This window comes from Pectobacterium sp. 1950-15, from assembly GCF_037136835.1.
Classification (GTDB): domain Bacteria; phylum Pseudomonadota; class Gammaproteobacteria; order Enterobacterales; family Enterobacteriaceae; genus Pectobacterium.
This window is the reverse complement of the sequence record NZ_JBBBQR010000019.1, coordinates 1-57671: the sequence shown is the minus strand read 5'-3', so window position 1 is coordinate 57671 and position 57671 is coordinate 1. Positions and strand designations below refer to the sequence as shown.

Sequence of the window (57671 nt, the reverse complement as noted above, 5' to 3'; positions counted from 1 at the left end):
AAATGGTTAATATAGTGATGGTTCAGCCATTGCAGCTTCTCAGTATTGAAAGCGCTCGCAGATTTGCTAACGGCATCCAGCGAGAACAGAGACTTCATCTCATCAATAGAGAAGATTTCCTGATCGCCAGATGACCAGCCTAAACGCACCAAGTAGTTCAGCAGCGCTTCCGGCAGATAGCCGTCATCACGGTATTGCATCACACCGACAGCACCGTGACGTTTGGACAATTTCTTACCGTCATCGCCCAAAATCATCGACACATGTGCATATTCCGGCACCGGCGCGCCCAGCGCTTTCAGAATGTTGATCTGGCGCGGCGTGTTGTTGATATGGTCTTCACCACGAATAACGTGCGTGATTTCCATATCCCAGTCATCGATTACGACACAGAAATTATAGGTCGGTGAACCGTCGGTACGACGGATAATCAGATCGTCGAGTTCCTGATTGCTGAATTCGATCGGCCCGCGAATGCGGTCATTGAAGATAACCGAGCCTTCCTGCGGGTTAAGGAAACGCACGACGTGCGGCTCATCATCGGCATGATGTTCGTGAGAACCACGGCAATGGCCGTCATAACGCGGCTTTTCGCCGTTTTCCATCTGCTGTTCACGCAGCGCTTCCAGACGCTCTTTAGAGCAGTAGCATTTATATGCCGTACCGTTTTCCAACATCTGATCAATAACGGCGTTGTAACGGTCAAAACGTTTAGTCTGGTAGTACGGGCCTTCATCCCAGTTCAGGCTCAGCCAGTTCATACCATCCATAATGGCATCAATCGCGTCTTGGGTTGAACGCTCCAGATCGGTATCTTCAATACGCAACACGAACTCGCCGTCCTGATGACGGGCAAACAACCAGGAGTAAAGTGCGGTACGAGCACCGCCGACGTGAAGATAGCCAGTAGGACTCGGGGCAAAACGGGTTTTGATTTTCATTTGGGATTACAGCCTTATTACGCAACGGCTGTCGGCACAGACCGACATAAGCTCAAGAACAAAAGTGGGCAACATTCTATCACTCTGCTTCGATTCCTCAACGCCGTAACATGCCGACCGTGCTTTTATTCTGGAGGAAATAGCAAGATAACAGGCCAAATTGCACAAGGATGCAGCACCAGCGGCGATAAATACGACGCCTTGACTAATTTTGCAACGAACAATCATTTTAGTTTTAAAAAGCGTTGACTCACATTCAAGGATCCCTATAATGCGACTCCACACAGCGGGGGTGATTAGCTCAGCTGGGAGAGCACCTCCCTTACAAGGAGGGGGTCGGCGGTTCGATCCCGTCATCACCCACCACTCTTTTGAGTTTTAAAGAAGAGTAGCTCGCTGTGTAGAGTAAGAAGATTTGAGATTGGGTGATTAGCTCAGCTGGGAGAGCACCTCCCTTACAAGGAGGGGGTCGGCGGTTCGATCCCGTCATCACCCACCAATCTCATACCAGCTGGTCTTCTTATTAGAAGTTGAAGTAAATCAAGAAGTAAATGTAGTACAGAAGTGGGTGATTAGCTCAGCTGGGAGAGCACCTCCCTTACAAGGAGGGGGTCGGCGGTTCGATCCCGTCATCACCCACCACTTCTGCGGGTCGTTAGCTCAGTCGGTAGAGCAGTTGACTTTTAATCAATTGGTCGCAGGTTCGAATCCTGCACGACCCACCACTTCCGCAAAGTGATAGCTCTCTGAAGTAAATCCACCTAATGTTATCTGTTGCACGTGTCGTGTAGGTGAAAACCTGCGTTCAGGTTCGAGCCGAGCGAAGCGAGACAGCAACGCGCCAGCGTTGACCCCGAAGGGGCGAGGCCAAAGGCCGAGTCATCCTGCACGACCCACCACTTCCGCAAAGTGAATCCTCTCTGAAGTCAATCCATCCAATGTTATGTATTGCACGTGTCGTGTAGATAAAATTCTACTCAATTGCTCCGTATTAGCGCTCCCAATATTCAATGAAGTACCGCAGCCCTACTCAGCTACGGCACCGAAATATCACGCCAGTACGGCTAAGTCCGCTGCATCAAAACCGCGTAATTTATCCGTCTGCCCAGAACGCACCTTTTGTACCCATTGCGCATCAGAAAGCAGAACTCGGCCTACCGCGATCAGATCAAACTCCTCTCGCTCCATCCGCACATGTAGATTGTCCAATGCCGCCGTGCCAGAACCCTCACCGCCAAACGCGGAAAAGAAATCCGAGGTCAACCCCACCGAGCCAACGCTGATTGTCGCCGCACCCGTCAGTTTTTTCGCCCAACCGGCGAAGTTCAGCCCTTCCGCCCCATCAACCTCAGGGAATTCAGGCTCCCAGAAACGACGCTGGGAACAGTGAAGAATATCCACACCCGCCTCAACCAGCGGCGCTAGCCAGTCCGTCATCTCCTGTGGGGAACTCGCCAGACGTGCGCTGTAGTCCTGCTGCTTCCACTGACTCACACGCAGAATCAGCGGGAAATCCTCACCAACAGCGACTCGGACAGCACGAATTACCTCAGCGGCAAAGCGAGAGCGTTCGCGGATCGTTGCGCCACCAAAGGCATCTTCACGCTTATTCGTGCCCGACCAAAAGAATTGGTCAATCAGGTAACCATGCGCACCATGCAGTTCCAGCGTGTCAAAACCCAATCGTTTTGCATCCGCCGCAGCGCGAGCAAACGCCGCCACGGTATCAGCGATATCTTCTTCGGTCATCACCACACCGCGAGGCTCATCTGGGCCGACGATTCCCGAGGGGCTTTCAACAGGCGCATCAGGCTCCCAGCCGCGTCCGTGGGTTGACCCCGTATGCCAAATTTGCGGCCCAATACGGCCACCAGCGGCATGAACCGCTTTCGCCACCGCATCCCAACCAGCCAACGCGGCTTCGCCATGAAAGAGCGGGATCCCTGGCATATTACGCGAAGCGGGACGATCAACTACCGTTCCCTCTGTCAGAATCAGCCCGACTCCCCCTTCGGCACGGCGGCGATAATATTCCGCCTGCGCTGGGCCAGGAATGCCGTTTTCAGCCATACCTCTCGTCATCGGTGCCATGACAATGCGGTTAGGAAGAGTTAACCCTTTCAACGTGAAGGGACTAAACAGAACATCATCAGACATAAATATTTCCTTTTATGGTTTAACGTCATAGCGGCGTTGAATATCGATTAGAAACGCAATTCATGCAGTTAAGCAACCCCCCGTTAGCATCGCCTCCCGTAAAGAGAATGCCACCCTGCTTGCACTTATAAATGATGTATGACATATATGATAGATGTCAATTGACATTTAAAAATAGAGGCACGGTATGAAATACACAACGTTTGGACGTAATACGGGCTTACGCGTTTCCGAACTTGCTCTCGGAACAGGAAATTTTGGCACCGGTTGGGGCTATGGTTCTGAAAAAGAACAGGCTAAACAGGTATTTGATCGTTATGCCAACGCGGGCGGCAACTTCATCGATACAGCGGATGCTTACCAGTTAGGCCAATCTGAGCAGATGGTCGGAGAATTCATTGCCGCAGATCGCGACCATTTTGTTGTAGCGACGAAGTACACCTTAAGTGCCATGCCGGATGCCGGAATTTCCCGAACCGGCAATAGCCGCAAGAACATGATCTCATCGGTAGAAAACAGCCTGAAGAGACTGAAAACCGATCGTATTGATGTGCTGTGGGCGCACTTTGATGACCAATTAACGCCCCTGGAAGAGATTGTTCGCACTTTCGACGATCTCATTCGGGCAGGAAAAATCCAGTACGCAGGCTTCTCTAATTTCCCCGCCTGGCGCATTGCCCGAGCGGACACTATCGCGGAACTGCGCGGCTGGTCGCGAATTGCCGGTATTCAGGTGGAATACAGTCTGGTGCAGCGTACCGCAGAACGAGAGCTACTGCCGATGGCTGAAGCAATGGGGCTGGCAGCAACGCTTTGGTCTCCATTGGGTGGTGGCTTGCTGACGGGAAAATATCGTCAAAGTAAAGAAGGCCGGCTGATCGGTTTTGGCGGAAGATTAGTGCACACCGAGCAAGACACGACCTTGCTGGATGAGGTTTTTCGCGTTGCAAACGACTTGAACGTCATGCCAATACACATTGCCATCGCCTGGTTGCGGCATAAATCAGCCCGGGCTAGCACCAGCCTGATCCCTATTCTGGGCTCCCGCACGCTGGCACAGTTGGATGATACGCTGCTCGCATTAAATGTGACGCTAAACGACGATCAGGTCGCGCGACTGGATGAAGTCAGTGCTATTTCGCTGGGGACGCCACACGATCAGATCGCAGAGACATTGTCTCGGGCTCAGGGAGGCGACAGCGCTCATATTATTACACCGTGGCCGCCGCGATCCTGATCCGGCTATTGATGAAAGGCATCATCTATTGAGTCTGACTTTTTCATACCCTAAGATGATGCCTGACAGAAAAAGGAGAACAACATGGCCCGTGTATCAAAACAACAGATGGAGCGTAACCGAGAAGAAATCATCCAGGTTTCTTCACAGCTCTTTCGTGAACGGGGCCTGAACGGCGTTAGCGTGAACGATCTGATGGCAGCAGCAGGCTTAACCCACGGTGGTTTCTATGGTCATTTTGCATCTAAAGATGAACTCGCCGCCATCGCCAGCCGAAAAGCGCTTGAGGATTCCGGTACTCGCTGGCAGGAAATGTGCCAGCGCGCAGATAAACATAACCTGAAAACACTGGTGGAACACTATCTTTCCCCCGCCCATCGAGACGGCGCAAAAGATGGCTGCGCCCTCACGGCACTAGCCAATGACATAGCCAGAGAAAGTGCAGATAAACCAGTACACGACGTTTATCTCAGCGGTGTCAAAGCCATGCTGGATAGGCTGGAGTCCCTCTCGACGATAAAAGATAAAGAGCAGCGCAAGCAGCATGCTCTGGCGCAATTCGCCCTGTTATCCGGTGCGCTGGCGCTAGCACGCGCAACAGCTGGCGATACTTTGTCGGACGACTTTCTCAATGCCGCCAAAAAGGCACTGCTTGGCGAAGCATAAACAGGTTATGGAAAAGGGGCCTGTCGCATCCAGGATAGGTTCCAAACCGCATCCACTCTTAAAACGATTCCCTGTATACAATCCACTCCTCTGACCTTCAGCTATTCAGACTACACCCTTTTTCATAACATCTTGTTATTGCATTATTCCCATCCATCATTAGACCGCCGCAATCGCGGTGCTATGCTTATCCGCACTTGCCCTGTTCACCTAATTTTTTGACAGAAAATATCAAATTTATTTGTTTTCTATTCAGGCGTTAAATCGACGACACTGCCGCCTTATATCCAATAGCACTTTTCGTTAACTCACGAGGTTGTCTAGTATGATTTCTCAGTTGAATCAGTGGTTCACGCGTTTAACCAATCATCCCGATGCAGGTAAACTTTTACTGCGTTTAACCGTGGGTATTCTGCTGCTGTTTCACGGCGTAGCAAAAATTGAGCACGGTGTGGGTTGGATCGTACAGATGCTGCAAGGCGCAGGCCTGCCAGGTTTTATCGCTTACGGTGTCTACGTGGGCGAAGTCGTTGCACCGATTCTGATTATTCTGGGCGTATTTACCCGTATTTCAGGCCTGATTGCCGCGCTGACGCTGGTTGTGGCAACGCTGATGGTTGGCATGGGTAAATTCTTCACCCTGACCGACGTTGGCGCCTGGGCGCTGGAACTGGAAGCACTCTATTTCTTTGCTGGCATTATCATCATGCTGGTTGGCAGCGGCCGTTATTCTGTTGCCTCTAATCCTGCTTATCGTTAATCCTTGCCATACGGCAGGCATTTCCGATAAAAGCAAAAAACCCGCGAATATCGCGGGTTTTTTTATTGCAGCTATCTTCCGATCAGATTTCCCAATCGTGGCTATAGCGCTTAGGCTTGAACTGAATCACATCGCCTTTCTGTAGCCCGTGCAGGCTTGCATCGTCTTTTGCGACTTCCGCTTCAATCAGTTCAGACTGCTCACCCAGCTTCAACGACAGGCGCGTTAAGGCGCCGAGTGGACGAATATCGCGCACCGTCACCGCCTGATAACCTTCCTGCGCCTGAACGGATAGCGACACTTCATGAGGACGGAACAGAATCGTCTCTTCCGTTTGCGCCACTTTCAGTCGGTTACTATCGCCGAGGAAATGGTAAACAAACTCGCTGGCTGGGTTGTTATACACCTCTGCTGGCGTGCCGATTTGTTCAATCACGCCTTTATTCATCAGCACGATACGGTCAGCCACTTCCATCGCTTCTTCCTGATCGTGCGTCACAAATACCGAGGTCAGATCGATATCTTCATGCAACTGAGACAACCAGCGGCGCAGCTCTTTACGCACCTTGGCATCCAGCGCGCCAAAGGGTTCATCCAGCAGCAGGATGCTCGGTTCGACGATCAGCGCACGCGCCAGTGCAATACGCTGACGCTGGCCGCCGGAAAGCTGTTCAGGATAACGATCTCCCAGCCAGTCCAACTGCACCAGATTCAGCAGCTCATGTACTTTCTTTTCGATATCACGCTTCGAAGGCCGGATATTTTTCGGCTTCATTCGCAGCCCAAACGCGACGTTATCGAACACCGTCATGTGGCGGAATAGCGCGTAGTGCTGGAAGACAAACCCCACGTTGCGTTTGCGCACATCGTGGACGGACACATCCTGACCGTGGAAAATAATACTGCCACTATCCGGCTGTTCCAGTCCGGCGATAATACGCAGCAGCGTTGTCTTACCGCAGCCCGATGGCCCCAGCAGCGCCACCAGCTCACCGCTGTGGATCGATAAATTAATTTCGTTCAGCGCCCGAAACTGGCCAAATTGTTTATTAATATTGCGAATCTCAATGCTCATTTTTGGCCAACTCCTGTTGTTTCTGTATTTGCTTCGTCAATCGACCTTCACTCCACTGGCGCAGTAACAGCACCACCAGCGACATGATCAGCAGCAGAATCGCCACGCTGAAGGCCGCAACGATGTTGTACTCGTTATAAAGAATTTCGATATGCAGCGGCAGCGTGTTCGTCAGGCCGCGAATATGGCCGGAAATGACGGAAACGGCACCAAACTCGCCCATCGCGCGCGCAGTACACAGCACCACGCCGTAAATCAGCGCCCACTTCACATTCGGCAGCGTGATATGCCAGAACATTTGCCAGCCGTTCGCCCCCAGCAGACGTGCCGCTTCTTCCTCCTGCGAACCCTGCTCTTCCATCAGCGGAATCAACTCACGGGCAACATAAGGCAATGTGACGAAAATTGTCGCCAGCACGATGCCCGGCACAGCGTAAACAATTTGCAGATCGTGTTCGAGCAGGAAGGGATAGATCTTGCTTTGTGCGCCAAACAACAGCACATACACCAACCCCGCCACAACGGGGGAAACAGAAAACGGTAAATCGATCAACGCCAGCAGAAAGCTCTTGCCACGAAACTCGAATTTCGTCACACACCACGCCGTCGCCAATCCGAATACCACGTTTAACGGCACGGAAATGACGGTCGCAAGCAGCGTCAACTTCAGTGCGGAGATCGCATCCGGTTCTGTAATCGCATCCCAAAATGCATCGATGCCTTTATCTAGCCCCTGGGTCACCACCATCATCAGCGGCAGCACCAGAATCAGAAAAAAGACGATCCACGCGAGTGAAACCAGAATGTAATAGGCTGCGGGCTGCTTTTTTCTTTTAGCCGCGCTGGCCTGAGCGGAAATAACCTGTTCCATGACGACCAGCCCTTACAGTTTCGGTTGAATGCGGCGCTGCAACACGTTAATCAGCAGCAGCATAATGAAAGAAACCAGCAGCATGAACACGCCGATCCCGGTTGCCCCTTTGTAGTCATACTGATCGAGCTTGGAGACGATCAGCAGCGGCAGGATTTCGGTTTTAAACGGAATGTTCCCCGCGATAAACACCACGGAGCCGTACTCCCCCACGCCGCGAGCAAAAGCCAGCGCAAAGCCCGTCAGCCACGCCGGTAACAGCGCAGGAAGCAAGACATGGCGGAAAACCTGAAGCGGACGCGCGCCCAGACAGGCGGCGGCCTCTTCGACTTCTTTGGGAATATCGGCCAGTACCGGTTGTAGCGTTCTGACCACGAAAGGCAGCGTGACAAAAATAAGCGCCAGCGTGATGCCAATCCCGGTGTAGGCAATTTTGAACGGAAACAGCGAGCCAATCAGACCATTCGGTGCATACAGCGCCGTCAGGGCAATCCCCGCGACCGCTGTGGGCAGCGCGAAGGGCATGTCGATCATGGCATCGATCACTTTACGGCCGGGAAAGGTATAGCGCACGAGCACCCAGGCCAGCAGCGTCCCGAGAATACCGTTAATAAAAGCCGCAGCCAGCGCTGTACCAAACGAAAGCCGCAGGGAGAAAAGCACCTGACGGCTGGTTATCAGATCCCAAAACTGGCCGAACGTTAATTGGCTGGCATATAAAAACATCCCCGCCAACGGAATGAGGACAATTAATCCTAAATAGCTCAGGCTAAACCCTAACGTTAGCCCGAAACCGGGAATCACTGAGGAAGAACGCTGTGACATACCGTGCCTTTAATTTTCATACTCACTACCCAGCCAACAACTGCTTGCCGACACGCGCTACCTGACAGAAGATTTCGGGCGGCTGTCGCCAGCCTTTTAACCTGAAAAAAGCCGCTAGGTGATAGCGGCCTTAATCCGTCAGACGTTAAAACTTACTTATTGATCTCTTTAAAGATTGCGTCGAACACGCCACCATCGTTAAAGAATTTGTCCTGTGCCGCTTTCCAGCCACCAAAGTCCTTATCGATCGTCACCAGATTCACAGGGGCAAACTGATTTTTAAACTCTTCAGCAATCTTGGCGTTACGTGGACGGTAGAAATTTTTACCGATGATGCGCTGTGCTTCATCGCTGTAGAGGTATTGCAGATAAGCTTCAGCCTGTTTCTGCGTTCCCTTGCGCTCAACGACTTTATCCACAACGGCAACTGGCGGTTCAGCCAGAATCGACAGAGATGGTGTGACGATTTCAAGCTGATCGCCGCCCTGCTCTTGCAGAGACAGGTACGCTTCGTTTTCCCATGCCAGCAACACATCACCTAACTGACGCTGTACAAAGCTAATGGTCGCCCCACGCGCACCGGTATCGAGAACAGGCGCATGACGATACAGCTCGGTCACAAATTTCAGTGCGGTTTCATCATTACCGCCCGGTTGCGCTTTGGCATACGCCCACGCGGCCAGGAAGTTCCAGCGTGCGCCGCCAGAAGTTTTCGGGTTTGGCGTGATGACTTCAACGCCCGGTTTCACCAGATCGTTCCAGTCTTTGATTTGCTTTGGATTACCTTTACGCACCAGAAAAACGATAGTGGAGGTATAAGGCGTGCTGTTGTCAGGCAAACGCGCCTGCCACTTAGGATCGATCAGCTGTTGATTCAGGTTTAATGCATCAATATCACCGGCCAGCGCCAGCGTCACCACATCGGCCTGCAAACCGTCAATCACCGAACGTGCCTGCTTTCCAGAACCGCCGTGCGAATTTTTGATGGTGATATCTTCACCGGTGGTCGCTTTCCAATGCTTAATAAACGCCGCATTGTATTGCTGATACAGTTCACGCGTCGGATCGTAAGACACGTTTAATAATTCGGTAGCCGCCGAGGCCACACCGGAAAACAACAGTGCTGCCGTAGCAACAGATAACCCCAGACGACGTATTGACATTCTTATCACTCCCTAATGCTCGAAAGTATCAGATAAAATCATGACGGATGTGACTGATTAATAACTTAAATGATTCGACTTGCAGGACAAACGCGATCGTTTTGCACCGCACATATGCAGCTTGAAATAGGACGGGTATATCAGGCTGACAACATGGAAGTGACAATAGTGGATATAGGGAGGGGGCAAAAATATTGTTTCGCGATAATTTATGCTATCGCGTTATATTGTTAATGGTTATGTAATAGTTTTCAATCTAAGCAATTTTGTCACTGTTGACGGCATTTTGCGAGGGAGGACGGGGTAACCCTGATGCCCTGCGGCATCAGGTAAGTACGGCGGGGAACAAACAGGGTTAAGTAAAAACCGTCAATTTTCAGCTCTATTCTTCTTCATCAAGCTGCAAAGCCACGTACAGCAGCAAGCGATCGTCGAAATTCCCCAGATCTAACCCCGTCAGCTCGGAGATGCGGTTGAGACGATACTCCAACGTATTACGGTGAATAAACAGCGCTTTCGCCGTCGCACCGGGCTGAACGTTATTACGGAACCAGGCGCCCAGCGTCCGACGCAGCAGACCATTGCCATCCATTGCTTTCAGCTTCGAGAGTGGCCGCACCAGCTCGTTTGCCTGCCAGCCGCCGCGCAGGCTGTCCAACAGCACGGGCAACATCAGATCCTGATAGTAATAACAGCGCTGAGCAGGCATACGCTGTTTGCCCACGCTCATGGTTGTGCGTGCTGTGCGGTAAGAGCGCGCGATACTGCCAGGGCCGGCAAAATAGTTTCCCAGCGCCAACCGCACCCGCAGCCGACTGCTTTCCGCCATGCGCGACATGAGCGTATCCACCCGCCGCCGATGATCTTCTGCATCCCAGCGCCCGTGGCTGTTCAACGCCGGTTTTAGCACCACCATTTCTGTCAGGGAAACGATCGCGATCAGGTTGTCACGTTCCGGCGTGGTCAGCAGCGTCTGCAACTGCTGTAGCTCCGCCATGGCAGAATCTACCCCGAGCTGCCCGCTGTCCACTTCAATCACCGCCGCAACGCGTGGCTTATTCAGATCGATGCCTAAGCGCTGCGCCCACTCCATGAGGGCGGGAGAAAGATCGTCGGTGCGGATCAGGTTCAACACCAGCTCTTCACGCAGACGGCTATCCTGCGCCAGCATATGCAACAACCTCGCCTGCTCCAGCATCATTTCCGCCGTCATACAGACCAGTTCGCCGTACTGCCGTAGCTGGCTGGGGTTCCCTGTTAAACCAATAACACCAACGATTTCACCGTCGATGCGCAGGGGTAAATTGATGCCTGGACGCACGCCATGCAGGTGGCGCGCCACGGCATCATCAATATCGACGACCCGTCCCTGCGAGAGCGCCAGCAGCGCTCCTTCGTGCAGTTCCCCCAATCGTTCCTGATCGCCACTGCCGATAATCTTACCGCGAGCATCCATCACATTGATATTGCTATCAATGATCTGCATGGTCCGCGCGACAATATCCTGTGCCATCTTGGCATTGAGATGATACGACGCCATTTTTACCTCTGAGAGGAACATTGACAATTGCACCAGCATACCGCCACACCGTGCGCCACACATTGTGCAAATTAACAAAGAAACGGGAATTAGATTAAATCTGTGGAAGAACTCACAAAAGCACTTTCATGGAGAAGCGAGAACGAGCCGGGCACCGAAGTGCCCGGCCAGATAATCAACGTAACAAGTTGTCTTAAAAGGCAATTATCCACTTACACGTTGAACAGAGCGGTTATTGAGCCAGCAGATAAATCGTGCTGTCGCCACGGCGTACATTCAAGGCTAATACTGCCGGTTTGCTGTCGAGAATTTTACGCAGCTCGCCAATATTCTGTACCGCCTGCTGGTTAACCCCGAGAATAATGTCGTCCTTCTTCAGACCAATTTTAGCCGCGGCGGAACCGGGTTTGACGTTATCCACCTTGACACCTTTTTCGCCGTCCACCTGCGTATTGCTCAGCTCGGCACCTTCGATGCCAGAGTAGAGATTGCCGGAAGCCACCTGAGCCTGATTGCTCTGTTGCAGCGTCACCTCGACCGTCAGCGGTTTACCCTCACGCAGCAGCCCCAACGCCACTTTACTGCCCACCGGCAGCGAGCCAACCTGCGCACGCAGCGCGGAGAAACTGCTGACCGCTTTGCCATTCAGCGTGACGATCACATCACCCGCCTTGATGCCTGCTTCATCGGCTGCCGATTTTGGTCGTACCTGGCTCACAAACGCGCCACGCTGGGCATCCACTTTCATCGCCTGCGCCAGTTCAGAGTTCAACTCCGTCCCGGTAATACCCAACTCGCCGCGCTTCACTTCGCCAAATTCGACAATCTGTGCCACGACGCTTTTCACCATATTGCTGGGGATAGCGAAACCAATCCCGATATTGCCGCCATCTGGGGCAAGAATCGCGGTATTCAGACCAACCAGTTCCCCATTCAGGTTCACCAGCGCGCCACCGGAATTCCCCCGGTTAATCGCCGCATCGGTCTGAATAAAGTTCTCATAGTTTTCAATATTCAACCCACTACGCCCTAGCGCAGACACAATGCCCGAGGTCGCCGTTTCGCCCAGACCATACGGGTTACCAATCGCCACCGTGTAATCACCAACCCGCAACTGGTCAGAATCCGCGACCTTGATAGCCGTCAGATTTTTGAAGTCTTTCAGCTGCACCAGTGCGATATCTGAACGCGGATCTTTACCTAACATCTTGGCGTCATACTTGCGGCCATCACTGAGGCGAACCTGAATCTTATCGGCGTTCTCCACCACGTGGCTGTTAGTCACCACATAGCCTTTCTCCGCATTAATCACAACGCCCGCGCCCAGCGCCTGGAAGTTTTCCTGTTTTGGTTGCTGTTGGCCGTTGTCATCATCGTTCCCTTCTCCCTGACACACAGGCGACGACTGGAACGGCGATCCGTCCTGGCAGAAAGGCGAGTTTTCACCAAAAAATGGCTGAAGCTGCGGGGGGATTCCTTCTTTTCCCGCATTGCCCGCGTTGGTGGTATGCCCTTCCACGTAGATGCTCACCACGGAAGGCATGACCTTTTCCAGCATAGGGGCCAGGCTAGGGAGTTGACCCGATGACGCGGCAGACGCCGCTGACTCAGCCGCATTCGCCGTGGTGGAGCCCATCGCCATCGCCATCGCCAGACTTAACGCCAGCGCACTCAGAACCAGTGATTTTCTTTTCATAGGAGTATGTCTCATAGTAATCAACACGCGAGTCTTACGGCCCGTGTACCCGACACCGGGTACACTCAGTGTGTCGTGCTGTATGAGATAAATATGGACCAACAATGTTCCCGAGGGGAAGATCGTGAAGCGTAAGGAAATATTGAACGGCTTTACAAAACTCGCGATTTCCATTGCCGTCTGTTCGTCGCTAATCTGCCGCCATCAGCTTGCGGTATTCGTCGTAGGCGTACAAATCCGTCATACCGCTGATGTAATCCTGAATCAGACGCGCACGATAGTAATATTCACGGACGATTCGCTCGTTTTCGGGTAAGGCTTCCAACGCGGCAACCGCTTCGCAATAGGCCAGACAGTGCTTGCTGGACAGCTTGTGATAAAGCCGCGTTTCAATCGGATAGCGCCTGTGCGTATCATCGAGGACAAGCTGACTGAAATCCTGATAGGGCATCTCGAGCAGCGGGCTATAAATATCCAGCAGGCCGCGAATCACGCGATCTCCCTGTAGCTCCAGCTGTTCAACCTCATGATGATTAAAAACGTGTTTTAAGGCGACGTGTTTGAAAATGCCTAGCAGGCGATTCTGCGGGCTGTCGTCCTCAAGCAACGCCTGATTAAACGATCCGGCATAGATCGCTGGCAGGTTATCAATAAAACGCTTCGCGGCATGCGGCACCATCTGCTGCACGGTATTAACGCGAAGATTCATGAAGAACTGATCGTCGTGACTGCGCCATTTTAAACGTTCACGCTCTTTGAAGGCGTGTTCAATCGTCTTAGCGAAAATATCTTTCTCCGTTCCTTCTCCCCAATTTTCACGCAACAGGTCGTACAATTCTTCAATCGTGAGAATCTCTTTCTCAACGGCATCTTCCAGATCCGCAATACAGTAGGAAACATCATCCGCTGCTTCCATGATGTAGCTCAGCGGATGACGATGAAATTCGCCCATATCCAGCTCTTCACGTAGTCTGGCGACAAACGCTTCTTCTGCCAGATAGTAGCCCGGCTTCTTCATCAAATAGTGGTAATCCGCCGGCAGTTCGCCGTGCCAATATGCGGGACGGGTATATTTCAAAATACAGGCGACTTGCCCGTAGGTCAGATTGAGCTTCAGCAATGTGTGTACCAGCCTGATCGCCTGTGCATTGCCTTCAAAGTGGCTCAGATCCTGTCGGATTTGCCCACGCAATTCGTCCAGCCCATCCTGCTGCATCCGTAGCGTAGGGACTTTACAATCATCGACACGTTCCGGGGATTCATTGTCCAGATAATGGCTATCCAGCAATTTTCTGAACCATTGGTTAATCGCAGATTCGCCAAAATGCCCGAATGGCGGATTGCCGATGTCATGCATCAGGCACGCCATTTCGACCATGCTTTCAAACGGCGTTTGTCTGTCTTCCAGACCCAGCGACGCCAGCCGCCCATCGACTTGCAGGCGGTGCAAAATATCTTTGGCGATATAGCGCCCCACCTGCTGAACTTCCATCGAATGGGTCAGGCGGGAACGGACAGCCGCGTTACGCTCCAGCGGGAAGACCTGGGTTTTTTGCTGTAAGCGGCGGATGGCGGCGGAGTTAATAATACGACCACGATCGCTCTCAAACTGACGCACAATCGCATAGCCATTATCAGCCGTTTTAGGTCGGCTGAAATGTCGCTGAAAGCTCATTTTTTTGGCGAAATCGATATCAGACATACGGTTCTCCCTATCATCCCGCTACAGCAAAATAATGCACACTCCATCTCATCCCGCTAGCCATGATAGACTAACGCCCGCGATATACACCTAATGCTGGTCATTTAACGATCGAGATACACGGTGCGACCACAGGGGTGAGGCATCCCTGCGGGAACCTCCCCCTGTGTTTCCCCTAAAATGGGGCTTCAGTGACCAGCATTAGGTATACGCCTTCCATTTATAACAGAATTTGCGGGGAACCTTATGAAAGTCGGTATTATCGGCGCGATGGAACAAGAAGTAACGCTGCTGCGCGATCGGATTGAAAACCGTCAAACCTTCCAGCGTGCGGGTTGCGAAATTTACACCGGACAAATCAACGGCGTAGAGGTCGCCCTGCTGAAATCGGGTATCGGCAAAGTCTCCGCCGCGCTGGGCACCACGCTGCTGCTAGAACACAGCAAGCCGGACGTGGTAATTAACACCGGTTCCGCTGGCGGACTGGCACCTACATTGAACGTCGGTGATATCGTGGTTTCCGATGAAGTGCGCTACCACGATGCTGACGTCACGGCCTTTGGCTATGAACCCGGTCAAATGGCGGGCTGCCCTGCCGCTTTCCCCGCCGATGACAAACTCATCGCGCTGGCACAGGAAACCATTGCCGATTTACAGCTGAACGCCGTACGCGGTCTGGTTGTCAGCGGTGATGCCTTCATTAACGGCGCAGAACCATTAGCCCGTATCCGCACGACCTTCCCGAAGGCCATTGCCGTGGAAATGGAAGCGACGGCGATCGCCCATGTCTGCCATCAGTTCGCCGTCCCGTTTGTGGTTGTGCGTGCCATTTCTGATGTGGCCGATAAAGAATCACACCTGAGTTTCGATGAATTCCTGAGCGTTGCGGCACAGCAATCAACGCGGATGGTGGAAGCAATTCTGGCTAAGCTGGCCACACGCTAATCGTGACTGTCAGGCTTCTCTGCTGGCTGACCGGGCTACTGCTCTGCACCGCCGCTTACGCCATTCCGCAGCGTGTCATTAGTCTCGCACCGCACGCGACGGAAATGGCCTATGCAGCTGGCATGGGCGAACAGCTGATTGCGGTCAGCGCCTGGTCAGATTACCCGCCAGAAGCGAAAAAGCTGGAACAAGTGGCTTCCTGGCAGGGGATCAACCTGGAGCGGATCCTCGCCCTCAAACCCGACCTGATTCTGGCGTGGCGCGAGGGTAACCCACAGCGGCCACTGGAACAGCTCGCCAATTTCTCGATTCCTATCGTTTATCTGGATGCGAAGACGTTAGACGATATTCCCGCGTCATTGCGACAGTTGGCGACCTATAGCCGCCATCCTGAGCAAGCCGAACGGTCTGCGACAGATTTTCAGCAGGAAATAGGCAGGCTACGACACACGGGCGAGAGGCAGAATGCAGCGCCACTGCGGGTATTCATTCAATTTGGCACTCAGCCACTGTTTACTTCTTCGCAAGCGACGCTGCAAAGCCAAATCGTTTCACTGTGCGGCGCAGAAAATGTCTTTAACGACAGTCCGGTGCCCTGGCCACAGGTCAGCCGTGAGCAGGTATTAAGGCGGCAGCCACAGGCCATTATTGTCAGCGGAGCGCCAGATAGCATTGCCAGCGTGCAGGCGTTTTGGCAGCCGCAATTAGCGGTGCCGGTCATTACCGTCAATGAAGACTGGTTTAGCCGCAGCGGCCCTCGTTTGCTATTAGCAGCCCGACAAATTTGTTCTCAATTAACAGCATTAAGCCCCGACTCTTCGTCAGCAAAGTGATTGTTAATTAACACTGTGAAATCACTTCGATAACAATAGCTTCATTAGTATACAAGTTGTAACACTCATAGGCTTTTATTTCGCCAATATTTGCCGATAATCTGAACGCAACGGTGGAATTATAGACATCATTAATGGCGTTAATTACCACCCGGCGATAAAGCCAAAGAAAGTTGTACGAAATGAGAAAATTTTGAACCGGCAGCGGTTCCTTTGACACCAGGTAGCTTTAACTATGAAAAATGCGTTGCTTTACGCGGGCTTACTGATGGCGGCCTGTAGCACAGCATATGCAGGAAATCAGGGTGGGCAAATTAATGCTCAACTGACGATACTACCGGCGTGCGGCGTAACGCCTCAATCCGGTCAATATCAAATGACATGTAACGTAGCCTCTGTACCACAACCTAAAATTACTGAGTCACGTATTCAGGTCGATCAGGCAAAACTTTCTGCCTCTGCGGCAAAAACCGCACAGGGTACGGAAACGCGTCTGATTACGGTCGAATGGTAATCAACCTAACGTATGACGAGCCGATAAAAAAACCGTGTCTTGATGTCAGGACACGGTTTTTGTTTTTTTAGTCGGCCGATCATCGTAATGCAGGATCAGACGCTGAAAGAGGAACCACAGCCACAGGTGGATTTCGCATTCGGATTCGTCACGACAAAACGAGAACCTTCCAGCCCTTCGGTATAATCCACCGCACCGCCAACCAGATATTGCAGGCTCATCGGGTCAACCACCAGCGACACCCCTTGCTTCTCAATGGTCATATCGCCGTCGTTGATTTGATCATCAAAGGTAAAACCGTACTGGAAGCCGCTACAGCCGCCGCCCGTGATATACACGCGCAGTTTCAGCTCTGGGTTTTCTTCATCAGCAATCAGGTTTTTCACCTTACTTGCCGCTGCATCGGTAAATTGCAGAGGCAGTGCTGCTATATCGTCGCTCATATTTTTACTCCCAACTCAGGGCTTACCAGGTGATAAACCCATATTCATACGCTTATTATCCGGCAGTCTGCGAAAACGTTCAAGATTTGACAGCGGCTGTTGAAATAATCGCCGCATTATGCCGCCTCATTTTCCCCACAGCCAGTACTCTCTGTAGGTATCCTGCGGCGTGTTTTCAAGTGAAAACCCGCGCAGCGATTTCATAACAGCGATCAGTTTATTAGAATACCCCTACATTTTACGATTAAGACCAGTCAGGACCGCGTAATGAACAAATCTGAAAGCCTGTATGCTGCGGCACAGCAACTTATTCCCGGCGGAGTGAATTCACCCGTTCGTGCTTTTAACGGCGTCGGCGGTACCCCGCTGTTCATCGAACGGGCTGATGGCGCTTATCTCTACGACGCCGACGAACAAGCGTACATTGATTACGTGGGATCGTGGGGCCCGATGGTGCTGGGGCACAATCACCCGGCAATTCGTGATGCGGTGATCGCCGCCGCAGAACGTGGTCTGAGTTTTGGCGCACCAACCGAGATGGAAGTGCAGATGGCACGTCTGGTCACTTCGCTGGTGCCCAGCATGGATATGGTGCGGATGGTCAACTCCGGCACCGAAGCCACCATGAGCGCAATTCGTTTGGCACGTGGCTACACCGGTCGTGACAAAATCATTAAATTTGAAGGCTGCTACCACGGCCATGCCGATTGCCTGCTGGTGAAAGCCGGTTCCGGCGCGCTGACGCTGGGTCAACCGAACTCTCCCGGCGTTCCGGCCGACTTTGCTCGCCATACGCTAACCTGCGTCTATAACGATCTGTCGTCCGTACGCGCCGCATTTGAACAATACCCTGACGAGATCGCTGCAATCATTGTCGAACCCGTTGCGGGCAACATGAACTGCGTTCCACCGCTGCCGGATTTCCTTCCTGGACTGCGCGCTCTGTGCGACGAGTTTGGCGCCCTGTTCATCATCGATGAAGTGATGACCGGCTTCCGCGTCGCACTGGCGGGTGCACAGTCGCACTACGGCGTGGTGCCGGATCTGACCTGTCTGGGGAAAATCATCGGCGGCGGCATGCCAGTTGGCGCATTCGGCGGCAAGCGTGAAGTCATGCAGGCGCTGGCACCGACCGGTCCGGTTTATCAGGCGGGAACACTGTCCGGCAACCCGATTGCTATGGCGGCAGGCTTTGCCTGTTTGACGGAAGTCGCGAAACCCGGTGTACATGAAAAACTCACCGCGTTGACCAATCAGCTGGCAGAAGGCCTGCTGGCTGCCGCGAAAGCCGAAAACATTCCGCTAGTCGTGAATCAGGCGGGCGGTATGTTTGGCCTGTTCTTCACGGATGCCGAAAGTGTCACCTGCTATCAGGATGTGATGAAGTGCGACGTCGAGCGCTTTAAGCTGTTTTTCCACATGATGCTGGAAGAAGGGGTTTATCTCGCGCCGTCCGCTTTTGAAGCGGGCTTTATGTCGCTGGCGCATACGCCACAGGACATCGACCGCACCATCGAAGCCGCGCAGCTCTGCTTCTCACGCCTGTAAAGCGTATCTCGACGGCGTCATTCACTAGCATTGACGCCGTCGCATCCATCCGTTGTTTCAGTCTTCATTACACCCTCTCCCTGCCCTCCACTTTTTTCGTCAGGATTCTCGTTTGAGAATGACAAGCCGTTTCAAATTGGTTATGAGTAAGTGTATGTTCCTGAAAATAGCGGAGAGGTCATGTTAAAGATTCTAGGACGCACGTCGTCGATCAACGTTCGAAAAGTGCTGTGGCTGTGCGATGAGTTGGCGATTCCCTTCGACCGCGAAGACTGGGGTGAGGGCTATCAGTCACCGCAATCACCAGCATTTTTGGCGCTCAATCCTAATGGCATGATACCGGTTATTCAGGATGACGATTTTGTCATGTGGGAATCGAACGCGATTATACGTTACCTCGCCAACGCAAAGGACGGTGCCTGGCTCTACCCGCCGGATCCACGCAGCCGTGCTTCGATCGATCAATGGATCGACTGGCAGGCCAACGAGCTCAATCCTTCATGGCGTTACGCTTTTATGTCGCTGGTGCGTCAGTCTCCCGCCCATCAGGATCCCCAGCTCTTGACGGCCTCCTGCAATCTTTGGTCGCGCACCATGGGCATTTTGAATCAGCAACTGGAGCGAACCGGCCACTACGTTGCAGGACAAGCGTTTACACTGGCCGATATTCCCATCGGGCTGTCGGTAAACCGCTGGTATGAAACGCCGCTGGAACACACGGACTATCCCGCCGTCCGCGCCTACTATGAGCGCTTAAGCGAACGCGCAGGCTACCTGACCTGGGGACGAAACGGCACGCCATAACACGATGTTCGTAGGGATAAGACTACGTTGCGCTACCCGGCCCGATACCGCTCATCTCACACGCCAGCGCCCCTGCGCGCTTAAGGGCATACGTATAGCGTTCATCAAACGGGTAGCAGCACGATAGCCGAAGCCCGTGCTTACAGCGGCCGCTCAGCGTGTAAAGCTCGCCGGGCGTGACGCAAATCTGCTCTTGCAGCAGGCGATGGAACAATTCAACGCCATCCACGCCGCCCGGTAACTCCAGCCAGAAGACAAAACCGCCCTGCGGCTGCGTCGCCCGCGTCCCCTGCGGAAAATGCCGAGCAATCAACCCACGCGCCTCATCCATCTGTGCGGCATAGCGACGGCGCAGCGTACGCAGATGGTGATCGTAACCGCCGGACTCCAGAAACTGTGCCAGCGTTTCCGATAACAGCGCAGATTCCGCCATTGACGATACCGCTTTCAGCCGCGCCACTTTGGCACGGAAACGACCCGACGCCATCCAGCCAATGCGAAAATCCGGTGCCAGCGTTTTCGTGAAGCTGGAGCAGTAAATCACCCAGCCGTCGCGATCGAAGGCTTTCACCGTCGGCGACAGCGGCCAGGTAAACTGAAGTTCGCTGTATAACCCATCCTCAATAAGCGGCACCTGATAGTCATTCACCAGCTTTGCCAGCCGCTTTTTATCCTCCAGCGTCATACTGCACCCTAGCGGATTCTGGGCATTCGGCATCGCGATAATCGCCTGTAGCCGCCCTTCTGACAGCAGCAGTTCCAGCGCATCCAGCGCGAGGCCGCGTTGTGGATCGGTGGGAATCTCCACCGTTTTCAATCCCAGACTGGCCAGCAGAGGAAAGAGATAAAAATAGGTTGGCGTTTCCAGCCCGACACAGTCGCCCGGCTGCGTTACCGTGCGCAGTGCCAGCTGTAGCGCCTCCATACAGCCGTGGGTGATCGTGATGTCTTCACGAGTCAGGGTCATGCCCAAATCCATCGCACGCCGCGCCACTTCGCGCCGCAGTCGCTCACTGCCCGGCGGTAGCGCATAACGGCCAATCAGGTCGGGCTGTCGCCGCAATAGGGAAGCGGTAATACGGCTAATCTTTTCGGTCGGATAGAAATCGGCATGCTGTGGGCACGCCAGAGATATGTTGGTGTAATCCGGGTGTGTCTGGGCAGCAAACACGGTATCAATCAGATCCAGTTTCTCACTGCCCGGCACAATCACCTGCGCACGATGCGGCTTACTTTCCGTCAGCGACGGCAGACGACCTCGAACAAAATAGCCCGACTGCGGCCGCGCTTCGATCAACCCGCGATCTTCGAGAATACGCCAGGCATTCAATACCGTGTTGACACTCACCTGATGCGATCCGGCGACGCGACGAATAGAAGGCAAGCGGCTTCCCGGCGCTAACGTCCCTTGATGAATCGCCGTGGCGAAGGTTTCCGCGAGCTGTTGATAGAGCGTACTTTCTTGTGAGTCGATGATGGACACAGTTCCCCCGCCAGCCGATGAGTACAGTTAACTATTAATGCAATTTGTACCCATCACAATAATCGTTTTGTGTATCTGTAACCATTTATTTTTTCTGCCTACTATAGTGCTCTTCCCCATCACCAGGATAACACCATGCTCGACCCTTCTTTTTTCAGCTACGTCACCGTCATGTCCATCACGCCAGGCCCCAATAATCTGCTGCTGGCAACCTCAGGCGTCAATTTTGGCCTGCGTCGTACGTTACCGATGATGGTGGGAATTACCGTTGGCTGTGGAATACAAACGGCACTGATGGGTGTGGCCCTGGAACTTCTGCTGAGCTGGATGAGCGTTATTCGCCTCCCTCTGACCGTGCTGGGGTGCGTCTATCTGCTGTGGCTATCGTGGAAAATCGTGCGCTCATCGGCACCAGAATTACAAGGGCGAGTACAGCCGATGACTGCACTGCAAGGAACGCTATTTCAAGCGGTGAACCCGAAGACCTGGCTAATGGCCAGCAACATCGCACTGCTTTATACCGCCAGCGGTGGCCTTTTCACCACGGTCATCGCCTTTATGGCACTCAATCTGCCCTGCGTTTTAGTCTGGGCAGCGCTCGGCGATCGTATCGGCAAACATCTTCAGGAACCGTGGAAACTGAAAGCCTTCAACGGCATTATGGCGTTCTCTTTGCTACTCACCACATGCTGGATGTTGGTTGAAGCCATCAATCTCTCCCGCTAATCACACGGCTGAGGCGGGTTTTTCTTCCCGCCTCAGCCCGCGTTATCGTTATTTCACCTGCTTGCGGAGCAGATAAACAAAGTAAGGCGCACCGATAAACGTCGCGAGCAGCCCCGCCGGAACCTGTGCCGGAAAGAGGATCATTCGGCCGCACCAGTCAGCAATAACCATCAGCGCACCACCAATCAATGCCGAGCTGGCGATTTGCGGCAACACGCGGTTAAAGCCCAGCATCCGCGCCATATGCGGTGCCATTAACCCGACAAAGCTCATCGGCCCGACCATCAACGTTGCCATCGCGGTTAGCACCGATGCCAACAGCAAAACCAGCAGACGAACTGGCGTGACAGCCACGCCAAGCGATCTGGCCGTCGTGGCGCCAAGCGGCAGAATACGCAGCCAGCGCTGGCACAGCGGGACGATCAATAGCAGCAGAAGGGCAATCACCGCCGTGCGTATCGCGTCTGTTGGTTCGACCGCGTAGGTTGAGCCCGACAGCCAGGTCAGCACGGTTCCCATGCGCGGATCGCCACTGGCCAACAGCAGCGCGATCACGGTGGTGAACGCCATGCTCAGCGCGATCCCAGCCAACAGCATACGCTGCGTGGAGAAACCACCACGTCCGGCAATAATCACCATGATAAGCAGCGTCAACGCCGCCCCTGCACTACCAGCCGGAAGCAGCCACACGAACGCATTACCGGGAACGAAGAACAGCAAAATAATGACGCCAAACGACGCACCGGAGCTAATCCCCAGCACTTCCGGGCTCCCCATCGGGTTACCCGTCAGCTTCTGTATTAACGTTCCCGCGACCGCCAGCATCACGCCAGCCGTGAGCGCCGCCAGCACCCGCGGCCAGCGCCACGAGAGCAGTTGCCCTAACACATCGCCGCCGCCCCACTGCCAGCCTTGCGCGTCTTTCCCTAGCATCAGCGCTGCGATCACCACCATTCCCAGCAGCATGATGCCAAGTACCAGCCAGGTTCCCCACAGGCGACGTTCAGCCGCTGGCGTGCTGTTACTGTCGATCATCGCGGGCTGGCCACTATTACGCAGACGCGGCAGCAGCCACAGCAGCAGCGGCGCACCAATCAGCGCCGTCGCTGCGCCCGTTGGGACATCAAGCCACACGCGGCTCAGCCAGATCACGCCCTGATCGGCAACGCCGAGCAGCAACGCGCCGAGCAACGGCGCGAATAAGAGACGGTGAAGTAAACGCCGTGCGCCCAGCATTTTCGCCAGCAACGGCGCAAACAGGCCGATAAAACCAATAATGCCCGCCGCATTCACCAACTGCGCGCACAGGAAAATCCCCAACCCAAGCGCGCTCAGACGTGCCAGCGACAGCCCAAGCCCCAGATTACGCGCGACGCCGTCATCCAGCCCCAACAGCGTTAGCGGGCGAATCAACAGCAGCGCCAGACAGAAACACACCAGAAGACGCGGAAGCACGAACTGCACATTGCTCCAGTCTTGCTGGTTTAGTACGCCGCTGCTCCACAGGAATAAGCCCTGAAGCTGCTCATGATGGAAGAGCACCAGCAGCTGATTGACCGCGCTACAGTAGAAACTCAGCACCAGCCCCGCCAGTATCAGCGTCACCGGTGATAAACGCTTGCCCCAGGCGACGCCAAAAACCAACGCGCCAACCACCAGCGCGCCGATCATCGCCGCGGCCTGCTGGGTCCATACGCCGCCGGGCAACGCCCACAGCGTAACGACCGTGATCCCGAGTTGCGCCCCCGTAGCGATCCCCAGCGTTGACGGCTCAGCCAGCGGATTACGCAAGACCTGCTGGAACAGTACGCCACACAGCCCCAGCCCTGCGCCAATCAGCAGCGCCAGCACCATGCGTGGCAACAGACTGTAATGGAACAGAAGCTGTTGCATATTGTTCAAGGCGGGATGGGTCAGCCCTGCAACCCACTGTGATACCGGTAATTGCTGCTGCAAATTGTAGCTGCCCATGCCCAGCATCACGATCAGCAGCAAACCCATCACGACCACTGGCAGCACCAGCGGATGACCAACACGCGGGTGCGCGTGCGAGGAACCGACAGACAAAGGATTAGCCATGATTTCTCGCCTCCAGTGCCTGATTCAATACGCGGCAAAAGCGCATCGCCGAGAGCGTTCCGCCATACAGCCAGACGGCAGGCACGCGTTGCACACGCTGTTGACGCACAAACGGCATCGCCTGCCAGAGCGGGTTCTTATCAAGCTGCGCGATAATGGCGCTATCGCCATGCTCGAAGCAGAGCACATTGGCATCACCGATCTCCGCCAGACTCTCAATACCCACAATCGTACTGCCCCAGAAGCTGGTTTCACCACGCCAGGCATTTTCTATCCCGATATGATCCATCACTTCCTGAAAAAGACTGTTCTTGCCAATCACTAACACATGGCGACTGTCGACCAGCGTGATCAGCAACAGCGGCCGCTGGGTATAGGGTTGAAGCGTGATTTTTTCCTGCTGGAGAAACTGCGCCAGCTCCATCAGGTGCCGTTCACCAGCCGCCTTCATATTTAGCGCATCGGCCAGCTTCATGACCGAGGACTGTGCCGCCGTCAGCGGCTTCCCCTGTTCGCTGCTAAAGCCAAACCCCAGCATCGGAGAGATGCGGGACATTTTCGCGACCGAAGGGCCGTAGCCTTCAGAATAAAGAATCATGGACGGGCGAATCTGCGTCAGCAACTCCAGATTTGGCTCGGTACGCAGCCCCACATCAATCACCGAGTCAGGCAGCGCAGGCTCTTTCACCCACAGGTTATAGTTATGCTTATCCGCGATCGCAAAGGGGGTAATGCCTAGCGCCAGAAGCAGCTCAACGGGCAACCATTCCAGCGCCACAATGCGGTTTACATCGGGGAATGTGGCAGTCGTTCCCCTGCTCGCCGCCGAATACACCAGCGGCGACAATAGCAGCGCCGTCAGCAAACGACGGCGTAGCGGATCGGGAGAGGATGGAGAAGAAAAACGTTCAGGCATCATGAGCAGAAAAACCGAGTTAACAAACGAAGCTGACCGGTGCGCCACCAGCCGGATGAGGCAGAATGCCCATGGGAATGCCGTAGATGCTTTCGAGCACATCCCCTTGCATCAGCGCGACAGGCTCACCCTGTGCAATCATCTTGCCACCGCGCAGTGCCACCAAGTGATCGCAGTAGCGGGCAGCCATATTGATATCATGCAACACCGCAATGACAGTGATGCCGCGCTCGCGGCTCATGCGCTGGATCAGCGCCAGCACCTCAACCTGATGGGCAATATCCAGTGCGGAGGTCGGTTCATCCAGTAACAGACAGCGGCTATCCTGCGCCACCGTCATCGCCAGCCAGGCTCGCTGCCGTTCACCGCCGGACAGGCTGTCCACCAGACGGTTGGCGAACGGTTTCAGCCCCACCAGCGTGATGGCTTCCTCGACCTTTTCCCGATCGGCGCTGCCGAAACGGCCTAATGCGCCGTGCCACGGGTAACGCCCTACGGCAACCAGCTCACGCACGGTCATCCCTTCGGCAGCGGGAAGCTGCTGCGGTAAATAAGCCACCTGACGGGCGAATAATTTGCTATCCCAGCTTCCGGTAGCCTGTTCCCCCAGTAATGCGGTTCCGCTGCTGGCGGGCTGGTGACGGCCCAAAATTTTCAGCAAGGTCGATTTGCCCGAGCCGTTATGCCCAATCAGGCCGCACACTTTCCCGACAGGGAACGTGATAGAGAGCGGGTGTAGCAGCGTGCGTCCGGCGACGGAAAAGCTGACGTCGTCCAGTCTGAAGGTGGTATCAGGCAGTACAGTTTGATTTTGCATAGCGTGTTTGATTTTTAATGTCACTGAAGGACAGGAGTAAGCAGCGATCGCGACGCCCGTCACTCTCGAATTCCCCGCGTAATAACCGGGCTAAAAGAGAACGATAATGATTACGATAAAGGCAGCATGATAGGCGCAACAGAATACCAATCGCAAGACTTTTACCTGTCAGCGCTGGAATGGCATGACAGGAAAAGCGGTATCAGGCAGGATGCGGTGCTCGTCTCAAAATAGCAGAGAAAAAAAATCCAATTAGATTCAGCCTATTAGGAACATTTTATGCCACTATTGAGGCGGTTTCGTGCGCGATAATACCGTTATTTTCATGCTACCTTGTAGCACGCGCCCGACATAGGGGGCTACGCCAGCCCCCTATGAACCCCGGCTTTTAGCGCGAATTATGCCGCTGACGCGGTTCCTTCGTCGGTATCAGGCTTAACGGACCGCTTGCGACACGTTCCATACGTGGCGCAAGCTTTCGCCGCGTCCATGCGGCTCATCCTAAGCCTGCTATCTCCTCAGCATAATTTTTTACGCCAAATAACGACAAAACACGTGATGCCCCTGTCTTTGTCTATAAGAAACAATAGATTAACCGGGGGCAGTGAGAAGCGCTTATTGACCAAACATTTGTTTGATCCAGTCGGCGACGCCTTCTCCATCTTGCTGTCCCTGCTGTGCGGAAGGCTGCGGCTGGCTGGACTGACATAGCGCCTGCGGGTTATCCGTCCAGACCGGCAAGACACGCCCGGCGCTGCTGCCGTTACAGATAAAGTTACCGCTGGCATCCACCGTCATGGTCGTGATGCCTTCCGGCGGTGTCAGCATGAGCGGCAGCGGCGTTTGGTTTTCCAGATAGCGACGATAAATCGTCAGCGCACCGTTCGCCCCCGTCAGCTTGGCCGGGCCGTTGTTATCGCGCCCTACCCAGCTAATCGCCACTTCTTTACCGTCGATCCCCGCAAACCAGCTGTCACGCAGGTCATTGGTGGTACCGGTTTTCGCCGCCAGATGATAATTCGGGAACTTCACCGCCAGCGAACGCGACGTACCGCGTTCGACAACCTGCTGCATACCATACAGCGTCAGGTAGGCCGCTTGTGCCGGAACCGCCCGCTCAGCCTGCGGGAAGCTCTGGTACAGCACCGTGCCATCTTCCGCAATCACTGACCGCAGCGAGGAAAGCGGTGCACGGTTGCCGCCGCTGGCGATCGTCTGGTATTCCTGCGCGACTTCCATCGGCGTCAGACTGATCGCACCCAGCAGCATCGCCGGTACAGGTTGAATCACGTTTTCCGGAATCCCTAAACGCTTCAACGTTTCCGTGATCTGATTCAGCCCCACAGCCATCCCCAGATTAACGGTCGGAACGTTCAGCGAGTTCGCCAGCGCATCAACCAGCATGACACGGCCGCGGAACTCACGATCGTAGTTCTTCGGCTGCCATAGCTGCCCGTTAGCTTGCTTGATCGACAGCGGCTCATCCGCCAGCAGGGTGTTCAGACGATAAGTGTCCGGCTGACTCAGCGCGGTCAGGTAGGTCGGCGGCTTCGCCAACGACCCGACGGGACGACGCGCCTGTAACGCCCGGTTAAACCCGGCGTACTGCGTTTGAGAGCCACCGACCATCGCGCGAATTTCACCGCTAAAACGATCGACAATCACCATCGCCGCTTCCAGATCGCTCACGTTACGGCCTGCACGCAGTGCCGGAACGCCGACCTCTACCGCTTTTTCCGCCGCATCCTGCGAGACCGGATCGAGCGTGGTAAAGATCTTCACGCCGGAGAGATCGTTAACCTTGTCGCCAAGCCGCTGTTGCAGTTCCTGACGCACCAGTTGCATAAACGCAGGCTGAGGGCTGATGACGCCGCCTTTCGGCTGGACGCCCAGCGGACGCGCGCTCAGCATGTTGTACAGATCGGCATCAATCACCTGCTGATTCTGCAGCAGGCGCAGCACCAAGTTGCGTCGCTCTAACGTAATCTCCGGATTACGCCACGGATTGTACAGCGACGCCCCTTTCACCATGCCCACCAGCAGCGCCTGCTGATCGAGACTCAGTTCATTCACCGGGCGACCAAAATAGTACAGGCTGGCAAGCGGGAAGCCGCGGATCTGATCGTTACCGCTCTGACCGAGGTACACCTCGTTGAGATACAGCTCAAGGATACGATCCTTGCTGTAGCGATAATCCATGATCAGCGCCATATAGGCTTCGTTGGCTTTACGCCACAGCGAGCGTTCATTAGTCAGGAACAGGTTCTTAACCAACTGCTGCGTCAGCGTACTGCCACCCTGTACCGCGCGTCCTGCCGTGATGTTGGCTAAAAACGCACGGCCAATCGAGTACAGGCTAATACCATCATGTTCATAAAAATGGCGGTCTTCGGTCGCGACCAGCGTATCAACCAGCAGATCGGGGAAGCCGGAACGCGGCACGAATAAACGCTGTTCGCCATTAGGCGACTGCATCATGGTGATCAGTTTTGGATCGAGACGGAAAAAGCCGAAGTTGCGCTGATTATCCAGATTCTGGATCTGCGACAGACGATCGTTGGCAAACGTCAGGCGCGCCTGAATCTGCCCTTCTTTCCCATCAGGGAAATCAAACGGACGGCGCAGCATGTCGATGCTGTTGCCACGCACGCTGAATTCACCCGGACGGGTAATGCGACTCACCTGACGGTACTGCATACCTTCCAGCAGGCTGATCATCTCTTTCTGGCTATAGGCCATGCCCGGCTCAAGGTTGACCATACGGCCATAGACGGCGGCGGGCAGTTGCCAGACCTTGCCTTCAATACGGCTGCGGATCTGGCTGTCGAGGTACACGCCATAGATCGCCATCGCAACGGCAAAGATCAGGAACAGCTTGATAGCCAGCCCCAGCCAGCGCCGTCTTCTCTGCGATTTACGCGTCATCGTATCATCGCCATCGTAATCATCATCGTCGTCATAGTCGTCCTGATAATCATCGTAGTCATCATCATCATAGTCGTCATCCCTGCGACGTCGTATGGCCTGTTTGCGTTCAGGTTTACGTTTTGGCGCTCTCCCTTTGCGTCCGATAGGTTCGCGGTCATCCCGAGACATTACAATAACTTCTCCATCAGGTTGTTCACGGCTATCTGCTCTGCGCTCAAGCCGCCTACTCTGTTTCCAGCCCCTTTTTTGGGAAAGCGGAAACGTCTGAAATTAGTGATTCTGATATTTCTTGGTACGTCTCGTCGGAGCCGTATTCGCCGGATCGTCCGGCCAGACATGCTTGGGGTAACGCCCCTTCATCTCTTTTTGTACCTCGCGGTAAGCGCCTTGCCAGAATGCCGCTAAATCCCGCGTAATTTGTAGTGGACGCTGAGCGGGTGATAAAAGTTCCAATACCAGCGCCACACGCCCCTCTGCCAACAGCGGGCTCTGCTGCTCACCGAACATTTCCTGCATCCGCACCGACAGCACCGGAGGTTTATCGTCATAATAGGCGATAGGCAAGCGACTGCCGCCGGGTGCCGTGTAGTGCGTGGGCAGCGCGCTATCCAGCCGCTGGCGCAGCGACCAGTCCAACAGTCGCAGCAGCGCATCGCTCAAATTAATCTGGTGCAGCGCCCGTAAATCACGCACGCCGGACAGTGACGGCTGTAGCCAGATTTCCAGCGTTGCCAGCAGCGTACCGTCATCCACCAGCGGCCAGTCAACCTCAGACAACCACTGGCGAGCGCACTGTAGCCGAGCGCGGAGCTGTAACGCCGCAGCGTCCCAGTTTAATGCTTCAATCCCCTGCTCCCGAATCCAGGATAACAGCGCCTGCTGCAATGCTTCATCGGAAGGCTTATTCAACGGGCGCGTTCGTAGCGTCAGGCAGCCTATCTGGTCACGCTGGCTGGCGCGCAGAGTACCCTTTTCTTCGTCCCAGTGCACCACGTTACGCTCATTTATTAATCCGGGTAGCCGCCGTTCCAGCCGTTCAATATCCAGCGGCAAGGCCAGCAGGATCCGCGCATCCGCGTTCTGATTATTCTGTAAGAGCGCCGGAGCCAGCAACCACTCCGTACCTGATAGCGCCTCATCAGCCGACATCATCGCACCGCTGCCGTTCGCAAGCTGGTAGCGCCCATCCTGGCTACGCCGCCGGGCGATGCGATCGGGGAAAGCTTGTGCCAGCAGCCAGTCGGCTTCTCCGCTGTCAATACGCCCCGGAGCCGTCGATAAACGGCGTGTCAGCTGTTTTGCTCGCCGCAGCCAGTGCGGCAATGGGCGATGCAGCCAGTCAGCCAGATTAATCGACCCGCTACGCGGCGGCTCTTCGAGGATCGCCGCCAGACATCCGGCGGTCGCCAGCGCATCTGAGTTTTGCTGTGACGCGGCATATAACATCGTCGCCAAACGGGCATCGCTGCCTAGCGCGGCGATCTTGCGACCTTCAGCGGTCAACCGATCCTGCTCATCGGTAATGCCAAGCTGGCGCAGTAGCTGACGTGCGGCATACAGCGCGGGGGCGGGTGGTGTATCCAGCCAGGTTAACTGCGCCACATCGGTACAGCCCCACTGTAATAAGTCCAGCCAGACGCTACTTAAATCGCTATTCAGTATCTCAGCTTCGCTTTGCGCCGCTGCGCGTTCTGCCTGTTCGCGCGAGCACAGATGCCAGCAAATACCGGGGTTTAACCGTCCGGCACGTCCGGCGCGCTGCACCATAGAGGCCTGGCTGACTCGCTGTGTCACCAGTCGGGTGATGCCGCTTTTCACATCAAAGCTGGCGACACGTTCAAGACCGCTATCCATCACCAGCCTAATTCCTTCAATCGTCAGGCTGGTTTCTGCAATATTGGTGGCTAACACCACCTTACGGCGACCCGGTTCCGCAGGCAGAATCGCCTTTTGCTGTTCCGCCAACGTCAATGCGCCGTATAACGGGCAGAGATCCGTCTCGCCCGACACGCTATTTTCCAGCAGCGCCTGCACGCGGCGAATCTCCGCGACGCCGGGCAAAAACAGCAGAAGTGAACCGTCTTCTTCACTGAGCAAGCGTCGCACCTGTCGCGCAACGCCCTCTTCCAATCGTTCCTGATTATTCAGCGGCACATAACACCGCTCAACCGGATAGCTGCGACCTTCGGAAACCACGCAGACGGCTTCCGGCAGCAGCGCCGCCAGACGCGCATTGTCGAGCGTCGCGGACATAATCAGCAGTTTTAAATCGTCACGTAGCCCTTGTTGCACATCGAGCAGCAGCGCCAGTGCCACATCAGCCTGCACGCTGCGCTCATGAAACTCATCAAGGATGATCAGCGCCACGCCTTGCAGCTCCGCATCCTGTTGCAGCAAACGGGTCAGCATCCCTTCGGTGACGACTTCCAGCCTCGTTGCGTCACTCACGCGGCTTTCTGACCGCATGCGATACCCTATCGTCTGTCCCGGTTCCTCGCCGAGTTGCTGCGCCAGCCGCCAGGCTACGCTCTTCGCCGCCAGACGGCGCGGCTCCAGCATGATGATGCGCCCGTTTAAATTACCCTGTTGTAGCAATTGCAACGGCAGCCAGGTCGATTTTCCCGCCCCTGTTGGGGCATTGAGCAGCACCTGAGGCGCGGTATGTAGCGCCGTTATGACATCATCCAGCACGGCGCTGACGGGCGGTAAAATCACAGACATCTCCGTATAAGGTTAACTTTCAGCGGCGAGCATTGTAGCATCATGATGAATGTAGCATCGGATGGAATCAGAACAGAGAGATCGCCATGTCAGCCCCCCGCCGCCTGTTTTTTGCCCTATCACTACCGGAAACCACGCAGCAAGAGATTATCCGCTGGCGTGCCGAGCGTTTCGCCCCGGAAGCGGGTCGTCCGGTTGCGGCGGCCAATCTTCATCTGACGCTAGCTTTTTTGGGTGACGTTAGTGAACAAAAAGCGCAGGCCTTACGGACATTGGCGGGCCGCATCCGTCAGCCTGTATTTTCCCTTACGCTGGATGACGCCGGACACTGGCCGCGTCCCGGCGTTGTCTGGCTGGGCTGCCGCCGTGCACCGCGTGGGCTGCTACAGCTCGCGGAACTGCTGCGCGCTCAGGCCGCACGCAACGGCTCTTATCAAACGGCATTACCTTTTCATCCACACATTACGCTATTGCGCGGCGCGACTCGTCCCGTTGCGATTCCCCCCGCCACCTTCAGTTGGCAGGTCGATATGACGCAATTTTCGCTTTACGAATCACTTTTCGACAATGGCAAAACCCGCTATCAACAGTTGGAAAGCTGGTCATTTATTAAATAAGAAAATAGTTAGATATACCCTAAATAATTCGAGTTGCATGACAAAACGTTATCGTTTTGAACAACGCTCTGCGTTGACCCTTTAGGGCAAGGCCCATTTATGGCCTTGTAACGCGGCAACCGAACGAATCCCCAGGAGCTTACACAGGTAAGTGACTGGGGTAAGTAAGGACAAATCGGCTTAGCCGATTTGAACGCCGCTTGCGGCGGCCCTTCAGGGCGAGGCTCAGAACTGAGCCGAGTATTGCCAACGCACAAGCAGCTTGAAGTATGACGGGTATAAACGAACAAAACAGGATACGCATGAACTATACCCCACGTTTACAACCCGCCCGATTGATTAAACGTTACAAACGCTTTTTGGCCGATGTCGTGACCCCGGAAGGCGAGACGTTCACGCTGCACTGTGCCAATACTGGCGCGATGACGGGCTGTGCGACGCCCGGCGATACCGTCTGGTACTCCACATCCGATAACCCTAAACGTAAGTATCCGCACAGCTGGGAGCTGACAGAAACGCAACAAAATCACTGGATTTGTGTCAATACTCTGCGTGCCAACACATTATTATACGAAGCCTTATTGGAGAATCGCGTAGAAGAACTGTCGGGCTATTCAGACGTAAAAACGGAAGTGAGATACGGTACGGAAAATAGCCGAGTCGACCTGCTTTTACAGGCGCCGGACAAGATTGACTGCTATATTGAGGTGAAATCAGTCACATTATTGCAACATGAATGTGGTTACTTTCCCGATGCAGTTACACTCAGAGGGCAAAAGCATCTGCGTGAGCTGCAACAGATGGTTTCCAATGGAAAACGTGCGGTGCTTTTTTTCGCGGTGCTCCATTCAGGAATCCAGCAGGTTTCTCCCGCCCGGCATATTGATTCACGCTATGCGGAATTATTTACAGAAGCACAACGGGCAGGGGTTGAAATTTTATGTTACGGCTCCACATTATGCCCTGACGGTATTACATTGACGCACAAACTACCGTTGTTGGGATGAAGTAAAAGCATTGCATAACACGCCGAACGCACCACCAAAGGCGTAACACATTGTTTATTATTTAATGTAAGCAGGTTGTTCCTCACACTTTATCAGGCCGGTGTCAGGAAGCATTGCCAACCCCATCTTCATCTGCTATTTATAGCGGCCTGTTTTTCCCCCTTTGGGGGCCGATATACCCAGATAGCTGAAGTTATGGCCAACAACGCCGCAATTTCACTGCATAAAAGGGTATTATGCGTGTCGTGTTATGTAGGAGAAGCAACATGCAAGAAGGGCAAAACCGTAAGACATCTTCTCTGAGCATTCTCGCAATTGCCGGAGTAGAGCCGTACCAGGAGAAGCCGGGCGAAGAGTATATGAACGACGCTCAGCTGGCTCATTTCAAGCGTATTCTTGAAGCATGGCGCAACCAACTCATGGATGAAGTGGATCGTACGGTATCGCACATGCGCGATGAAGCCGCTAATTTCCCCGATCCCGTGGATCGCGCAGCGCAGGAAGAAGAGTTCAGTCTCGAACTGCGTAACCGTGACCGTGAGCGCAAACTGATCAAGAAAATCGCCAAAACGCTGGTGAAAATCGAAGAAGAGGATTTCGGATTCTGCGAATCCTGTGGCGTCGAGATTGGCATCCGCCGTCTGGAAGCACGTCCGACTGCCGATCTGTGTATTGACTGCAAGACACTGGCAGAGATACGCGAAAAGCAAATGGCAGGCTAATTTTCCTGTCCAGAATCGGCTCCTGCCCGTCGCGGGGGCCGACTCCAGGAACGCTACCGCTGATGAATGATGTTCATCACTCTATCTTCTGTCTGGATAAAACGCTGACGAGATAGCATCAACCCCTTATGTCTGGAACTGTTTGTTTTACACAAAAAAATAGTTTTACCGAAACGACCCCTTCTCCTGAAGTGAATCCCTTTACTGAAACCGACCACTACGTCGGACGTTTTGCGCCTTCTCCCTCTGGCGATCTGCATTTTGGCTCACTCATCGCCGCACTGGGTAGTTATCTTCAGGCGCGTTCCCAACAAGGGCGCTGGCTGGTACGTATTGAAGACATCGATCCGCCACGGGAAATTCCCGGAGCCGCCTCCCGTATACTCGCCCAGTTAGAACATTACGGCCTGTATTGGGACGGCGAGGTGATGTACCAGTCACAGCGCCATGCACGTTACCGCGAGATCCTTCAGCAGCTTCGACAGCTGGGAATGAGCTACTACTGCACCTGTACGCGTAGCCGTATTCAGCAGCTAGGTGGACACTATGACGGCCATTGCCGGACGCGTAACCTGCCCTCCGATAACGCCGCGCTACGCCTGCGCCAAACAACGCCGGTATTTCACTTTCACGATAAATTGCGTGGCGAACTGTATGCCGACACGGCACTCGCGCAGGAAGATTTTATTATCCACCGCCGCGATGGGCTGTTTGCCTATAATCTGGCCGTCGTGATCGACGATAACGATCAGGGTATTACGGAGATCGTGCGCGGCGCCGATCTGATCGAGCCGACAGTGCGGCAAATTTCACTCTATCAGAAGCTGGGCTACGCGATCCCTACCTATGTTCATCTGCCGCTGGTGCTGAATACAGAAGGAAATAAACTGTCCAAACAGAATCATGCCCCAGCGCTGCCGAACAGCGATCCGCGTCCCGTGCTGCTGGCTGCACTGCAATTTTTGCATCAACCGCTGCCGGAAAACGGTCAGGATATGACGCTTTCCGCATTGCTGGCATGGTCTGTCGCGCACTGGTCACTTGATATCGTCCCGTTGCAAGCGGCAATAAACGCGTCCGCGATCACATCAGCATTCTCAAAGGGGCATTGGTGAGCTATGATTAGCCGCTATTTTTAGTGACGCGTCATCCTTAGCCGTCACCTTTGCAGGCCATCGTCGGGGCGATGTCAAAAATATCTCCCAGACGTTTTTTGCTGTGCCGTTGATTTATCCATCACTATCGAGGTGTATTATCTTTTCCCGAGTTGCTAATTTTTGCCGTAAAGTACTGAATCGTGAGAACGACATGGTCGAATCAGAGGAACCACATCAGCATCTGACGGTGATTCCGCGTGACCAACACACTATTTCACGCAGCGACATCAGCGATAACGCGCTGAAAGTACTTTATCGCCTGAACAAAGCGGGCTACGAGGCTTATCTGGTTGGCGGCGGCGTACGTGACCTGCTGCTGGGCAAAAAGCCGAAGGATTTTGATATCACCACTAACGCCACGCCCGATCAGGTGCGCAAGTTGTTCCGCAACTGTCGTTTGGTTGGGCGTCGTTTCCGTCTCGCCCATATCATGTTCGGGCCAGAGGTGATTGAAGTTGCCACGTTCCGTGGTCACCACGATCAACATCAGGAACAGCAGGAAACCAAGAATTCTTCTCAGCAGGCTCAGAGCGGCATGCTGCTGCGCGACAATATTTTCGGCTCGGTTGAAGAAGACGCACAGCGCCGCGATTTCTCGATCAATAGCCTCTATTACAGCATCGCTGATTTCAGCGTTCGTGACTACACTGGTGGTCTGAACGACCTGCGTCAGGGCGTCATCCGTATGATTGGCGATCCCGAAACGCGCTACCGTGAAGACCCGGTGCGTATGCTGCGCGCCGTCCGTTTCGCTGCCAAGCTGAACATGACGGTCAGCCCGGAAACCGCTGAGCCGATTCCTCGTCTGGCCTCACTGTTGCACGATATTCCTGCGGCGCGCATGTTTGAAGAGTCGCTGAAGCTGCTTCAATCAGGCTATGGCTATCCAACCTATAAAATGCTGTGTGAATACCAGCTGTTCCAGCCGCTTTTCCCGCTGCTGAGTCGCTACTTCACACCAAACGGCGATTCCACATTGGAGCGTATGGTTGCACAGGTGCTGAAAAATACCGATCAGCGCCTGCAAAATGACATGCGGGTCAATCCGGCGTTTTTGTTTTCCGCCATGCTGTGGTATCCGCTGGTTGAGCATGCGCAAAAGCTGGCCCAGGAAAGTGGTCTGGCTTACTTCGATGCCTTCTCGCTAGCGATGAACGATGTACTGGATGAACAGTGCCGTTCTCTGGCCATTCCTAAGCGCATTACGTCGTTAGTTCGTGATATTTGGCAGTTGCAAACGCGCCTGTCGCGTCGTCAGGGTAAACGCGCTTATAAACTGATGGAACACCCTAAATTCCGCGCCGCGTATGACCTGCTTTGTCTGCGTGCCGAAATCGAAAATCATCAGGAGCTGCTGCGCCTGGCTCAGTGGTGGGGAGAATTCCAGGTTGCCGCACCGCCGCGTCAGCAAAACATGCTGAAATCTCTGGATGATGGCCCGACGCCACACCGCCGTTCCCGCCCTCGCCGACCGCGTAAACCGACAGCGGCCCGCAGAGATCAAGCCTGATGGTACGTGTGTATCTGGCGCTGGGCAGCAACCTTGCCCAGCCTTTGCAACAGGTGCGCGCAGCATTGTCTGCGCTGGACACGATTCCACACACTCGCGTCGTTTGCTGCTCCTCATTTTATCGTAGCCGCCCGCTTGGCCCGCAGGATCAACCAGACTACCTCAACGCCGTCGTTGAACTGGAAACCGCATTAGCGGCCGAATCGCTGCTGGATCACACACAAGCCATCGAGCTGGAACAAGGCCGTGAACGCAAGGAACACCGCTGGGGCCCGCGCACGTTGGATCTGGATATTCTGCTGTTCGGCGATGTCGTCATCCAGACTGAACGTTTGACCGTGCCGCATTACGACATGAAAAATCGCGAATTCATGCTCTATCCGCTCGCGGAAATCGCCCCTGAACTGACATTCCCCGACGGTGAAACGCTCACTCAACGGCTAACCCATGTTGACCGCAACGGTCTGACCTTATGGGATAATGAACGGTGGGATGACGAGAAGCCGACCGGAACATTCGGTTCCCCATAGCCATCACATCTGCAACTTGACGCGCGACGGGTATATCGCTACTCGTCGGCTTACATTAGAATGTCCCCCTCAATTCTTCGCCCTATTGACATAGGAAGACCGTCATGAAACCGACGACTATCTCCCATTTGCGCCAATGGAAACAAGATCAGCGAAAATTCGCTACGATTACCGCTTACGACGCCAGCTTCTCCCGCCTGTTTTTTGAACAAGGCATCCGTGTAATGCTGGTCGGTGACTCACTGGGCATGACCGTGCAGGGTCACGATTCCACATTGCCCGTGACCACAGACGATATCGTTTACCACACGCAGTGTGTTCGCCGCGGCGCACCACTGGCGCTGGTTCTCTCCGATATGCCTTTTATGACCTATGCCACGCCGGAACAAACGTTCAGCCAGGCCGCAGAGCTGATGCGCGCAGGCGCAAATATGGTGAAGCTGGAAGGCGGAAGCTGGCTTGCGCCAACGGTAAAAATGCTGACCGAACGCGCCGTGCCAGTTTGCGGCCATCTGGGTCTGACACCGCAATCCGTTAACATCTTCGGCGGCTATAAAATTCAGGGCCGGAGCGAAAGCGATGCCAATCAGCTACTGGCCGATGCCCTCGCACTTGAGGAAGCCGGTGCACAGTTGCTCGTGCTGGAATGCGTCCCTGTCACGCTGGCTAAACGCGTCACCGACGCGCTGTCGATTCCAGTGATCGGCATTGGCGCAGGCAACGTTACCGACGGGCAGATTCTGGTTATGCATGATGCTTTCGGCATTACCGGTGACAACACGCCCAAGTTTGCCAAGAACTTTCTGGCGCAAAGCGGGGGCGATATCCGCGCGGCAGTGCGTTTGTATGCACAAGAAGTCGAACAGGGTATTTACCCGGCCGAAGAACATTCATTTCATTAAAAAACGAGCATTCCGTTAATCGGACTTATGCCCTAAATAATTCGAGTTGCAGGACAAAACGTTAACGTTTTGAACAACGCAAAGCGTTGGCCCCTTTAGGGCGAGGCTCATTTATGGGCCTCGTAACGCGGCAAGAGAAAGAATCCCGATGAGCTTACTTGAGTAAGTGATTCGGGTGAGTGACAAATCTGCCTGTGGCAGATTTGAACGCTGCTTGCAGCGGCCCCTACGGGGCGAGGTCCACGCAAGTGGGGCGAGTATCGTAGCCAACGCACATGCAGCTTGAAGTATGACGGGTATATTTTTTAGGAGTACGAGTGTGTTAATAATCGAAACCCCTCTGCTGCTGCGCCGCGAAATCCGCCGCTGGCGTCAGGAAGGGAAACGCATTGCTTTGGTTCCCACCATGGGTAACTTGCATGACGGACACATGACGCTGGTCGATGAAGCCAGATCTCGCGCCGACATCGTTATTGTCAGCATTTTTGTCAATCCCATGCAGTTTGAGCGGCCAGATGATTTAGCCCGCTACCCGCGGACATTGCAGGAAGACTGCGAGAAATTGAATCGCCGCGGTGCCGATCTGGTTTTCGCACCGAGCCCCGATGTGATATACCCCAATGGGCTGGAATCACAAACGTTTGTCGATGTGCCTGGACTGTCTTCTATGTTGGAAGGTGCCAGCCGTCCCGGCCATTTTCGCGGCGTAGCCACCATCGTCAGCAAGCTGTTCAATCTGGTACAGCCGGATGTAGCCTGCTTCGGTGAAAAAGATTACCAGCAGTTAGCACTGATTCGGCAGCTCGTCCGCGATATGGGCTATGACATTGATATCATCGGTGTCCCTATCGTGCGTGCCAAAGACGGTTTGGCATTGAGCTCGCGTAATGGCTACCTCAGTGCTGAAGAACGCCAGTTGGCACCAACACTTTATCAGCTGATGATGGCGCTTTCCGCGCAATTGGACAACGGCGATCGCCAGATAGACACATTGCTGGAACAGACGGCAGAGCAGTTGCGCGAAGCGGGTTTTACGCCTGATGAACTGTTTATCCGCGATGCTGATACGCTACAACCGCTGAACACTGCCAGCACACGAGCAGTGATTTTGATGGCTGCCTGGTTAGGCAAGGCCAGATTGATTGATAACCACCAGGTCGATTTGACTGTATGAACCGAGGTAACAAAGCGATGATACGTACCATGCTGCAAGGCAAGCTGCACCGGGTCAAAGTGACTCAGGCTGACTTGCATTATGAAGGCTCTTGCGCCATCGATCAGGATTTTATGGATGCCGCTGGCATTCTGGAATACGAAGCGATTGATATCTACAACGTTGATAACGGTCAGCGTTTCTCTACCTACGCCATTGCAGGCGAAAGAGGTTCACGCATTATCTCCGTAAACGGTGCAGCCGCTCGCCTTGCCTGCGTGGGCGACAAACTGATTATCTGTTCCTATGTGCAGATGTCCGACGAGCAAGCCAGAAGTCACAACCCCAAGGTTGCCTATTTCTCTGGCGATAACGAACTGCAACGTCAGGCCAAAGCGATTCCGGTTCAGGTTGCCTGATCGCTAAGTAAAAGGCGGTGTTACCACCGCCTTCTCATTCACCTACTACGTCCGCAGCCCACGTCCGCGCTCAATCAGCCACCAGACCAGCAGATAAAACACCACGATAAAGGCAATCAGTACCGACATCGTAAACAGCAGTGGCACGTCCTGAATTCCGAGGAAGCCGTAACGGAAGCCGCTAATCATGTACACCACCGGGTTCAGTTTAGACACAGCCTGCCAGAACGGTGGCAGCAACGTCAGTGAGTAAAACACCCCGCCCAGATAGGTCAGCGGCGTTAACACAAACGTCGGAATCAGGCTGATATCATCAAAGGTTTTCGCAAAGACCGCGTTCAATAATCCCGCCAGCGAGAACAGCATTGCCGTCAATAACAGCGTCAGAACAATGACCCACCAGGCATGAACGTGCAGCGGGACGAAGAACAGCGATACCGCCGTTACCAAAATCCCCACGCACAGGCCACGTGCGATCCCCCCGCCAACATAGCCCGCGATAATCACGTGAGTCGGCACCGGTGCAACCAGCAGTTCCTCAATGTTGCGTTGAAACTTGGCGCTGAAGAAGGAAGAGGCCACGTTGGCATACGCGTTGGTGATCACCGCCATCATGATCAAACCCGGTACGATAAACTGCATGTAGGTAAAACCGTGCATTTCACCGATACGCGAGCCAATCAGGTTACCGAAAATAATAAAATACAGCGTCATGGTGATCACTGGCGGCACCAGCGTCTGAATCCAGATACGCCCAAATCGGGTGACTTCTTTCACCCAGATACTCTGTAGCGCCACCCAATACAAATGCATCATGCCTTATCTCCCTTACCGCTTGTCCCATTCACCAGCGTGACAAACAGCTCTTCCAACCGATTCGCTTTATTACGCATACTTAATATCGTTATCCCCTGTGCGTTTAGCTGGCTGAATAGCGCATTCATGCCTTGCTCACGCATCACATCGACTTCCAGCGTTGACGTGTCCGTCAAGCGGAACGTGTAGCCTTCAAGCTGCGGCAGCGGGCTTTTCGCCGCCAGATCGAAAATAAACGTTTCTGATTTCAACTTGCCAAGCAGCTGCTTCATTGAGGTATTTTCCACCAGCTCTCCCCGCTGGATGATCCCAATGTTGCGGCACAACATTTCCGCTTCTTCCAGATAGTGCGTCGTCAGGATAATCGTGGTGCCCTGTGCGTTCAGCTCCTTCAAAAAGCCCCACATAGAACGACGTAATTCGATATCTACACCGGCGGTCGGTTCATCAAGAATCAGCAGTTTAGGCTCGTGCATTAGCGCACGTGCAATCATGAGACGACGCTTCATCCCACCGGACAACATCATCGCCTTTTCGCTGCGTTTCTCCCATAGATCCAGCTGTTTCAGGTATTTTTCCGCACGCAGCAAGGCATCCTGACGTTTCACGCCATAGTAGCCAGCCTGATTAACCACAATCTGTAATACCGTTTCGAACGGGTTGAAGTTAAATTCCTGCGGGACCAGCCCCAGTTGGCGTTTTGCATTCACTTTATCCAGCTCAAGGTCATAGCCGAAGACGCGAACTTTACCGGCGGTTTTGTTCACCAGCGAGCTGATAATCCCAATCGTGGTGGATTTTCCCGCGCCATTTGGCCCCAGTAGCGCATAGAAATCCCCCGCTTCCACGTTCAGGTCGATCCCTCGTAACGCCTTGACGCCTCCCGGATAGGTTTTGGTTAATTGCGCCAGTTCCAGTGCATATGTCATAAGAAATGGATTGCCTTATTATCAGTGAGTTCTACAGGTTCGAAGTTATGATGGAGATAAACTATCGTTTTTCAAACGACGCATGTTGCCTTATATTACTCCTCACTGCCCCTTGTTTGTTACAGGTCATTTACTTTCATGAAAGAAATCGAAACGCTCATCGCGAACAACCAGCTTTGGTCTAAAACGATGGTGGAAGAGGATCCTGGCTACTTTGAACGTCTGGCGCAGGCACAACGTCCCCGTTTTCTATGGATTGGATGCTCGGACAGTCGCGTACCTGCGGAAAGTCTGACCAGCCTTGAGCCTGGTGAACTGTTTGTTCACCGCAATGTCGCAAATCTGGTTATTCACACCGACCTCAATTGCCTGTCTGTCGTGCAATATGCCGTCGAAGTTCTCGAAGTCGAACACATTATCATCTGCGGCCACTACGGCTGCGGCGGTGTTCAGGCTGCGGTGGAAAACCCGGAACTGGGTTTGATTAACAACTGGCTGCTGCATATCCGTGATTTGTGGTACAAGCATAGTTCGCTGCTGGGGGAATTGCCTCCCGAACAGCGCCTGAACACGCTTTGTGAAATCAACGTTGTCGAGCAGGTGTATAACCTCGGCCACTCCACCATCATGCAGTCCGCATGGAAACGTGGACAGAAAGTCACGATCCACGGTTGGGTTTACGGTATTCAGGATGGCCGCCTGCGCGACCTGGAAGTGACAGCGACCAACCGGGAAACGCTGGAACAGCGTTATCGCCGTGCAATTTCCTCTCTGCCTTGATTCACTGCCTGACGCCCACTCGCTGGGCGTCGCTCACGGCATCGGCCTTGTCTTGTCATTATTCCTGCGGAACAACCTTGCCGACGTAAGGTAAATGGCGATAGTGCTGAGCATAGTCGATACCGTAACCCACGACGAACTCATCAGGAATCGAGAACCCAACCCACTCGACCTTCACTGCCACTTCACGGCGCTCTGGTTTGTCCAGCAGCGTACAGATAGCCAGCGATTTCGGCTCACGCAGTTGCAGAATTTCCCGCACTTTGCTCAGCGTATTACCTGAGTCGATGATGTCTTCAACGATCAACACGTCTTTGCCACGAATATCCTCATCCAGATCTTTCAGGATCTTCACATCGCGCGTACTGTTCATACCGCTGCCATAGCTGGATGCCGTCATGAAATCCACTTCGTGAGGGACGTCGATCGCCCGGCATAAATCGGCCATAAAGATAAACGATCCGCGTAATAGCCCTACCAGCACCATATCGCTGCCGCTATCACGGTAGTGTTCGCTGATCTGTTGCCCCAGTTCGGTAACCCGCGCCATCACTTCCTGCTCAGAAATCATGACTTCCACGGTATGTTTCATCATACTGATAACTCTTTGAAGTAAGGTATTCAGCACCATCGGCAGAATGACAGACTCATTATCGATGATGCGCCAATGCTGATGTTTAACGATGCTGATGTTTAACAATCCAGATGTTTACATCAGTCTGGGCAATGCCCAGGCGCGCGAAGTATATCAGAAACCACACCATGAAGGAGACATCATGAGCACGTCATCAGTGGATGTTTGCTACAAAGTGAATGCCCCGCTTTCCAGCCAGCAGTTCGTTGAACTATTGGCAAAAACCTCATTGGGGCCGCGCCGCCCGCTGGATGATCAGACCGCGATTGCCGGTATGCTTAAGCACGCCAACCTGCTGGTTTCCGCCTGGCAAGGGGAAACACTGGTGGGAATTGCGCGCAGCGTGACGGATTTTCATTTTTGCTGCTATCTGTCCGATCTGGCGGTGTCAGAGGACTATCAGCATGCAGGAATAGGCAAGAAACTGATTCAACAAACCGCTCAGCAACTGGAAAAAGGCTGCAAAATCATTTTGCTGGCCGCGCCGCTGGCAGTGGATTACTACCCCAAATTAGGGTTTGAAAAGCACAACAGCACCTGGCTCATGCCAGCGGCAGACCTGCACGAGGCGTAATCATTGCTTTTCAGGGCCGTCAGCCGGAGTGCTGACGGCGGGTAAAGCAGGATACAAGACTGGCGGATCCGTCTTAATGCTTAACCGTATCTGCTGCCCCGGTTCAAACCAGTTGCCGGTCTGCACCAACAGCATCAGTTCCCCCAGCTTCACCCGATACAAGTTTGACGTGCCCATAAACAGCCGATCTTCGATCGACGCCGGGCCATCGGGATCGAGTGCCAGCGCCACGTCTGCCGGTCGTACCATCCAGTCGCACTGTGAATCCATTGGCTGATTGAGGGGATGGGTCGCATGATGATCGCCCAATGGGCTTTGCCACTGGTGGTCGCTCATGATTTTCACGGGCAAATAGTTCGTATTCCCCATAAAATCAGCCACAAAGCGGCTATTCGGACGATGGTACAGCTCAGAGGGATAGCCCTGCTGCATAATCTTCCCTTCATCCAGCAGAATCAGATGGTCGGCGCAGGCAAAGGCTTCTTCCCGGCTGTGCGTAGCGAAAACCGCCGCAACATGACGCTGTTTGAGAATCTGCCGCAATTCGGTGATCAGGCGATAACGGGTCTGACTGTCCAGACCGGGAAACGGCTCATCCAGCAATAGCAGTTTCGGCTCACAGGCCAGCGCACGGGCAATCGCCAGACGCTGCTGCTGTTCGTTCGATAGTTCATGTGGATAATGTGCAGCGACCTCATCCAACTGTAGGAGCGTCAGCATTTCCGCACAGATTGGCTTCACCTCGCTTTCCGGGCGGCCATATAGCCCAAACGCAATGTTGCCTTCCACGGTCAGATGCGGAAAGAGCGCGTAGTCCTGAAAAATCAGGCCAACCTGACGCAGTTCGGGCAAGACGTACGCTTGCGGCGAGCTGACGGGTTCACCTTCCAGCAAAATTTTGCCCTGAGTAATCGGCAGCAGGCCCGCAATCACCTGTAATAGCGCCGTTTTGCCACAGCCGTTTCGGCCCAACAGGCAGATTGTCTCATCGTCGCGTACGGCAAATGAGATGTTCTCCAACACAGGGGATTGCTGCAACGTACAGCTTACCGCCTGAACGTTCAGAATATCTATCGACGCGGCCATGTGATTATCCTTTTATATTCAGTGCGCGATTCAGCCAGAAAACAGGGATCAGCCCCACCGCCACTAGCACCAGCGCAGGCAAGGCAAATGACGCAACCTGCTCACTCGCCGTAAAGCGGAAAACATACGTTGCCAGCGTATCAATCCCAAAAGGGCGCAGCAGCAGCGAGACATTCAGCTCTTTCATACTTTCCGTAAAAATCAGCAGCGCCCCGATGAACAGGCTGCGACGCAACAGCGGAATATGCACGCGTGACCAGCGGCTGAGGGGAGAAGCCCCCAGAACAAGGCTCGCGCTGTCCAGCGAGCGCGGAATGGCGTCCATACTGCGCTCAAGGCTGTCCAGCATCAGACGCCCGAATTTAACGCTATAGGCGAGGATAAGAATAAACAGCGACCCGGCCAGCAGGGCATCGGCGGTAGGCAACCCCGCCGCGCGGGCAAACAGGTTAATCCCGCTATCCACCAGCGACAGCAAGGTAAACAGCCCGACAGCCAGTACTGCGCCGGGCAAGGCAAAACTCAGGCTGACCAGCCGAACCGGCGTCTGATTGGCAAATATCCCAGCCGTACGCGTGTAGAAAATAAACGACAGCGCCATCAGCGTAATGATGACTGTCGCGATGGCTGACGCCAACAGGCTATTCATTACCGCCTGGAGGAAAGCCATATCCCATACGGACATTATGTGCTGGAGAGCCAGAAATAACAGATACAGCACCGGGAACAAGAATGACAGACAAACGATTCCCCAACAGTAGCCACGCACCACCTTGCTGCGCCACCCACTCAACACGGGCGTAACCACCAGAGAAGTGTTCGCTTGAGCTTGATAAATTTTCTGCTTACGGCGCCAAAGATTAACCAGAAACATCAAGAGGAAGATCGCAGGCAAGATCAAGACGCCAAGGCGCGCTGCTGCGCCGAGATCGCCCTGCTTCTGCCAGGTATCCAGCACCTGTGTTGTCATGGTTGGAATATTAAGGTAGGACGCCGCGCCATAATCGCCCAATGTTTCGACCACCACTAACGCACCACCGCAGGCAATGGCAGGCAGCGCAATAGGCAAGCATAAGCGGCGCAAAACCTGGGAACGCGTTTGATTCAGTAAACGAGCAGAGTGAATCAAGCTGGCTGGCTGTTTCACCAGCGCTTCGCGTACCAACAGGTAAATGTAGGGATACAACACCAGCGCCAGCACCAGACTTACGCAGCCCAGTGAAACAGGTAGCCCAGCAACGTGGAATTCCTCCCACGACGATACAATCTGCAAACCGCCTTCCCGCAACAACGGGGACAGGTGCCGTAACACATCGGTATAAAGGTAAGCGAGCAGGAACGCGGGCATCGCGATTGGCAGGCAAAGCGCCCATTGCAGTACACGATGACCGGGAAAGCGATACATGGCAACAAACCAGGCCGAAGGCAACCCAAACAGTAAGCTGAAGAAAAGCGTACCCATCACGATAACGACAGAATGTATCAGGTAGGTGGGTAACCCAATGTGCCACAGTGGGGCGAATCCCAGCCCATCGGCAAAAAAAGCCTGATAAAAAACCGTTGCTAAAGGAAGCAGCAACAGTCCCGCCAACAACCAACTACTGACGCGCCAGACACCGGAGATCATAGAATCAAAACTGTATTGGATGAGATCGCTGTTATTAATAACAGAGCCTGACGGCGGCGTCATCGTATCAAACAACGATAAATGGGCTTTAATCCTGCGATTGCCTCAAGGTGATTTTCATCACCACACGGCAGTAAAATAAATATTAACCATTTCAAAAGATTGCGCTTATTATTTTTCCGCCTTTTTGCCATTCGTTTTTTATCGCAATCCCCTAAATAATTCGAGTTGCAAGCAGGCGGCGACACAGCGAATCCCCAGGAGCTTACATAAGTAAGTGACTGGGGTGAGCAAGGAAAGCCAACGCACATGCAGCTTGAAGAATGACGGGGATATCAGATGTTTCCCGTAAGAAAACTTGGAACCGCATGGGATATCTGTGATAACGTCATCTGACGATATTTGGAACAGGTTCAACCATGAAAAACTCTGCGCTGGCTCTGCTCCTGCTAAGCCTGATGAGCTTCTCTTCCGCCAGCAAGGCGCTAAATGAATTTGAAGCGGAAGATCTGGCCGATCTGACTGCGATCTTTGTTTATCTGAAAAACCACTGCGGCTATCAAGATCTGCCGAATGAACAGATTCGTCGGACACTGGTCGCCTTTGCTCAGCAAAACCGCTGGGATCTCAGCAATTACAGCGCTTATGATATGACGGCGATGGGTGAAGACAGCTATCGCGATCTGAGTAAAATTGCGATTCCTACCCCGAAGAAATGTCAGTCTCTGGCACGCAATTCACTCGGTTTACTCTCCTACGCGCAGTAATTCCCCTCCTCCTCCGCGCTGACTGAAATTTGACCGTGCATGCGGCAAAAGAGTCGGCTATGATGGCGCGCCAATTTTCATGGCTGTTATCGCGGAGGAAGCCCTAACATGTCCCAGAAAGAAATTTGGTATGAAACCCTGCATGCCAACTTTGGCCAGTATTTTTCGGTTGATCGCGTGTTGTATCACGAGAAGACCGATCATCAAGATCTCATCATCTTTGAAAACGACGCATTAGGCCGTGTAATGGCGCTTGACGGCGTGGTGCAAACCACCGAGCGCGATGAGTTTATCTATCACGAAATGCTCACCCACGTCCCTCTACTGTCACACGGCAACGCCAAACGCGTACTGATTATCGGTGGCGGCGATGGCGGTATGCTGCGGGAAGTCAGCCGACATCACGGCGTCGAACATATCACGATGGTGGAGATCGATGCAGGCGTGGTGGAGTTCTGTCGCCAGTACTTGCCCAATCACAGCGCTGGTAGCTATGACGACCCGCGTTTTAATCTGGTGATTGATGACGGCGTTAATTTCGTCAGACAGTGCAGCGACAAGTTTGACGTCATCATTTCCGATTGCACCGACCCCATCGGCCCCGGCGAAAGCCTGTTCACCTCTGATTTCTATCAGGGTTGTGCCCGCTGCCTGAATGAAGGCGGAATTTTCGTCGCGCAGAATGGCGTATGTTTCCTACAACAGGATGAAGCCGTCGGCAGCCATAAAAAACTCAGCCACTATTTCAGTGATGTCAATTTTTATCAGGCGGCAATCCCGACTTACTACGGCGGCATTATGACGTTCGCCTGGGCTAGTAATAACCCGGCACTGCGCCAGATAGACGCCGCCATGCTGCGCCAACGTTTTGCGCAGTCAGGGATGACCTGTCGCTATTACACGCCTGATGTTCATATCGGCAGTTTTGCCCTACCACAGTACCTGCTGAACGCGCTACAGAATGCGCAATAATCCATCACTTAGGGTAATCACACAACCACAAGGGGGTGACGTAAATTGCACAAGCTGAAACTACACGGCTTTAACAACCTGACGAAAAGCCTGAGTTTTTGTATCTACGATATCTGTTACACCAAAACGGCCGACGATCGCGATGGTTATATCGCTTATATCGACGAACAATATAACGCTAACCGTTTAACAGAAATCCTCACTGAAACCTGCTCAATTATCGGTGCCAACGTCCTTAACATCGCGCGTCAGGACTACGATCCACAAGGTGCCAGCGTGACCATTCTGGTCAGCGAAGAACCCATCGATCCACGAGATGTCGATACCTCAGAACATCCTGGGCCGTTGCCCCATTCCGTTGTTGCGCATCTGGATAAAAGCCATATCTGTGTTCATACCTATCCAGAAAGCCACCCGGAAGGCGGGCTTTGTACCTTCCGCGCAGATATCGAAGTGTCTACCTGTGGCTTGATTTCACCGCTGAAGGCGCTGAAGGCGCTGAACTATCTCATCCATCAGCTTGAATCCGATATTGTGACCATCGACTACCGCGTGCGGGGATTTACCCGTGATGTCAATGGCATAAAACATTTCATCGATCACCAGATCAATTCGGTTCAGAACTTCATGTCCGAGGATATGAAAGCGCTCTATCACATGATGGACGTGAACGTGTATCAGGAAAATATCTTCCATACCAAGATGTTGTTGAAAGACTTCGACCTGAAACATTACCTGTTCAACGTCAGCCCAGAAGAACTCAGCGCTGCTGAACGGAAAAGAATTACCGATCTGCTGTATCACGAAATGCAGGAAATCTATTACGGCAGAAACCTGCCCGTTCTGTAATCAATACATCTCACTTCACAGGGCTGTCTCTTAGTCACAAATATAAGGGCATCGAGGATTTTGCCGTTATCCGGCGTAAAAATTATGCAGCGGTGTGCATGAACACCGAGTGAGCGGCATGGATGCCGCGAAAGCCAGTGCCGCGTCGGACAAAAACGTCAGAGACGTTTTTGAACAGCACTTGTGCTGGCCCGAAGGGTGAGCCCCATTAATGGGGCGAGTAAACGCGTCACTGGCGGCTCGAAAAGGGGTCATGAACACCGATGGCACCGCGTAGCGGCATAATTTAGCCGGAAGCCTGAGTTCGCAGGGCGGCGGCGACTGAACGCCCTGCGTCGGGCGCGTGCTATGAAGTAGCATGAAAATGACGGTATCATTGCGCACGAAACTGTCTCTTAGTCAGCATAAAAAAGCGTTACTAAGAAGCCAGCTTTTACCAAAGGAAAGCTGGATTAGTCATGTTGGCTTTTGTCTTTCCCACATTACCCTTCATTTCGTCGCACACTATTTCGTCAAAAATGATGCGCCTCACATTTATTTCTTTCTGCATTTTTTGCTTGCATTCTCTCCCAGCCTTGCTGCATCTGGGTTCGCGTCAATTGATATAAGGCCAACTAAAAATCATATATCTTGTGTGGTTGAAATTTAAAACACCCACATCTAGTATTCTTTGTGTGGCGCTCGCGTAACGGGTTGCTACCCAGTGGATCGGTTCGGGTGCACATGCCCTGAAGATAGCCGCTCCGACATACTTCTTTCACGCCAAAGGGTAAATACGAATCATGCGTATTACTATTTTCACTAAGCCAGATTGTGTTCAATGCAACGCCACATGCCGTGCGCTGGACAAGCAAGGAATTAACTATCAACTGGTGGACTTAACTGAAGATGAACAGGCGTTGCAGCAGGTAAGAGCGTTGGGCTATCAACAGGTACCCGTCGTGATGACGGCCGACGATCATTGGAGCGGCTTCCGCCCGGATAAGATCAGTACTCTGAACGCCGCCCTGCAATTGCAGTAAGGGGGCAATATGAACCCGCTGGTCTATTTCTCCAGCCAGTCGGAAAACACGCATCGCTTCATTTCCAGGGTTGGCTTGCCAGCCCTGAGAATTCCGATAGCGACAGAACAGCCTGCATTGAAAGTTGATCGCCCCTATATTCTGGTTGTCCCCAGCTACGGCGGAGGCAGCACGAAAGGGGCTGTGCCGCGTCAAGTCATCATCTTTCTCAACGATCCGCACAATCGCGCTTATCTGCGCGGTGTGATTGCCGCAGGCAATACCAATTTCGGTGCAGCGTACTGCATCGCTGGCGACATCATTGCGCAGAAATGTCAGGTGCCTTACCTGTACCGCTTTGAATTGCTCGGCACAGCAGAAGACGTTGCAAACGTGCGTAAGGGAGTAACTGAATTTTGGCAACAACAGACCATGTGAGTGCAAAGGCAACCAAGGCCGAAGCGGATGCCCACTCGCTCGATTACCATACACTCGACTACCATGCGCTGAACGCGATGCTCAACCTCTACGACGCAGAGGGAAATATCCAATTTGAGATGGATAAGCTCGCGGCACGCCGTTATTTCCTACAACACGTCAACCAGAACACCGTGTTCTTCCACAACCTGGAAGAAAAGCTGCGTTATTTAGTTGAAGAAGGCTACTACGAAGCGGAAGTGTTGGATCAATATCAGTTCGATTTCATCAAACGCCTTTTCAAACAGGCCTACGCTCACAAGTTCCGCTTTCAAACCTTTCTGGGTGCGTTCAAATACTACACCGGCTATACGCTAAAAACCTTTGACGGCAAACGCTATCTGGAACGCTATGAAGATCGCGTCTGTCTTGTGGCACTGACCCTCGCTAAAGGGGATACCGCACTCGCAAGCTCGCTGGTCGATGAGATCATCAGCGGACGCTTCCAGCCCGCCACCCCCACGTTCCTCAACTGCGGTAAAAAGCAGCGCGGCGAACTAGTCTCCTGCTTCCTACTGCGCATTGAAGACAATATGGAGTCGATTGGCCGAGCCATTAACTCCGCGCTTCAGCTCTCAAAACGCGGCGGCGGCGTGGCCTTCATGCTCAGTAACATCCGCGAAACCGGTGCGCCGATCAAACGTATCGAAAACCAGTCGTCCGGCATTATCCCGATCATGAAAATGCTGGAAGATGCGTTCTCCTACGCCAACCAGCTTGGAGCGCGTCAAGGTGCGGGGGCGGTGTACCTAAATGCACATCACCCGGATATTCTGCGTTTTCTGGATACCAAGCGGGAAAATGCCGATGAGAAAATCCGCATCAAGACGCTGTCTTTAGGTGTGGTCATCCCCGATATCACGTTCCAGTTGGCGAAGAATAATCAGGTGATGTACCTGTTCTCGCCCTATGATGTCGAGCAGGTTTATGGCGTGCCGCTGTCAGAAATTAGCGTCACCGAAAAATACCATGAGATGGTAAACGATAAGCGCATCCGTAAATCCCAAATCAAGGCGCGCGAATTCTTCCAGATCCTCGCCGAAATCCAGTTCGAGTCCGGTTATCCCTACATGATGTTTGAGGATACGGTGAATCGCGCAAATCCGATTCACGGCCGCATCAATATGAGTAACCTGTGCTCTGAAATTTTGCAGGTCAACGACGCCAGCCTGTACGACGACGATCTTGGCTATCGCCACATTGGCAAGGACATATCCTGTAACCTCGGATCGATGAATATTGCCAACGCGATGGCCTCGCCCGATTTTGGCCAGACAGTTGAAATGGCGATCCGCGCGCTAACCGCCGTTTCCGATATGAGCCACATCCGCTCCGTACCGTCCATCGAGAAAGGCAACGACCAATCTCATGCGATTGGTTTAGGCCAGATGAACCTGCACGGCTATTTAGCGAAAGAGCGTATCTTTTACGGTACAGAAGAAGCCGTCGATTTCACTAATCTCTATTTCTACACCGTCGCTTTCCACGCAATTCGGGCATCGAATGCGTTAGCCATAGAGCGGAACCAGCGCTTCTCAGGCTTCGAGCACTCCAAATACGCCACAGGCGAGTATTTTGATAAATACATTGAACAGCGCTGGGAACCCACAACCGCACGCGCCCGTGAACTGTTTGAACAGGCCGGCATCCTCATTCCTACTCAGCAGGACTGGGCGGCGCTACGCGAATCTGTTATTGCCCACGGCATTTATAACCAGAACTTGCAGGCTGTTCCACCGACCGGTTCGATTTCGTATATCAACCACTCGACGTCCAGCATCCACCCGATTGTGTCACGCATCGAAATTCGTAAAGAGGGCAAGATCGGCCGCGTCTACTACCCCGCTCCTTACATGAACAATGACAATCTCGAGTATTACCAGGATGCCTATGAGATCGGGCCGCAGAAGATCATCGACACCTATGCCGCCGCCACGCAGCACGTCGATCAGGGGCTGTCGCTGACGCTGTTTTTCCGTGATACCGCGACCACACGTGACATCAATAAAGCGCAGATTTACGCCTGGACTAAGGGCATTAAGACTATTTATTACATTCGCATACGGCAAATGGCGCTGGAAGGCACCGAAGTTCAGGGCTGTGTGTCCTGTGCGCTATAAGCCATCGCGGAAGGAAATCGAAGCATGACCGCACTCACTCGCGTCCAGGCGATTAACTGGAACAAAATTGAAGACGATAAAGATTTGGAAGTCTGGAACCGGCTAACCTCTAACTTCTGGCTTCCGGAAAAGGTGCCGCTCTCTAACGATATTCCATCCTGGAGTACGTTGAACGCCCGCGAGCGTCAGTTGACGATTCGAGTATTCACCGGTCTGACGCTGCTGGACACCATCCAAAATACGCTGGGCGCGCCGACGCTCATGCCTGATGCAGTGACGCCGCATGAAGAAGCCGTGTTGTCTAACATCAGCTTTATGGAAGCGGTGCATGCCCGTTCATACAGCTCGATTTTCTCGACGCTGTGTCTGACCAGCGAAGTGGATGATGCCTATCGCTGGAGTGAAGAGAACCCGGCGCTACAGAAGAAGTCCGATATTATTCTGTCGCACTACCGCAGCGACGATCCACTGATGAAGAAAGTCGCCAGCGTGTTTCTGGAGTCGTTCCTGTTCTACTCTGGATTCTACCTGCCGATGTACTGGTCAAGCCGCGCCAAACTGACCAACACAGCGGATTTAATCCGGCTTATCATCCGCGACGAAGCGGTACACGGCTACTATATCGGCTACAAATTCCAGCGCGGGTTGGCGAAAGCCGATCCTGCTCGTCAGCAGCAGGTGAAAAATTTCGCCTACGATCTGCTACAAGATTTGTACGACAACGAGGTGCTGTATACGCAGGAACTCTATGACGGTGTCGGCTGGACGGAAGATGTGAAAAAATTCCTCCACTATAACGCGAACAAAGCGCTGATGAATCTGGGCTATGAAGCGCTATTCCCCGCCAACATGACGGATGTAAACCCCGCAATTCTCTCGGCGCTGTCGCCAAACGCGGATGAGAACCACGACTTCTTCTCTGGCTCCGGTTCCTCTTATGTCATCGGTAAGGCCGTCAACACCGAAGATGAAGATTGGGATTTCTAAAAACACGGCCGCTGCTTTTCGGGTGGCCGCATTTTCTACAAACGCTTCTCTACAGTCTTTTTTTGATAAACCCAGAAATGAAAAAACCCTGAATCATTGCTGATTCAGGGTTTTCATAATAAGTGGCGGAACGGACGGGGCTCGAACCCGCGACCCCCTGCGTGACAGGCAGGTATTCTAACCAACTGAACTACCGCTCCACTCATGCTCACTGAGCGGGATGAATACTAAGATGATGGCACTATTACGTCAATGCTTTTTATAACTAACCGTTTCTGTTTGCTTATAATTTCATCTTACTGATTATTCTCTCACCCATGATGTGAGCGGCCTCGCCATTTTGCAACACAGAGGGCGATACGCTGGCGGCGTTATTCAGCTCGCCACAGGCAACTACCGCCTTTTTTAGCAATCAAATCCAGACGCTGTTCATGCGCGACTAGCTCAGCTTCATCGGCGTAAAGCACCTTTAACGCCGATTGAGGGCGGACAATTCTCTGGATTGTTTCGGTATTCTCGTTTTTCTGCTGCGTTTCGCCTTCCATCGAGAAAGTCAGAGACGTTTGACCACCGGTCATCGCCAGATAAACTTCAGCCAGAATCTCGGCATCGAGCAATGCGCCGTGCAGCGTACGCTTGCTGTTATCTATCTGATAGCGATCGCAGAGCGCATCCAAACTGTTACGCTTACCGGGAAAGATCTTCCGTGCCATAAGCAGGCTATCGGTGATCTTACAAAACGTCTCTGTCTTGGGAAGATCTCGGTTCAGCAACCGAAATTCATAATCCATAAAGCCGATATCAAACGTTGCGTTATGGATGACCAGTTCCGCGCCACGGATAAAATCGAGAAAATCATCCACGATATCCACATACGTCGGTTTGTCGGCAAGAAACTCATCGCTGATACCGTGTACGTTATACGCTTCGGGATCGACTAAACGATCGGGTTTGATATAGACGTGAAAATGGCGGCCAGTCAGGCGGCGGTTAATCACTTCGACCGCACCGATCTCGATAATTTTATGCCCTTCGTAGTGAACCCCCAGCATATTCATACCAGTGGTTTCTGTATCCAGGACGATTTGTCGCGTAATTTCAGTGCTCATCGTTTTCGTTTATGTCAGACTTGCCGTTTTTACCATAAGGGAGAGTCTACCAGAGATGCGCAAACAGGTAGAAATTTTCACCGATGGATCTTGCCTCGGTAATCCCGGCCCCGGCGGTTATGGCGCCCTGCTGCGCTACAAGCAGCACGAAAAACCGTTAAGTGCAGGCTATCGTCTTACCACGAATAACAGAATGGAGCTGATGGCTGCTATTGCAGCGCTTGAAACGCTGACGACCGAGTGTGATGTGGTGCTCTGCACTGATAGCCAATATGTTCGTCAGGGGATCACCAGTTGGATTCATAACTGGAAAAAGCGAGGTTGGAAAACCGCCGACAAAAAACCGGTCAAAAACGTCGATCTTTGGCAAAGGCTGGATACCGCGATTCAACGCCATTCCGTGCGCTGGGAATGGGTAAAAGGACACGCCGGGCACCCGGAAAATGAGCGCTGTGATGAACTCGCTCGCGCCGCCGCGAGTGCGCCAACACTTGATGACACGGGTTATCAGGCTGAGTAAATCACCGTAGGCGTCCACCTCATCTTCGATATATCTTTGTTGCGCCCACCGTGCGGCGCACAGATGCTTTACGCAACCGTGTCCTCATCGGCGTAAACGTCAGTGGAATCGTGCGCTTTCGGGCAATAATCAGCGTCAGGCACCCTAGCATCGGAATATGTTTATTCAACTTCCCTTTATTTCTTCGCCATGGCGTAACATGAAAATGCGTCTGATGAATAACCTCATAGTTCAAGAGCCCCAGCCAGTCCGTGATACGCATTTGAGTAAACATGCGGCTGCAATAGGGATGCTTTTTATTGAGTCTGGGGATCAGTTTACCCAGGCCAACCAGACTGATCGGATTAAACGTGCTCAGAATTAACCAACCATCGTCGACCAAAACACGATCAACTTCGCGCAAAACACGATGCGGATCAGATGAATAAGATAGTGTCTGAGCGAGCAGACAGGCATCGATCGACTTTTCAGAGAAAGGTAATTGATGAGCATCAGCCACGACTTGAAGATTATCACCAAGTGGTGCCACGTTAACCTGATGCGCAATCGCGCACTCCGTGATATGGATTTCCGCACTCAGTGCCCCGACCTTGATAAGATGAAAGCCAAAGAGCTTTGGCCACCATGGCAACAAAGCCAGCTCAAGCGACTCGCGATAAAACTGCCCGCAGGTGATATCATCCCATGAATCAGGTGCAACAATGGTCTGAGGGATTTGTGCCGATTTCATCTTCTGTTCTCGTCCTCAGGCTACCAGCAAAAAGAGGTGATGAATGAATCTTATCAGTATCCCTGCACTTCAGGACAACTACATTTGGCTATTGAGCAATAAAGAAAACCGCTGCGTAATTGTCGATCCTGGTGAAGCGGCACCTGTGCTTAAAGCGCTCGATCAACACGCACTTTTTCCTGAAGCTATCTTACTCACTCACCACCATAACGACCATGTGGGAGGCGTTCGTGAGCTCCTCAAACATTACCCTAGCCTGCCTGTTTTTGGCCCAAAAGAAACCGCTAAATGTGGCGCAACCTGCCTGGTTGAGGAAGGAAATACCGTCTCTTTGTTAAATTCGGAATTTTCTGTAATTGAGGTTCCAGGACACACATCTGGTCATATTGCCTACTATAACGCGCCATTTTTGTTCTGTGGCGATACTCTTTTTTCGGCGGGATGCGGTCGTATTTTTGAAGGCACGCCGAAACAAATGTATGAATCAATTCAAAAAATAGCAGCTCTCCCTGATGATACGGTAGTGTGCTGCGCGCATGAATACACGCTATCAAACTTAAGGTTTTCTAATACTATATGGCCTGAAGATCAGAATATTGAAGCTTATCTCCATGAAATCAGTCAGATACGAGAAAAATTGCAGTCTAGCTTACCAACAACATTAGGACTGGAGAGAAGAATCAACCTATTTCTTCGCTGCCATGAGTTTGATTTAAAAAGAAAATTATCAAAAGAACCTGAAAATATAGAGAATTGGCAAGTTTTTGAGATGCTACGCAGCAAGAAAGACTGCTTCTGAAGGTTTAGGTTGTGCTATTCCTCTAATCAAAGTATCCTTGCTCGTCTTTTAAGCAAACTATTGACCAACATATGAAGGCTAAAGCGATAATCATCGCCTCAGTCTTGCTGGCGGGTTGTCAGGTTTCACCCCATGACACCTCGCAACCCAAACAGCATGCACAGAGTTTGTCTTCGGCAAGTCAAAGTGAAGCAGGAAAGTACACAGATGGTCGAGAGACCTCAGCGCGATGGTTAGATGACGATAGCCTCGCGCAACGAGATCTGTGGAACTTCATTGGCGACGAGCTGAAGATGGAGGTTCCGGATAACGCCCGGATCCGCGAGCAAAAAACGCGTTATTTGAAAAATAAGAGCTATCTCCACGATGTAACATTACGGGCAGAGCCGTACATGTACTGGATAGTCGAGCAGATTAAGCAACGTAAAATGCCGATGGAACTGGTACTGCTACCCATAGTGGAGAGCGCTTTTGATCCAAGTGCCACATCATCCGCCAATGCCGCTGGGCTATGGCAGATTATCCCTGGCACAGGACGTAATTATGGTTTGAAACAGAACCAGTGGTACGACGGACGTCGTGACGTGATTGCGTCAACGACGGCTGCGCTGGATATGATGCAGCGGCTTAACATCATGTTTGATGGCGATTGGTTATTAACCGTTGCTGCTTATAACAGTGGTGAAGGTCGTGTCATGCAGGCCATGAAAGCGAATAAAGCGAAAGGGAAATCAACCAACTTCTGGGCGCTGGCGTTACCGCGTGAAACGTCAATTTATGTTCCTAAGATGCTGGCCTTGAGCGATATCCTAAAAAACAGTAAGAAGTACGGCGTGAGTCTGCCGCAACCCAACGAAAGCCGAGCATTAGCAAAGGTTGAGCTAGGGCAGCAGATAGAATTGACACAAGCCGCTGAGATGGCTGGTCTGTCGTTGAATAAGCTAAAGAGCTATAACTCGGGCTATAAGCGTAATGTAACTGCACCAAATGGGCCACATTACATTATGGTTCCTAAAGCTCACGTTGAGCAGTTGAAAGATTCACTGGCTGATGGAGACATCGCAGCGATTCAACCAACACGCTTGGCACAAGCACAGACAACACCAGTATCACAGCAGTATAAGGTACGTTCAGGTGATACCTTATCGGCAATTGCGACACGGCTTAATGTCAGCACAAAAGATTTGCAGAGTTGGAACAATCTGCGTAGCGCTGGTGCGCTCAAGGTTGGTCAGACGCTGCAGGTTGCCAAAGTTTCAGGCAATAGCAGTTCTATCACCTATCAAGTTCGGAAGGGTGATTCGCTGGCAAGCATTGCTAAACGCCATGGCGTAAATATCGCTGATGTAATGCGCTGGAATACGGTTATCAACAAGAATGCCAACATCCAGCCAGGCGATCGTCTGACGCTTTATGTTAGCAGTAATATAAAGCCTGATTCTTAACGTCATATCTGAATCAGTAACAAGAAACAGCCCTCCTATAAA

Annotated in this window: 53 protein-coding genes, 5 tRNA genes and 1 other RNA gene (1 of these 59 running past the window's edge); 35 read left to right on the top strand and 24 right to left on the bottom strand. The window is 53.1% G+C overall.

Going from position 1 to position 57671, the window contains the following annotated elements; all coding sequences use genetic code 11:
- A protein-coding gene (gene gltX / locus WCT94_RS18065) for a glutamate--tRNA ligase (RefSeq protein WP_336870828.1) crosses the window boundary here: on the bottom strand, positions 1–941 show its 5' portion. 475 nt of this gene lie to the left of the window's left edge; the window shows 941 of its 1416 coding nt (coding positions 1–941); it begins with the start codon at positions 939–941; the stop codon falls past the left edge of the window.
- 290 nt (positions 942–1231) lie between these two features.
- Here gltX and WCT94_RS18060 point away from each other — a divergent pair.
- The 5 genes from WCT94_RS18060 to WCT94_RS18040 all read left to right on the top strand — a co-directional run bounded on the left by WCT94_RS18060 (position 1232) and on the right by WCT94_RS18040 (position 1840).
- Positions 1232–1307: transfer RNA gene (locus WCT94_RS18060), tRNA-Val, on the top strand.
- A 57-nt stretch (positions 1308–1364) separates the two neighbouring features.
- Positions 1365–1440: transfer RNA gene (locus tag WCT94_RS18055), tRNA-Val, on the top strand.
- A 67-nt stretch (positions 1441–1507) separates the two neighbouring features.
- Positions 1508–1583: transfer RNA gene (locus WCT94_RS18050), tRNA-Val, on the top strand.
- 7 nt (positions 1584–1590) lie between these two features.
- A tRNA-Lys gene (locus tag WCT94_RS18045) sits at positions 1591–1666 on the top strand.
- Between the two features lie 46 nt (positions 1667–1712).
- A non-coding RNA gene (locus tag WCT94_RS18040) (RtT sRNA) lies at positions 1713–1840 on the top strand.
- Positions 1841–1991: 151 nt separating this feature from the next.
- Here the strand turns inward: WCT94_RS18040 and WCT94_RS18035 are convergent.
- Positions 1992–3098: an NADH:flavin oxidoreductase gene (locus WCT94_RS18035; RefSeq protein ID WP_336870827.1), complete on the bottom strand. Its 1107-nt coding sequence runs from the start codon at positions 3096–3098 to the stop codon at positions 1992–1994.
- Positions 3099–3285: 187 nt separating this feature from the next.
- On the opposite strand from WCT94_RS18035, the gene WCT94_RS18030 reads away from it, so the two are divergent.
- From WCT94_RS18030 to WCT94_RS18020, 3 genes are all read left to right on the top strand, one after another.
- Positions 3286–4335, top strand: coding sequence for an aldo/keto reductase (locus tag WCT94_RS18030; RefSeq protein ID WP_336870824.1), 1050 nt, complete (start codon positions 3286–3288; stop codon positions 4333–4335).
- Positions 4336–4419: 84 nt separating this feature from the next.
- Entirely contained in the window at positions 4420–5001 is a 582-nt protein-coding gene (locus tag WCT94_RS18025) for a TetR/AcrR family transcriptional regulator (protein ID WP_336870822.1), read from the top strand.
- A 325-nt stretch (positions 5002–5326) separates the two neighbouring features.
- Positions 5327–5761, top strand: coding sequence for a DoxX family protein (locus WCT94_RS18020; protein ID WP_336870819.1), 435 nt, complete (start codon positions 5327–5329; stop codon positions 5759–5761).
- A gap of 82 nt (positions 5762–5843) precedes the next feature.
- Here WCT94_RS18020 and WCT94_RS18015 read toward each other — a convergent pair whose 3' ends face one another.
- The 7 genes from WCT94_RS18015 to dgt all read right to left on the bottom strand — a co-directional run bounded on the left by WCT94_RS18015 (position 5844) and on the right by dgt (position 14633).
- Positions 5844–6836, bottom strand: coding sequence for a sulfate/molybdate ABC transporter ATP-binding protein (locus WCT94_RS18015; protein ID WP_336870818.1), 993 nt, complete (start codon positions 6834–6836; stop codon positions 5844–5846).
- Complete coding sequence (gene cysW, locus WCT94_RS18010; protein ID WP_225085466.1) at positions 6826–7707, bottom strand: sulfate ABC transporter permease subunit CysW; 882 nt, start codon at positions 7705–7707, stop codon at positions 6826–6828. The genes WCT94_RS18015 and cysW overlap by 11 nt, the downstream gene beginning before the upstream one ends.
- 12 nt (positions 7708–7719) lie before the next feature.
- A complete protein-coding gene (gene cysT / locus WCT94_RS18005) occupies positions 7720–8532 on the bottom strand; it encodes a sulfate ABC transporter permease subunit CysT (protein ID WP_010280704.1) in 813 nt (270 codons plus the stop codon).
- Positions 8533–8684: 152 nt separating this feature from the next.
- A complete protein-coding gene (locus WCT94_RS18000; RefSeq protein WP_442955506.1) occupies positions 8685–9689 on the bottom strand; it encodes a sulfate ABC transporter substrate-binding protein in 1005 nt (334 codons plus the stop codon).
- Between the two features lie 388 nt (positions 9690–10077).
- Positions 10078–11235: a CdaR family transcriptional regulator gene (locus tag WCT94_RS17995; RefSeq protein WP_015841264.1), complete on the bottom strand. Its 1158-nt coding sequence runs from the start codon at positions 11233–11235 to the stop codon at positions 10078–10080.
- Positions 11236–11467: 232 nt separating this feature from the next.
- Positions 11468–12931, bottom strand: a complete 1464-nt coding sequence (gene degP / locus WCT94_RS17990; RefSeq protein WP_336870812.1) for a serine endoprotease DegP — start codon at positions 12929–12931, stop codon at positions 11468–11470.
- Positions 12932–13121: 190 nt separating this feature from the next.
- A complete protein-coding gene (gene dgt / locus WCT94_RS17985; RefSeq protein WP_336870810.1) occupies positions 13122–14633 on the bottom strand; it encodes a dGTPase in 1512 nt (503 codons plus the stop codon).
- A 246-nt stretch (positions 14634–14879) separates the two neighbouring features.
- Between dgt and mtnN the strand changes: the two genes are divergently transcribed.
- The 3 genes from mtnN (at position 14880) to WCT94_RS17970 (ending at position 16925) form a co-directional block, all read left to right on the top strand.
- The gene (mtnN, locus tag WCT94_RS17980) at positions 14880–15578 is read left to right on the top strand and encodes a 5'-methylthioadenosine/S-adenosylhomocysteine nucleosidase (RefSeq protein WP_336870808.1); all 699 of its coding nucleotides are present in this window, start codon (positions 14880–14882) and stop codon (positions 15576–15578) included.
- A gap of 2 nt (positions 15579–15580) precedes the next feature.
- Positions 15581–16411 (top strand): vitamin B12 ABC transporter substrate-binding protein BtuF, encoded by an 831-nt coding sequence (gene btuF, locus WCT94_RS17975; protein WP_336870807.1) that lies wholly within the window; start codon positions 15581–15583, stop codon positions 16409–16411.
- A gap of 235 nt (positions 16412–16646) precedes the next feature.
- Complete coding sequence (locus tag WCT94_RS17970) at positions 16647–16925, top strand: hypothetical protein (RefSeq protein ID WP_336870805.1); 279 nt, start codon at positions 16647–16649, stop codon at positions 16923–16925.
- A gap of 95 nt (positions 16926–17020) precedes the next feature.
- Here the strand turns inward: WCT94_RS17970 and erpA are convergent, their stop codons facing one another.
- Positions 17021–17368, bottom strand: coding sequence for an iron-sulfur cluster insertion protein ErpA (gene erpA / locus WCT94_RS17965; protein WP_015841270.1), 348 nt, complete (start codon positions 17366–17368; stop codon positions 17021–17023).
- Positions 17369–17635: 267 nt separating this feature from the next.
- Between erpA and hemL the strand changes: the two genes are divergently transcribed.
- Both hemL and WCT94_RS17955 read left to right on the top strand, forming a co-directional pair.
- A complete protein-coding gene (hemL, locus tag WCT94_RS17960) occupies positions 17636–18916 on the top strand; it encodes a glutamate-1-semialdehyde 2,1-aminomutase (RefSeq protein WP_015841272.1) in 1281 nt (426 codons plus the stop codon).
- Between the two features lie 180 nt (positions 18917–19096).
- Entirely contained in the window at positions 19097–19720 is a 624-nt protein-coding gene (locus tag WCT94_RS17955) for a glutathione S-transferase family protein (RefSeq protein ID WP_336870802.1), read from the top strand.
- A 22-nt stretch (positions 19721–19742) separates the two neighbouring features.
- On the opposite strand, the gene WCT94_RS17950 is transcribed toward WCT94_RS17955, so the two are convergent.
- Positions 19743–21203 (bottom strand): aminotransferase-like domain-containing protein, encoded by a 1461-nt coding sequence (locus WCT94_RS17950; protein ID WP_336870800.1) that lies wholly within the window; start codon positions 21201–21203, stop codon positions 19743–19745.
- Between the two features lie 135 nt (positions 21204–21338).
- Between WCT94_RS17950 and WCT94_RS17945 the strand changes: the two genes are divergently transcribed.
- Positions 21339–21929 (top strand): LysE family translocator, encoded by a 591-nt coding sequence (locus WCT94_RS17945; protein ID WP_180779622.1) that lies wholly within the window; start codon positions 21339–21341, stop codon positions 21927–21929.
- Between the two features lie 48 nt (positions 21930–21977).
- Here WCT94_RS17945 and fhuB read toward each other — a convergent pair whose 3' ends face one another.
- The 5 genes from fhuB to hrpB all read right to left on the bottom strand — a co-directional run bounded on the left by fhuB (position 21978) and on the right by hrpB (position 31384).
- Positions 21978–23930 carry a Fe(3+)-hydroxamate ABC transporter permease FhuB gene (gene fhuB, locus WCT94_RS17940; protein ID WP_442955505.1) on the bottom strand — a complete coding sequence of 651 codons (1953 nt, stop codon included), beginning with the start codon at positions 23928–23930 and terminating at the stop codon, positions 21978–21980.
- 70 nt (positions 23931–24000) lie between these two features.
- Positions 24001–24927: a Fe(3+)-hydroxamate ABC transporter substrate-binding protein FhuD gene (fhuD, locus tag WCT94_RS17935; RefSeq protein ID WP_180786912.1), complete on the bottom strand. Its 927-nt coding sequence runs from the start codon at positions 24925–24927 to the stop codon at positions 24001–24003.
- A 16-nt stretch (positions 24928–24943) separates the two neighbouring features.
- On the bottom strand, positions 24944–25741 hold the full coding sequence (gene fhuC, locus WCT94_RS17930) for a Fe3+-hydroxamate ABC transporter ATP-binding protein FhuC (protein WP_180786913.1): 798 nt from the start codon (positions 25739–25741) through the stop codon (positions 24944–24946).
- Between the two features lie 615 nt (positions 25742–26356).
- Positions 26357–28837 (bottom strand): bifunctional glycosyl transferase/transpeptidase, encoded by a 2481-nt coding sequence (mrcB, locus tag WCT94_RS17925; protein ID WP_336870796.1) that lies wholly within the window; start codon positions 28835–28837, stop codon positions 26357–26359.
- 102 nt (positions 28838–28939) lie between these two features.
- Positions 28940–31384: an ATP-dependent helicase HrpB gene (hrpB, locus tag WCT94_RS17920; protein WP_336870794.1), complete on the bottom strand. Its 2445-nt coding sequence runs from the start codon at positions 31382–31384 to the stop codon at positions 28940–28942.
- Between the two features lie 92 nt (positions 31385–31476).
- Between hrpB and thpR the strand changes: the two genes are divergently transcribed.
- From thpR to panD, 9 genes are all read left to right on the top strand, one after another.
- The gene (gene thpR / locus WCT94_RS17915) at positions 31477–32007 is read left to right on the top strand and encodes an RNA 2',3'-cyclic phosphodiesterase (protein WP_336870791.1); all 531 of its coding nucleotides are present in this window, start codon (positions 31477–31479) and stop codon (positions 32005–32007) included.
- A gap of 302 nt (positions 32008–32309) precedes the next feature.
- Entirely contained in the window at positions 32310–33014 is a 705-nt protein-coding gene (gene sfsA, locus WCT94_RS17910; protein ID WP_336870789.1) for a DNA/RNA nuclease SfsA, read from the top strand.
- A 266-nt stretch (positions 33015–33280) separates the two neighbouring features.
- On the top strand, positions 33281–33736 hold the full coding sequence (gene dksA, locus WCT94_RS17905) for an RNA polymerase-binding protein DksA (RefSeq protein WP_010280759.1): 456 nt from the start codon (positions 33281–33283) through the stop codon (positions 33734–33736).
- A 128-nt stretch (positions 33737–33864) separates the two neighbouring features.
- A complete protein-coding gene (gluQRS, locus tag WCT94_RS17900) occupies positions 33865–34851 on the top strand; it encodes a tRNA glutamyl-Q(34) synthetase GluQRS (RefSeq protein ID WP_336870788.1) in 987 nt (328 codons plus the stop codon).
- 139 nt (positions 34852–34990) lie between these two features.
- On the top strand, positions 34991–36403 hold the full coding sequence (gene pcnB / locus WCT94_RS17895) for a polynucleotide adenylyltransferase PcnB (RefSeq protein WP_336870866.1): 1413 nt from the start codon (positions 34991–34993) through the stop codon (positions 36401–36403).
- Complete coding sequence (gene folK / locus WCT94_RS17890) at positions 36403–36933, top strand: 2-amino-4-hydroxy-6-hydroxymethyldihydropteridine diphosphokinase (RefSeq protein WP_336870785.1); 531 nt, start codon at positions 36403–36405, stop codon at positions 36931–36933. The genes pcnB and folK overlap by 1 nt, the downstream gene beginning before the upstream one ends.
- Positions 36934–37037: 104 nt before the next feature.
- Positions 37038–37835, top strand: coding sequence for a 3-methyl-2-oxobutanoate hydroxymethyltransferase (gene panB / locus WCT94_RS17885; protein ID WP_336870784.1), 798 nt, complete (start codon positions 37038–37040; stop codon positions 37833–37835).
- A 319-nt stretch (positions 37836–38154) separates the two neighbouring features.
- Positions 38155–39009, top strand: coding sequence for a pantoate--beta-alanine ligase (gene panC, locus WCT94_RS17880; protein ID WP_336870781.1), 855 nt, complete (start codon positions 38155–38157; stop codon positions 39007–39009).
- Positions 39010–39026: 17 nt separating this feature from the next.
- On the top strand, positions 39027–39407 hold the full coding sequence (panD, locus tag WCT94_RS17875) for an aspartate 1-decarboxylase (RefSeq protein WP_015841288.1): 381 nt from the start codon (positions 39027–39029) through the stop codon (positions 39405–39407).
- A gap of 45 nt (positions 39408–39452) precedes the next feature.
- Here panD and WCT94_RS17870 read toward each other — a convergent pair whose 3' ends face one another.
- Both WCT94_RS17870 and WCT94_RS17865 read right to left on the bottom strand, forming a co-directional pair.
- A complete protein-coding gene (locus WCT94_RS17870; protein ID WP_225085490.1) occupies positions 39453–40223 on the bottom strand; it encodes an ABC transporter permease in 771 nt (256 codons plus the stop codon).
- Entirely contained in the window at positions 40220–41152 is a 933-nt protein-coding gene (locus tag WCT94_RS17865; protein ID WP_336870778.1) for an ABC transporter ATP-binding protein, read from the bottom strand. The genes WCT94_RS17870 and WCT94_RS17865 overlap by 4 nt, the downstream gene beginning before the upstream one ends.
- Positions 41153–41290: 138 nt before the next feature.
- On the opposite strand from WCT94_RS17865, the gene can reads away from it, so the two are divergent.
- A complete protein-coding gene (can, locus tag WCT94_RS17860; RefSeq protein WP_010280785.1) occupies positions 41291–41932 on the top strand; it encodes a carbonate dehydratase in 642 nt (213 codons plus the stop codon).
- A gap of 58 nt (positions 41933–41990) precedes the next feature.
- Here the strand turns inward: can and hpt are convergent, their stop codons facing one another.
- Positions 41991–42524, bottom strand: coding sequence for a hypoxanthine phosphoribosyltransferase (gene hpt, locus WCT94_RS17855; protein ID WP_172644812.1), 534 nt, complete (start codon positions 42522–42524; stop codon positions 41991–41993).
- 184 nt (positions 42525–42708) lie between these two features.
- Here hpt and WCT94_RS17850 point away from each other — a divergent pair, with 184 nt between their 5' ends.
- On the top strand, positions 42709–43140 hold the full coding sequence (locus WCT94_RS17850) for a GNAT family N-acetyltransferase (protein ID WP_336870776.1): 432 nt from the start codon (positions 42709–42711) through the stop codon (positions 43138–43140).
- Here WCT94_RS17850 and WCT94_RS17845 read toward each other — a convergent pair whose 3' ends face one another.
- Both WCT94_RS17845 and WCT94_RS17840 read right to left on the bottom strand, forming a co-directional pair.
- On the bottom strand, positions 43141–44226 hold the full coding sequence (locus WCT94_RS17845; RefSeq protein WP_336870774.1) for an ABC transporter ATP-binding protein: 1086 nt from the start codon (positions 44224–44226) through the stop codon (positions 43141–43143).
- A gap of 4 nt (positions 44227–44230) precedes the next feature.
- On the bottom strand, positions 44231–45916 hold the full coding sequence (locus WCT94_RS17840) for an ABC transporter permease (protein ID WP_336870773.1): 1686 nt from the start codon (positions 45914–45916) through the stop codon (positions 44231–44233).
- 356 nt (positions 45917–46272) lie between these two features.
- Here WCT94_RS17840 and WCT94_RS17835 point away from each other — a divergent pair, with 356 nt between their 5' ends.
- The 7 genes from WCT94_RS17835 (at position 46273) to nrdF (ending at position 53026) form a co-directional block, all read left to right on the top strand.
- Positions 46273–46620: a YacC family pilotin-like protein gene (locus WCT94_RS17835; RefSeq protein ID WP_010280797.1), complete on the top strand. Its 348-nt coding sequence runs from the start codon at positions 46273–46275 to the stop codon at positions 46618–46620.
- 108 nt (positions 46621–46728) lie between these two features.
- The gene (gene speE, locus WCT94_RS17830; protein WP_336870771.1) at positions 46729–47592 is read left to right on the top strand and encodes a polyamine aminopropyltransferase; all 864 of its coding nucleotides are present in this window, start codon (positions 46729–46731) and stop codon (positions 47590–47592) included.
- A gap of 45 nt (positions 47593–47637) precedes the next feature.
- A complete protein-coding gene (gene speD / locus WCT94_RS17825; protein WP_336870768.1) occupies positions 47638–48441 on the top strand; it encodes an adenosylmethionine decarboxylase in 804 nt (267 codons plus the stop codon).
- Between the two features lie 782 nt (positions 48442–49223).
- On the top strand, positions 49224–49463 hold the full coding sequence (nrdH, locus tag WCT94_RS17820; protein ID WP_014916295.1) for a glutaredoxin-like protein NrdH: 240 nt from the start codon (positions 49224–49226) through the stop codon (positions 49461–49463).
- A 9-nt stretch (positions 49464–49472) separates the two neighbouring features.
- On the top strand, positions 49473–49880 hold the full coding sequence (gene nrdI, locus WCT94_RS17815) for a class Ib ribonucleoside-diphosphate reductase assembly flavoprotein NrdI (protein WP_103862601.1): 408 nt from the start codon (positions 49473–49475) through the stop codon (positions 49878–49880).
- Positions 49877–52039 (top strand): class 1b ribonucleoside-diphosphate reductase subunit alpha, encoded by a 2163-nt coding sequence (gene nrdE, locus WCT94_RS17810; RefSeq protein ID WP_336870864.1) that lies wholly within the window; start codon positions 49877–49879, stop codon positions 52037–52039. The genes nrdI and nrdE overlap by 4 nt, the downstream gene beginning before the upstream one ends.
- A 24-nt stretch (positions 52040–52063) precedes the next feature.
- Positions 52064–53026, top strand: coding sequence for a class 1b ribonucleoside-diphosphate reductase subunit beta (gene nrdF, locus WCT94_RS17805; RefSeq protein ID WP_336870765.1), 963 nt, complete (start codon positions 52064–52066; stop codon positions 53024–53026).
- A 123-nt stretch (positions 53027–53149) separates the two neighbouring features.
- Here the strand turns inward: nrdF and WCT94_RS17800 are convergent.
- Positions 53150–53226, bottom strand: a tRNA-Asp gene (locus tag WCT94_RS17800).
- 171 nt (positions 53227–53397) lie between these two features.
- Positions 53398–54135 (bottom strand): DNA polymerase III subunit epsilon, encoded by a 738-nt coding sequence (dnaQ, locus tag WCT94_RS17795; protein ID WP_336870764.1) that lies wholly within the window; start codon positions 54133–54135, stop codon positions 53398–53400.
- Between dnaQ and rnhA the strand changes: the two genes are divergently transcribed.
- Positions 54089–54655 (top strand): ribonuclease HI, encoded by a 567-nt coding sequence (gene rnhA / locus WCT94_RS17790; RefSeq protein ID WP_256598819.1) that lies wholly within the window; start codon positions 54089–54091, stop codon positions 54653–54655. The two genes, dnaQ and rnhA, sit on opposite strands and share 47 nt — an antisense overlap.
- A 19-nt stretch (positions 54656–54674) precedes the next feature.
- Here the strand turns inward: rnhA and WCT94_RS17785 are convergent, their stop codons facing one another.
- Complete coding sequence (locus WCT94_RS17785; RefSeq protein WP_336870763.1) at positions 54675–55385, bottom strand: class I SAM-dependent methyltransferase; 711 nt, start codon at positions 55383–55385, stop codon at positions 54675–54677.
- 43 nt (positions 55386–55428) lie between these two features.
- Between WCT94_RS17785 and gloB the strand changes: the two genes are divergently transcribed.
- Both gloB and mltD read left to right on the top strand, forming a co-directional pair.
- A complete protein-coding gene (gene gloB, locus WCT94_RS17780) occupies positions 55429–56184 on the top strand; it encodes a hydroxyacylglutathione hydrolase (protein ID WP_336870762.1) in 756 nt (251 codons plus the stop codon).
- Between the two features lie 71 nt (positions 56185–56255).
- Positions 56256–57629, top strand: a complete 1374-nt coding sequence (mltD, locus tag WCT94_RS17775) for a murein transglycosylase D (protein ID WP_336870761.1) — start codon at positions 56256–56258, stop codon at positions 57627–57629.
- Positions 57630–57671: the final 42 nt, after the last annotated feature.

Bases quoted from the DNA above. Each gene is read 5' to 3' on its own strand.
- cysW (WP_225085466.1), bottom strand. From the start codon at position 7,707: ATGGAACAGGTTATTTCCGCTCAGGCCAGCGCGGCTAAAAGAAAAAAG.
- WCT94_RS17835 (WP_010280797.1), top strand. From the start codon at position 46,273: ATGAAAAACTCTGCGCTGGCTCTGCTCCTGCTAAGCCTGATGAGCTTC.
- WCT94_RS18020 (WP_336870819.1), top strand. From the start codon at position 5,327: ATGATTTCTCAGTTGAATCAGTGGTTCACGCGTTTAACCAATCATCCC.
- WCT94_RS17970 (WP_336870805.1), top strand. From the start codon at position 16,647: ATGAAAAATGCGTTGCTTTACGCGGGCTTACTGATGGCGGCCTGTAGC.
- WCT94_RS17850 (WP_336870776.1), top strand. From the start codon at position 42,709: ATGAGCACGTCATCAGTGGATGTTTGCTACAAAGTGAATGCCCCGCTT.
- WCT94_RS17945 (WP_180779622.1), top strand. From the start codon at position 21,339: ATGCTCGACCCTTCTTTTTTCAGCTACGTCACCGTCATGTCCATCACG.
- sfsA (WP_336870789.1), top strand. From the start codon at position 32,310: ATGAACTATACCCCACGTTTACAACCCGCCCGATTGATTAAACGTTAC.
- nrdF (WP_336870765.1), top strand. From the start codon at position 52,064: ATGACCGCACTCACTCGCGTCCAGGCGATTAACTGGAACAAAATTGAA.
- WCT94_RS18030 (WP_336870824.1), top strand. From the start codon at position 3,286: ATGAAATACACAACGTTTGGACGTAATACGGGCTTACGCGTTTCCGAA.
- WCT94_RS18035 (WP_336870827.1), bottom strand. From the start codon at position 3,098: ATGTCTGATGATGTTCTGTTTAGTCCCTTCACGTTGAAAGGGTTAACT.
- WCT94_RS17785 (WP_336870763.1), bottom strand. From the start codon at position 55,385: ATGAAATCGGCACAAATCCCTCAGACCATTGTTGCACCTGATTCATGG.
- gloB (WP_336870762.1), top strand. From the start codon at position 55,429: ATGAATCTTATCAGTATCCCTGCACTTCAGGACAACTACATTTGGCTA.
- nrdH (WP_014916295.1), top strand. From the start codon at position 49,224: ATGCGTATTACTATTTTCACTAAGCCAGATTGTGTTCAATGCAACGCC.
- panD (WP_015841288.1), top strand. From the start codon at position 39,027: ATGATACGTACCATGCTGCAAGGCAAGCTGCACCGGGTCAAAGTGACT.
- folK (WP_336870785.1), top strand. From the start codon at position 36,403: ATGGTACGTGTGTATCTGGCGCTGGGCAGCAACCTTGCCCAGCCTTTG.
- can (WP_010280785.1), top strand. From the start codon at position 41,291: ATGAAAGAAATCGAAACGCTCATCGCGAACAACCAGCTTTGGTCTAAA.
- panB (WP_336870784.1), top strand. From the start codon at position 37,038: ATGAAACCGACGACTATCTCCCATTTGCGCCAATGGAAACAAGATCAG.
- WCT94_RS18015 (WP_336870818.1), bottom strand. From the start codon at position 6,836: ATGAGCATTGAGATTCGCAATATTAATAAACAATTTGGCCAGTTTCGG.
- fhuB (WP_442955505.1), bottom strand. From the start codon at position 23,930: ATGGGTTTGCTGCTGATCGTGATGCTGGGCATGGGCAGCTACAATTTG.
- mltD (WP_336870761.1), top strand. From the start codon at position 56,256: ATGAAGGCTAAAGCGATAATCATCGCCTCAGTCTTGCTGGCGGGTTGT.
- dksA (WP_010280759.1), top strand. From the start codon at position 33,281: ATGCAAGAAGGGCAAAACCGTAAGACATCTTCTCTGAGCATTCTCGCA.
- erpA (WP_015841270.1), bottom strand. From the start codon at position 17,368: ATGAGCGACGATATAGCAGCACTGCCTCTGCAATTTACCGATGCAGCG.
- WCT94_RS17840 (WP_336870773.1), bottom strand. From the start codon at position 45,916: ATGACGCCGCCGTCAGGCTCTGTTATTAATAACAGCGATCTCATCCAA.
- WCT94_RS18025 (WP_336870822.1), top strand. From the start codon at position 4,420: ATGGCCCGTGTATCAAAACAACAGATGGAGCGTAACCGAGAAGAAATC.
- hemL (WP_015841272.1), top strand. From the start codon at position 17,636: ATGAACAAATCTGAAAGCCTGTATGCTGCGGCACAGCAACTTATTCCC.
- WCT94_RS17870 (WP_225085490.1), bottom strand. From the start codon at position 40,223: ATGATGCATTTGTATTGGGTGGCGCTACAGAGTATCTGGGTGAAAGAA.
- dgt (WP_336870810.1), bottom strand. From the start codon at position 14,633: ATGTCTGATATCGATTTCGCCAAAAAAATGAGCTTTCAGCGACATTTC.
- WCT94_RS17955 (WP_336870802.1), top strand. From the start codon at position 19,097: ATGTTAAAGATTCTAGGACGCACGTCGTCGATCAACGTTCGAAAAGTG.
- fhuC (WP_180786913.1), bottom strand. From the start codon at position 25,741: ATGCAAAATCAAACTGTACTGCCTGATACCACCTTCAGACTGGACGAC.
- WCT94_RS17865 (WP_336870778.1), bottom strand. From the start codon at position 41,152: ATGACATATGCACTGGAACTGGCGCAATTAACCAAAACCTATCCGGGA.
- speE (WP_336870771.1), top strand. From the start codon at position 46,729: ATGTCCCAGAAAGAAATTTGGTATGAAACCCTGCATGCCAACTTTGGC.
- dnaQ (WP_336870764.1), bottom strand. From the start codon at position 54,135: ATGAGCACTGAAATTACGCGACAAATCGTCCTGGATACAGAAACCACT.
- fhuD (WP_180786912.1), bottom strand. From the start codon at position 24,927: ATGATGCCTGAACGTTTTTCTTCTCCATCCTCTCCCGATCCGCTACGC.
- WCT94_RS17845 (WP_336870774.1), bottom strand. From the start codon at position 44,226: ATGGCCGCGTCGATAGATATTCTGAACGTTCAGGCGGTAAGCTGTACG.
- gluQRS (WP_336870788.1), top strand. From the start codon at position 33,865: ATGTCTGGAACTGTTTGTTTTACACAAAAAAATAGTTTTACCGAAACG.
- hpt (WP_172644812.1), bottom strand. From the start codon at position 42,524: ATGAAACATACCGTGGAAGTCATGATTTCTGAGCAGGAAGTGATGGCG.
- nrdI (WP_103862601.1), top strand. From the start codon at position 49,473: ATGAACCCGCTGGTCTATTTCTCCAGCCAGTCGGAAAACACGCATCGC.
- cysT (WP_010280704.1), bottom strand. From the start codon at position 8,532: ATGTCACAGCGTTCTTCCTCAGTGATTCCCGGTTTCGGGCTAACGTTA.
- WCT94_RS17995 (WP_015841264.1), bottom strand. From the start codon at position 11,235: ATGGCGTCGTATCATCTCAATGCCAAGATGGCACAGGATATTGTCGCG.
- degP (WP_336870812.1), bottom strand. From the start codon at position 12,931: ATGAAAAGAAAATCACTGGTTCTGAGTGCGCTGGCGTTAAGTCTGGCG.
- mrcB (WP_336870796.1), bottom strand. From the start codon at position 28,837: ATGTCTCGGGATGACCGCGAACCTATCGGACGCAAAGGGAGAGCGCCA.
- thpR (WP_336870791.1), top strand. From the start codon at position 31,477: ATGTCAGCCCCCCGCCGCCTGTTTTTTGCCCTATCACTACCGGAAACC.
- mtnN (WP_336870808.1), top strand. From the start codon at position 14,880: ATGAAAGTCGGTATTATCGGCGCGATGGAACAAGAAGTAACGCTGCTG.